This is a genomic window from Cellulomonas sp. NS3, from assembly GCF_024757985.1.
Classification (GTDB): Bacteria; Actinomycetota; Actinomycetes; order Actinomycetales; family Cellulomonadaceae; genus Cellulomonas_A.
Genome location: NZ_CP103289.1, coordinates 4,509,282 through 4,564,362 on the forward strand (window position 1 = coordinate 4,509,282; position 55,081 = coordinate 4,564,362).

The 55,081-nt window shown below is 76.1% G+C and carries 57 protein-coding genes (1 of these 57 running past the window's edge); 28 read left to right on the top strand and 29 right to left on the bottom strand.

Going from position 1 to position 55,081, the window contains the following annotated elements:
- A protein-coding gene (locus tag NXY84_RS20435; RefSeq protein ID WP_258724858.1) for an elongation factor G crosses the window boundary here: on the top strand, positions 1-1,077 show its 3' portion. The gene continues 1,038 nt to the left of window position 1, outside the view; only the last 1,077 of its 2,115 coding nucleotides appear in the window; its start codon lies beyond the left edge, outside the window; it ends in the stop codon at positions 1,075-1,077.
- Here the strand turns inward: NXY84_RS20435 and NXY84_RS20440 are convergent.
- The gene (locus tag NXY84_RS20440) at positions 1,011-1,466 is read right to left on the bottom strand and encodes a DUF2809 domain-containing protein (RefSeq protein ID WP_258724859.1); all 456 of its coding nucleotides are present in this window, start codon (positions 1,464-1,466) and stop codon (positions 1,011-1,013) included. The two genes, NXY84_RS20435 and NXY84_RS20440, sit on opposite strands and share 67 nt — an antisense overlap.
- Before the next feature lie 122 nt (positions 1,467-1,588).
- Here NXY84_RS20440 and NXY84_RS20445 point away from each other — a divergent pair, with 122 nt between their 5' ends.
- The 4 genes from NXY84_RS20445 to NXY84_RS20460 all read left to right on the top strand — a co-directional run bounded on the left by NXY84_RS20445 (position 1,589) and on the right by NXY84_RS20460 (position 5,613).
- Entirely contained in the window at positions 1,589-2,188 is a 600-nt protein-coding gene (locus tag NXY84_RS20445; RefSeq protein ID WP_258724860.1) for a hypothetical protein, read from the top strand.
- Positions 2,189-2,394: 206 nt separating this feature from the next.
- Positions 2,395-3,456 (top strand): hypothetical protein, encoded by a 1,062-nt coding sequence (locus NXY84_RS20450; protein ID WP_258724861.1) that lies wholly within the window; start codon positions 2,395-2,397, stop codon positions 3,454-3,456.
- A gap of 79 nt (positions 3,457-3,535) precedes the next feature.
- A complete protein-coding gene (locus NXY84_RS20455; RefSeq protein WP_258724862.1) occupies positions 3,536-4,846 on the top strand; it encodes a sensor histidine kinase in 1,311 nt (436 codons plus the stop codon).
- A complete protein-coding gene (locus NXY84_RS20460; RefSeq protein ID WP_258724863.1) occupies positions 4,843-5,613 on the top strand; it encodes a response regulator transcription factor in 771 nt (256 codons plus the stop codon). The genes NXY84_RS20455 and NXY84_RS20460 overlap by 4 nt, the downstream gene beginning before the upstream one ends.
- Positions 5,614-5,648: 35 nt before the next feature.
- On the opposite strand, the gene NXY84_RS20465 is transcribed toward NXY84_RS20460, so the two are convergent.
- Positions 5,649-6,095 carry a hypothetical protein gene (locus NXY84_RS20465; protein ID WP_258724864.1) on the bottom strand — a complete coding sequence of 149 codons (447 nt, stop codon included), beginning with the start codon at positions 6,093-6,095 and terminating at the stop codon, positions 5,649-5,651.
- A 223-nt stretch (positions 6,096-6,318) separates the two neighbouring features.
- Between NXY84_RS20465 and NXY84_RS20470 the strand changes: the two genes are divergently transcribed.
- The 3 genes from NXY84_RS20470 (at position 6,319) to NXY84_RS20480 (ending at position 9,227) form a co-directional block, all read left to right on the top strand.
- Entirely contained in the window at positions 6,319-7,509 is a 1,191-nt protein-coding gene (locus tag NXY84_RS20470) for a hypothetical protein (protein WP_258727304.1), read from the top strand.
- A 120-nt stretch (positions 7,510-7,629) separates the two neighbouring features.
- The gene (locus NXY84_RS20475; RefSeq protein WP_258724865.1) at positions 7,630-8,178 is read left to right on the top strand and encodes an RNA polymerase sigma factor; all 549 of its coding nucleotides are present in this window, start codon (positions 7,630-7,632) and stop codon (positions 8,176-8,178) included.
- Positions 8,179-8,417: 239 nt separating this feature from the next.
- Positions 8,418-9,227 carry a hypothetical protein gene (locus tag NXY84_RS20480; protein ID WP_258724866.1) on the top strand — a complete coding sequence of 270 codons (810 nt, stop codon included), beginning with the start codon at positions 8,418-8,420 and terminating at the stop codon, positions 9,225-9,227.
- A 376-nt stretch (positions 9,228-9,603) separates the two neighbouring features.
- Here the strand turns inward: NXY84_RS20480 and NXY84_RS20485 are convergent, their stop codons facing one another.
- Positions 9,604-10,605, bottom strand: a complete 1,002-nt coding sequence (locus tag NXY84_RS20485; protein WP_396126408.1) for an aldo/keto reductase — start codon at positions 10,603-10,605, stop codon at positions 9,604-9,606.
- Between the two features lie 186 nt (positions 10,606-10,791).
- On the opposite strand from NXY84_RS20485, the gene NXY84_RS20490 reads away from it, so the two are divergent.
- Positions 10,792-11,541 carry an HNH endonuclease family protein gene (locus NXY84_RS20490; RefSeq protein WP_258724868.1) on the top strand — a complete coding sequence of 250 codons (750 nt, stop codon included), beginning with the start codon at positions 10,792-10,794 and terminating at the stop codon, positions 11,539-11,541.
- A gap of 130 nt (positions 11,542-11,671) precedes the next feature.
- Complete coding sequence (locus tag NXY84_RS20495; protein WP_258724869.1) at positions 11,672-12,280, top strand: pentapeptide repeat-containing protein; 609 nt, start codon at positions 11,672-11,674, stop codon at positions 12,278-12,280.
- Positions 12,281-12,448: 168 nt separating this feature from the next.
- On the opposite strand, the gene NXY84_RS20500 is transcribed toward NXY84_RS20495, so the two are convergent.
- Together NXY84_RS20500 and NXY84_RS20505 are read right to left on the bottom strand one after the other, a co-directional pair.
- Positions 12,449-13,714 carry a cellulose-binding domain-containing protein gene (locus NXY84_RS20500; RefSeq protein WP_258724870.1) on the bottom strand — a complete coding sequence of 422 codons (1,266 nt, stop codon included), beginning with the start codon at positions 13,712-13,714 and terminating at the stop codon, positions 12,449-12,451.
- A 374-nt stretch (positions 13,715-14,088) separates the two neighbouring features.
- Positions 14,089-14,667 carry a 1-acyl-sn-glycerol-3-phosphate acyltransferase gene (locus NXY84_RS20505; protein WP_258724871.1) on the bottom strand — a complete coding sequence of 193 codons (579 nt, stop codon included), beginning with the start codon at positions 14,665-14,667 and terminating at the stop codon, positions 14,089-14,091.
- A gap of 85 nt (positions 14,668-14,752) precedes the next feature.
- Here NXY84_RS20505 and NXY84_RS20510 point away from each other — a divergent pair, with 85 nt between their 5' ends.
- A complete protein-coding gene (locus tag NXY84_RS20510) occupies positions 14,753-15,517 on the top strand; it encodes a 2-phosphosulfolactate phosphatase (protein WP_258724872.1) in 765 nt (254 codons plus the stop codon).
- Positions 15,518-15,562: 45 nt separating this feature from the next.
- On the opposite strand, the gene NXY84_RS20515 is transcribed toward NXY84_RS20510, so the two are convergent.
- Entirely contained in the window at positions 15,563-15,988 is a 426-nt protein-coding gene (locus tag NXY84_RS20515; RefSeq protein ID WP_258724873.1) for a hypothetical protein, read from the bottom strand.
- Between the two features lie 353 nt (positions 15,989-16,341).
- Between NXY84_RS20515 and NXY84_RS20520 the strand changes: the two genes are divergently transcribed.
- Positions 16,342-17,235 (top strand): hypothetical protein, encoded by an 894-nt coding sequence (locus tag NXY84_RS20520; RefSeq protein WP_258724874.1) that lies wholly within the window; start codon positions 16,342-16,344, stop codon positions 17,233-17,235.
- Between the two features lie 167 nt (positions 17,236-17,402).
- Here NXY84_RS20520 and NXY84_RS20525 read toward each other — a convergent pair whose 3' ends face one another.
- Positions 17,403-17,936, bottom strand: a complete 534-nt coding sequence (locus NXY84_RS20525; protein ID WP_258724875.1) for a VOC family protein — start codon at positions 17,934-17,936, stop codon at positions 17,403-17,405.
- Positions 17,937-17,963: 27 nt separating this feature from the next.
- Between NXY84_RS20525 and NXY84_RS20530 the strand changes: the two genes are divergently transcribed.
- Positions 17,964-18,851, top strand: a complete 888-nt coding sequence (locus NXY84_RS20530; RefSeq protein WP_258724876.1) for a helix-turn-helix domain-containing protein — start codon at positions 17,964-17,966, stop codon at positions 18,849-18,851.
- Positions 18,852-18,957: 106 nt separating this feature from the next.
- Here NXY84_RS20530 and NXY84_RS20535 read toward each other — a convergent pair whose 3' ends face one another.
- Entirely contained in the window at positions 18,958-19,938 is a 981-nt protein-coding gene (locus NXY84_RS20535; RefSeq protein ID WP_258724877.1) for a metallophosphoesterase, read from the bottom strand.
- A gap of 119 nt (positions 19,939-20,057) precedes the next feature.
- Between NXY84_RS20535 and NXY84_RS20540 the strand changes: the two genes are divergently transcribed.
- Complete coding sequence (locus tag NXY84_RS20540) at positions 20,058-20,513, top strand: YdeI/OmpD-associated family protein (RefSeq protein WP_258724878.1); 456 nt, start codon at positions 20,058-20,060, stop codon at positions 20,511-20,513.
- A 59-nt stretch (positions 20,514-20,572) separates the two neighbouring features.
- Here NXY84_RS20540 and NXY84_RS20545 read toward each other — a convergent pair whose 3' ends face one another.
- On the bottom strand, positions 20,573-20,770 hold the full coding sequence (locus NXY84_RS20545) for a hypothetical protein (protein ID WP_258724880.1): 198 nt from the start codon (positions 20,768-20,770) through the stop codon (positions 20,573-20,575).
- A 70-nt stretch (positions 20,771-20,840) separates the two neighbouring features.
- Between NXY84_RS20545 and uxaC the strand changes: the two genes are divergently transcribed.
- A complete protein-coding gene (gene uxaC / locus NXY84_RS20550) occupies positions 20,841-22,250 on the top strand; it encodes a glucuronate isomerase (protein WP_258724881.1) in 1,410 nt (469 codons plus the stop codon).
- A complete protein-coding gene (locus tag NXY84_RS20555) occupies positions 22,247-23,662 on the top strand; it encodes a mannitol dehydrogenase family protein (protein WP_258724882.1) in 1,416 nt (471 codons plus the stop codon). The genes uxaC and NXY84_RS20555 overlap by 4 nt, the downstream gene beginning before the upstream one ends.
- A gap of 9 nt (positions 23,663-23,671) precedes the next feature.
- Here the strand turns inward: NXY84_RS20555 and NXY84_RS20560 are convergent, their stop codons facing one another.
- The 5 genes from NXY84_RS20560 to NXY84_RS20580 all read right to left on the bottom strand — a co-directional run bounded on the left by NXY84_RS20560 (position 23,672) and on the right by NXY84_RS20580 (position 27,116).
- Positions 23,672-24,286, bottom strand: coding sequence for a dihydrofolate reductase family protein (locus NXY84_RS20560; protein WP_258724883.1), 615 nt, complete (start codon positions 24,284-24,286; stop codon positions 23,672-23,674).
- A gap of 90 nt (positions 24,287-24,376) precedes the next feature.
- Positions 24,377-25,045 carry a response regulator gene (locus NXY84_RS20565; RefSeq protein ID WP_258724884.1) on the bottom strand — a complete coding sequence of 223 codons (669 nt, stop codon included), beginning with the start codon at positions 25,043-25,045 and terminating at the stop codon, positions 24,377-24,379.
- Positions 25,042-26,232 (bottom strand): sensor histidine kinase, encoded by a 1,191-nt coding sequence (locus NXY84_RS20570; RefSeq protein WP_258724885.1) that lies wholly within the window; start codon positions 26,230-26,232, stop codon positions 25,042-25,044. The genes NXY84_RS20565 and NXY84_RS20570 overlap by 4 nt, the downstream gene beginning before the upstream one ends.
- A gap of 99 nt (positions 26,233-26,331) precedes the next feature.
- Positions 26,332-26,700: a transcriptional regulator gene (locus tag NXY84_RS20575; RefSeq protein ID WP_258724886.1), complete on the bottom strand. Its 369-nt coding sequence runs from the start codon at positions 26,698-26,700 to the stop codon at positions 26,332-26,334.
- Entirely contained in the window at positions 26,697-27,116 is a 420-nt protein-coding gene (locus NXY84_RS20580; RefSeq protein WP_258724887.1) for a hypothetical protein, read from the bottom strand. Before NXY84_RS20580 ends, NXY84_RS20575 begins: the two co-directional genes overlap by 4 nt.
- 198 nt (positions 27,117-27,314) lie before the next feature.
- Here NXY84_RS20580 and NXY84_RS20585 point away from each other — a divergent pair, with 198 nt between their 5' ends.
- A complete protein-coding gene (locus NXY84_RS20585; protein WP_258724888.1) occupies positions 27,315-28,289 on the top strand; it encodes a DUF4190 domain-containing protein in 975 nt (324 codons plus the stop codon).
- A 150-nt stretch (positions 28,290-28,439) separates the two neighbouring features.
- Here NXY84_RS20585 and NXY84_RS20590 read toward each other — a convergent pair whose 3' ends face one another.
- Positions 28,440-29,171, bottom strand: a complete 732-nt coding sequence (locus tag NXY84_RS20590; protein WP_258724889.1) for an AAA family ATPase — start codon at positions 29,169-29,171, stop codon at positions 28,440-28,442.
- Complete coding sequence (locus NXY84_RS20595; RefSeq protein ID WP_258724890.1) at positions 29,168-29,476, bottom strand: hypothetical protein; 309 nt, start codon at positions 29,474-29,476, stop codon at positions 29,168-29,170. Before NXY84_RS20595 ends, NXY84_RS20590 begins: the two co-directional genes overlap by 4 nt.
- A 153-nt stretch (positions 29,477-29,629) precedes the next feature.
- Here NXY84_RS20595 and NXY84_RS20600 point away from each other — a divergent pair, with 153 nt between their 5' ends.
- On the top strand, positions 29,630-30,115 hold the full coding sequence (locus NXY84_RS20600; RefSeq protein ID WP_258724891.1) for a hypothetical protein: 486 nt from the start codon (positions 29,630-29,632) through the stop codon (positions 30,113-30,115).
- Positions 30,116-30,134: 19 nt separating this feature from the next.
- Here the strand turns inward: NXY84_RS20600 and NXY84_RS20605 are convergent, their stop codons facing one another.
- The 6 genes from NXY84_RS20605 to NXY84_RS20630 all read right to left on the bottom strand — a co-directional run bounded on the left by NXY84_RS20605 (position 30,135) and on the right by NXY84_RS20630 (position 40,178).
- Positions 30,135-31,721: a serine hydrolase domain-containing protein gene (locus NXY84_RS20605; protein WP_258724892.1), complete on the bottom strand. Its 1,587-nt coding sequence runs from the start codon at positions 31,719-31,721 to the stop codon at positions 30,135-30,137.
- A gap of 38 nt (positions 31,722-31,759) precedes the next feature.
- Complete coding sequence (gene narI / locus NXY84_RS20610; protein ID WP_258724893.1) at positions 31,760-32,518, bottom strand: respiratory nitrate reductase subunit gamma; 759 nt, start codon at positions 32,516-32,518, stop codon at positions 31,760-31,762.
- Positions 32,515-33,192 (bottom strand): nitrate reductase molybdenum cofactor assembly chaperone, encoded by a 678-nt coding sequence (narJ, locus tag NXY84_RS20615; RefSeq protein ID WP_258724894.1) that lies wholly within the window; start codon positions 33,190-33,192, stop codon positions 32,515-32,517. The genes narI and narJ overlap by 4 nt, the downstream gene beginning before the upstream one ends.
- Entirely contained in the window at positions 33,189-35,108 is a 1,920-nt protein-coding gene (narH, locus tag NXY84_RS20620; protein ID WP_258724895.1) for a nitrate reductase subunit beta, read from the bottom strand. The genes narJ and narH overlap by 4 nt, the downstream gene beginning before the upstream one ends.
- A 96-nt stretch (positions 35,109-35,204) precedes the next feature.
- Positions 35,205-38,963 (bottom strand): nitrate reductase subunit alpha, encoded by a 3,759-nt coding sequence (locus NXY84_RS20625; RefSeq protein WP_258724896.1) that lies wholly within the window; start codon positions 38,961-38,963, stop codon positions 35,205-35,207.
- Positions 38,964-39,020: 57 nt separating this feature from the next.
- Positions 39,021-40,178: an MFS transporter gene (locus NXY84_RS20630; RefSeq protein WP_258724897.1), complete on the bottom strand. Its 1,158-nt coding sequence runs from the start codon at positions 40,176-40,178 to the stop codon at positions 39,021-39,023.
- A 528-nt stretch (positions 40,179-40,706) separates the two neighbouring features.
- Between NXY84_RS20630 and NXY84_RS20635 the strand changes: the two genes are divergently transcribed.
- Positions 40,707-41,108, top strand: coding sequence for a hypothetical protein (locus NXY84_RS20635; RefSeq protein WP_258724898.1), 402 nt, complete (start codon positions 40,707-40,709; stop codon positions 41,106-41,108).
- Positions 41,109-41,185: 77 nt separating this feature from the next.
- On the opposite strand, the gene NXY84_RS20640 is transcribed toward NXY84_RS20635, so the two are convergent.
- Together NXY84_RS20640 and helR are read right to left on the bottom strand one after the other, a co-directional pair.
- Entirely contained in the window at positions 41,186-41,419 is a 234-nt protein-coding gene (locus NXY84_RS20640; RefSeq protein ID WP_258724899.1) for a hypothetical protein, read from the bottom strand.
- A gap of 147 nt (positions 41,420-41,566) precedes the next feature.
- A complete protein-coding gene (gene helR, locus NXY84_RS20645; protein ID WP_258724900.1) occupies positions 41,567-43,729 on the bottom strand; it encodes an RNA polymerase recycling motor ATPase HelR in 2,163 nt (720 codons plus the stop codon).
- Positions 43,730-43,927: 198 nt separating this feature from the next.
- On the opposite strand from helR, the gene NXY84_RS20650 reads away from it, so the two are divergent.
- The gene (locus NXY84_RS20650) at positions 43,928-44,293 is read left to right on the top strand and encodes a DUF3817 domain-containing protein (RefSeq protein WP_258724901.1); all 366 of its coding nucleotides are present in this window, start codon (positions 43,928-43,930) and stop codon (positions 44,291-44,293) included.
- 33 nt (positions 44,294-44,326) lie between these two features.
- On the opposite strand, the gene NXY84_RS20655 is transcribed toward NXY84_RS20650, so the two are convergent.
- Positions 44,327-44,821 carry a DUF5956 family protein gene (locus NXY84_RS20655; RefSeq protein ID WP_258724902.1) on the bottom strand — a complete coding sequence of 165 codons (495 nt, stop codon included), beginning with the start codon at positions 44,819-44,821 and terminating at the stop codon, positions 44,327-44,329.
- A gap of 213 nt (positions 44,822-45,034) precedes the next feature.
- Here NXY84_RS20655 and NXY84_RS20660 point away from each other — a divergent pair, with 213 nt between their 5' ends.
- The 4 genes from NXY84_RS20660 (at position 45,035) to NXY84_RS20675 (ending at position 48,327) form a co-directional block, all read left to right on the top strand.
- On the top strand, positions 45,035-45,388 hold the full coding sequence (locus NXY84_RS20660; protein WP_258724903.1) for a DUF6412 domain-containing protein: 354 nt from the start codon (positions 45,035-45,037) through the stop codon (positions 45,386-45,388).
- A 91-nt stretch (positions 45,389-45,479) separates the two neighbouring features.
- Positions 45,480-46,343 carry a membrane protein insertase YidC gene (gene yidC, locus NXY84_RS20665; RefSeq protein ID WP_258724904.1) on the top strand — a complete coding sequence of 288 codons (864 nt, stop codon included), beginning with the start codon at positions 45,480-45,482 and terminating at the stop codon, positions 46,341-46,343.
- A 267-nt stretch (positions 46,344-46,610) separates the two neighbouring features.
- The gene (locus NXY84_RS20670; RefSeq protein WP_258724905.1) at positions 46,611-47,309 is read left to right on the top strand and encodes a TetR/AcrR family transcriptional regulator; all 699 of its coding nucleotides are present in this window, start codon (positions 46,611-46,613) and stop codon (positions 47,307-47,309) included.
- 37 nt (positions 47,310-47,346) lie between these two features.
- A complete protein-coding gene (locus tag NXY84_RS20675) occupies positions 47,347-48,327 on the top strand; it encodes an alpha/beta fold hydrolase (RefSeq protein ID WP_258724906.1) in 981 nt (326 codons plus the stop codon).
- Positions 48,328-48,416: 89 nt separating this feature from the next.
- On the opposite strand, the gene NXY84_RS20680 is transcribed toward NXY84_RS20675, so the two are convergent.
- Positions 48,417-48,800 (bottom strand): zf-TFIIB domain-containing protein, encoded by a 384-nt coding sequence (locus tag NXY84_RS20680; protein WP_258724907.1) that lies wholly within the window; start codon positions 48,798-48,800, stop codon positions 48,417-48,419.
- Positions 48,801-48,944: 144 nt separating this feature from the next.
- On the opposite strand from NXY84_RS20680, the gene NXY84_RS20685 reads away from it, so the two are divergent.
- From NXY84_RS20685 to NXY84_RS20695, 3 genes are all read left to right on the top strand, one after another.
- Positions 48,945-50,105, top strand: a complete 1,161-nt coding sequence (locus NXY84_RS20685; RefSeq protein ID WP_258724908.1) for a hypothetical protein — start codon at positions 48,945-48,947, stop codon at positions 50,103-50,105.
- Positions 50,106-50,376: 271 nt separating this feature from the next.
- Complete coding sequence (locus NXY84_RS20690) at positions 50,377-51,039, top strand: LysE family translocator (RefSeq protein ID WP_258724909.1); 663 nt, start codon at positions 50,377-50,379, stop codon at positions 51,037-51,039.
- On the top strand, positions 51,036-51,689 hold the full coding sequence (locus tag NXY84_RS20695) for a GDSL-type esterase/lipase family protein (protein ID WP_258724911.1): 654 nt from the start codon (positions 51,036-51,038) through the stop codon (positions 51,687-51,689). Before NXY84_RS20690 ends, NXY84_RS20695 begins: the two co-directional genes overlap by 4 nt.
- A gap of 158 nt (positions 51,690-51,847) precedes the next feature.
- Here NXY84_RS20695 and NXY84_RS20700 read toward each other — a convergent pair whose 3' ends face one another.
- Positions 51,848-52,882: a helix-turn-helix transcriptional regulator gene (locus NXY84_RS20700; protein WP_258724912.1), complete on the bottom strand. Its 1,035-nt coding sequence runs from the start codon at positions 52,880-52,882 to the stop codon at positions 51,848-51,850.
- Between the two features lie 125 nt (positions 52,883-53,007).
- Here NXY84_RS20700 and NXY84_RS20705 point away from each other — a divergent pair, with 125 nt between their 5' ends.
- Positions 53,008-53,592, top strand: a complete 585-nt coding sequence (locus NXY84_RS20705; RefSeq protein WP_258724913.1) for a DinB family protein — start codon at positions 53,008-53,010, stop codon at positions 53,590-53,592.
- A gap of 5 nt (positions 53,593-53,597) precedes the next feature.
- Here NXY84_RS20705 and NXY84_RS20710 read toward each other — a convergent pair whose 3' ends face one another.
- Together NXY84_RS20710 and NXY84_RS20715 are read right to left on the bottom strand one after the other, a co-directional pair.
- On the bottom strand, positions 53,598-53,822 hold the full coding sequence (locus tag NXY84_RS20710; protein WP_258724914.1) for a hypothetical protein: 225 nt from the start codon (positions 53,820-53,822) through the stop codon (positions 53,598-53,600).
- Positions 53,819-55,024, bottom strand: coding sequence for a class I SAM-dependent methyltransferase (locus tag NXY84_RS20715; protein ID WP_258724915.1), 1,206 nt, complete (start codon positions 55,022-55,024; stop codon positions 53,819-53,821). Before NXY84_RS20715 ends, NXY84_RS20710 begins: the two co-directional genes overlap by 4 nt.
- Between the last annotated feature and the right edge of the window lie 57 nt (positions 55,025-55,081).

Sequence of the window (55,081 nt, forward strand, 5' to 3'; positions counted from 1 at the left end):
GACGAGCGGCTGCACGGGCTGTTCACGCTGCGCGGCAAGGAGCACGTCCCGGTGACCGAGGTCGTCGCGGGCGACGTCGTCGCGGTCGCGAAGCTCTCGGCGTCCCCGACCGGGACGGCGCTCGGCTCGCGGACCACGCCCGTGCGCGTCCCCGGGCCGCCCGAGCGTCCCGCGCCGTTCGCGCTCGCGCTGCGCCCGGTCACGCAGGCCGACGACGACAAGCTGTCCGGCGCGCTCACCCGGCTCGTCGCCGAGGACCCGACGCTGCGCGTCGACCGGACCGGCGGCGCGGGCGGCGGGCACGGGCAGACCGTCCTGCGCGGCATCGGCGACACGCACCTCGCCGTCGCGCTCGAGCGGCTCGCCCGCAAGTTCGGCGTGCACGTCGAGGCCGAGGACGTGCGCGTCGGCTACCGGGAGACGATCGCGCGCGAGGTCCGGGTCGAGGGCAAGGTCAAGAAGCAGTCGGGCGGGCACGGGCAGTTCGCGGTCGTGCAGCTCACCGTCTCGCCCGCGCCCCGCGGGTCGGGGTTCACGTTCGTCGACTCGGTCGTCGGCGGCGCGATCCCGCGCGGGTACCTCCCCGCGGTCGAGCGCGGGCTGACCGAGGCCATGGCCGCGGGCGGCCCGCACGGCTACCCCGTCGTCGACCTGCGCGTCGAGGTCACCGACGGCAAGTACCACTCGGTCGACTCGTCGGACATGGCGTTCCGCGCCGCCGCGGGCCACGGCCTGCGCGAGGCGCTCGCGACCGCCGGCTCGGTCGTGCTCGAGCCCGTCTCGGCCGTCACCGTGACCGTCCCGGGGGCGTCCCAGGGCGACGTGCTCGGGGACCTCTCGGCGCGGCGCGGGCGCATCGTCGCGACGACCGCGCTCGACGACGGCCGCCACGAGATCCGGGCCCTGGTCCCCGAGGCCGAGCTCGCGCGCTACGTGCTCGAGCTGCGCTCGCTCACCGGCGGGCGCGGGCAGTTCGTCGCGGAGCACGACCACGACGACGTCGTCCCCGCTCACCTCGTCGACCGCCTCGCGGCCGGGGGCGGCGGCTCGCTCGCCCACGTCTCGCGGACGCGCTGACGGCGCCTCACCGCCGTGTCGAGCAGCGCGGCGAGCGCGGCGCCGACCGCGTACGCGGCGAGGTCCGGCGCGTGGAACGTCGTGCCGAGCACCCAGCGGGCCGGCTCCCAGAGCGCGACGACCGCGGCCGGCAGCCCCGTGAGCTGCGCGAGCTCGACGGCCGAGGCGAGCCCCCACGCAGCCACCGCGAGCACCCACGGGCGTGCCCGGACCGCGACGACCCCGACCAGCGCGTACACGAGCACCGCGTAGAGCGCGTCGCCGACCGGCTCCGCGACGGCGGACGCGACCCCGCTCCCCGCGTCCACCGCAGCCGCCGCGGACCGCACCGCGAGCCCGGTCGCGACGGTCGCGAGCGCGGCGACGGCCAGGGCGGGTCGGCGGCTCACCCGGCCAGCATGGCGACCAGCGCACGCCCGCCGGGGCGGATCCACGGAACCTCCACGAGTCCCACGTGGACGCGCACGGCACGTGGCAGGCTGCTGCCCTCAGCCCGTCCCCGAGGAGCATCGTGAGCGCACAGGACCTGACCGGAATCGAGCGGTTCGCCGTCGAGCAGAAGATCACCATGATGGTGAACCGCTACGTGGTGCGGGCGCTCGGGCCGGACGACGAGCCGGGCCCGGTCCTCGCCGTCGCGCAGCAGAAGCGCATGGCGTTCAAGGAGCAGGTCACCTTCTACACCGACGAGTCGCGCACGACGCCGGTGTTCGGGTTCAAGGCCCGCCAGCGCATGGACCTCGGCGCGACCTACGACGTGACCGACGCGCACGGCATGTCGATCGGCTCGTTCCGCAAGGACTTCGGCAAGTCGCTGCTGCGCTCGACGTGGCACCTCGAGTCTCGCGGCGTCACGGCCGTCGGCCAGGAGCGCAGCGCGAACATCGCGGTCCTGCGCCGCGTGTGGGAGCTCATCCCGGTCATCGGGGACGTCCCGGTGCCGTTCGTCTTCCACTTCGACTTCGCCGACCCGAACGGGCACCTGGTGATGACGTCGGAGCGTCGCCCGTCGCTGCGTGACCGGTACACCATCACCGTCCCCGGCGGTCGGCTCGACGGCCGGGTCGCCGCCGCGATGGCCGTCGCGCTCGACGTGCTTCAGTCGCGCTGACCCCGCCCGCGCCCGCGATTCACCCCGCCGCAGCCGCCGACGGCCCACCCCGTGCGTCAACAGCCCCGCCGCCGCGCCGATGAGCACGGTGGGCCCCGAACGGGCCCGACGTCGCGCCGCACGGCCGCCGTCGACAGCAACGACCCCCGGGCGGGCGGCGACGCCGCGCGGAGGCACGTGAGGGCAGGCAGGGTCCGGTGAGCGGCATGGACGCAGGGCACGACGCGCAGGAGCGGACGGGCCGGCTGGCGCGGCGGTTCGACCGCCGGCGGCGGGACCACGGCGTCGCACGCGCCGGCGACGCCACGAGCCGGGCGGTCGACGACGCGCTCGCCGACGCCCTCGCGCGGGCAGACCGGGCCGACGGCGTGGAGGGCTCCCGTGCGAGTGGCCGCGTCCGCGGCGTCGACCGCATGCCCGCGCCCGGACGCGCCCGCCCCCGGGTGCCCCGCCTCGACGCGCGGGCGGAGCGGACCGTCGACGGGCTGCGCGCGCACGGCTGGACCTCGCTGCACGACCTGCACTGGCCCGGACGCCCCGGCGTGCTGCTCGACGAGGTCGTGATCGGGCCGGGCGGGGTCGTCGTGGTCGACGGGTCCCGGTGGTCCGCCGACCTCAGCGTCACCGCGGGGCTGCCCCACCAGGGCGGCCGGGTCCACGACCGCGAGCTGCACGCGCTGGTCGACGCCGTCGCGGCGGTGACCGCGCTCGTCGGCCCGGCGCACCGCAGCGCGGTGACGGCCGTCCTCTGCCCGCCCGGCGCCGCCGGACCCGTCCGCACCTCGGCCGGGCTGCTGGTCGTCGGCCGGGAGCGCCTCGGCGCCCACCTCGCGGGGCTGCCCGTCCGCCTCAGCCCGTACGACGTCGCCGACCTCGGCCGTCGCCTGTCGCGCGAGCTCGGCGGACGCGTCGGCCCCGACCTGCTCACGACCGCCGCGCTCGACCGGCCCGACCCCGCCGCCGGCCCCGTGCGCCCCGGCACGCGCGGCTCGCGCGCGCGGGTCGCCGCACGCACCGAGGCCGTCACCGCACCGACCCGCCAGGGCCTGCGCCGGGCCGTGCGCCGCGCCGACCTCGTCGCGCTCGCGCTGCTCGCCGCGGTGGTCGTGGTGCTGGGCGTCGACCCGGCGTCGCTCGCGACCGCCGGCTCGGCCGTCGGGGACTTCGTCGCGTCCTGGGTCGTCCCCGAGACGCTGCTCCCGGGGTCGCTCGACGGCACCGTCCCCCCGCCGCTCCCCGGGGGCGCCGGGCCCGTCGCCACGAGCTGACCGCCGGCCGGACGGGGCGCGCCGCGCTACCTCCCGCGAGGGAGGCGCGCGGCGGGTACGCGCTGCCAGACTCGTCCGCATGGGGCTGCGCGCAGGGACGAGCCGGCTCGTCCACCCGCTGACCAGCGGCGAGACGGTCCGCTCGGGCGTCTTCCTGGTCATCGGCGGCGTCGTCGCGACCGCGTACCTCACGCTCGTCGTCGGCTTCGTGCAGATGCTGCGGACGCCCGGGACACCGACGGCGATCGGCGTCGTGCTCGCCGTGGTCACGGGCGTCATCGCGTCGGCACCGCCGTTCCTCGCGCCCGTCCGCACGCTCGAGGTGCACGCCACGCGCACGTTCCTCGGCGTCGACGTCCCCGTGCCCGTCGGGGAGCCGGACCCGGCGACGCGCTGGCGCGGCGCCCTCTGGTACGGCGTGCACCTCGTGGCGGGCGGGGTCGTCCTCCTGGCCGTGGTGACCGGGGTGCCCGTGACCGCGCAGCTCGTGCTCGCGGCGCTCGGCGTCGACGGCCTGACCGGCGCCGCCGGTCTCCCGCGGCTCGACCCGTTCCCCACGCCGGGCGGCCCGCTCGACCGCGTGCTGTGGGTCGCGCTCGCCCTCGTCCTGCCGGTGGTGCTCGCCCACCTCGTCGCGGTGTGCGCGTGGGGGCTCCGGCTGCTCGCGCCCGCGCTCCTCGGTCCGTCCGCCGACGAGCGCGTCGCCGAGCTCGAGCGCGCCGCGACCCGGCTCGCGGAGCGCAACCGCCTGGCCCGCGAGCTGCACGACAGCGTCGGGCACGCGCTCACCGTCACGACGCTGCAGGCCGCCGCCGCGGCGCGGACCCTCGATCACGACCCCGAGGCTGCGCGCCGCTCGCTGAGCGCGATCGAGCAGGCCGGGCGCGCCGCGATGGCCGACCTCGACCACGTGCTCGGGCTGCTGCGCGAGCCGGCCGACGGCGGGACCTCCCGGGCACCCGTGCCCGACCTCGGTGCGCTCGACCGGCTCGTCGCCGAGACGCGCGCTGCCGGCGCCGACGTCGTGCTGCACCTCGACGGCGACGTCGGCCGGGTCGGCGGGGCGACGTCGCGCGAGGCGTTCCGGATCGTGCAGGAGTCGCTGACGAACGCGCTGCGGCACGCCGCCGGGCGGGCCGTCGTGGTGCACGTCCGGGTCGGCGCGACGGACGTCGAGGTGCGGGTCACGAACCCTGTGGCGGTCGGGGCGCCGGTCGGGAGCACGGGCGGGACCCGGGCGGGCGACGCGGCGGGGCACGGGCTGGTGGGGTCGGGGCAAGGGCTCGTCGGGATGGCGGAGCGGGTCCGGGTGCTGCGCGGGGGGCTCGACGTCGGCGAGCGCGCGGGCACGTGGACCGTGCACGCGACGCTGCCGCGGGAGCGTTCGTGACCGGGCAGGGCGCGGGCGGGAGGCGAGGCGGCGGGATGGGTGAGGCCGCGGTCGGCGCGGGCGCGGGCGCGCCGGGCGACGGCCCGGCGGGTGACAGCCGGGCGGGCGGAGGCGGTGCCGGTGCGGTGCTGCGCGTCGTCGTGGTGGACGACGAGCCGCTCGTGCGCGCCGGGCTCCGCGTGATCGTCGACGCGGAGCCCGACATGACGGTCGTCGGCGAGGCGGGCGACGGCGTCGACGTCCCGGGCGTCGTCGCCCGCACGCACCCCGACGTCGTGCTCATGGACGTGCGGATGCCCGCCGTGGACGGCATCGCGGCGACCCGTGCGCTCGTCGACCGCCCGGGTGCCCCGCGGGTCATCGTCGTGACGACGTTCGAGAACGACGACCACGTGCTCGACGCGCTGCGGGCCGGTGCCAGCGGCTTCGTGCTCAAGCGGACCCCGCCCGAGGAGATCGTCGAGGCGGTCCGCGTCGTCGTGCGCGGGGACCGCGTGCTGTTCCCCGCGGCGGTGCGCCGGCTCGCGTCCGTGCGCGCCCCGGCGGGCGACGAGCTGCGCGGCGCGGGGCTCACCGAGCGCGAGGCCGAGGTGCTGCGCCTCATGACCACCGGCCTGTCCAACGCCGAGATCGCCGGGCGGCTCTTCCTCGGCGTCGAGACGGTCAAGACCCACGTCGGGAGCGTGCTCGCGAAGACGGGCGCCCGTGACCGGACCCAGGCGGTCATCGCGGCCTACGAGTCGGGCTTCGTGCGGCCCACGGGGTAGCACCTCGACGGCGGCCGGACGGCGGCCGCGAGCGGTCACGTCACGCGCTCGTCCGGGTCCTCCCCCACGCCCGCCCAGCTCTGCAACCGCGGCACCAGCACGCCGGCGCCCGGCTCCAGGGCGGGGAGCCGCAGCGTCCGGTCCTCGAGCTGCAGGACGACGGCGTGGGACCACGTCGGGCGCCCACGGACGTCCCCACGCACCGCCCGGACGCTCGCCCGTGCGACGGTCAGCGGCCGCAGGCGTCGCCTCAGCACGAGCGCGTCCTCGGTCAGCACGAGCTCCGCGGGCCGGGCGGCCAGCAGCACGCCGACGGCGAGCCCACCGACGAGCACGGCCAGGAGGACCGCGAGGAGCGTGGCGGTCGGGTCGTCGTCGCGGACAGCCCTCACCACCGCGAGCGCGAGCTGCACCACGTTGATCGCCAGCAGCGCCAGGAGCAGCCCGCGCCGGGCCGGCGCGCGGGCCAGGACCTCCGCCATCCGCCCCCCTCCGGCTCGTCCGCCGACGGACGCAGCGCCGCGCCCGCTGTCGCGATCATGCCGCGTGCCCGGCCGTCGGGCCAGGGCGGTCGACGGGGGGCGGGGTGCCCACGGGGCTCCGGTGCGCGGCCCGCAGGGCTCACCGCACCGCTCCCCCGCACGGGGGAGCTCGACCGCCTCCGCGGGGGATCACCGCGACGTCGCCGCTGAGGAGGGTGGAGCCATGGACCTCCACGAGACGCACCGCCCCGAACCCGCCACCACGGCCCGGCCCACGGCCGACCCGACCACCGGGGCGGCGGTGACCGCCACCCGGCGCACCGCCGCCGTGACCACCGCCGTCCCGCCCCCGAGCCGCCCACCACGGCACGTCCGCGTCGTGCCCGTGCTCACCGCCGCGTGGTGGAGCGTCTCCGAGCTGGTCGCGCTCACGGTCACGCTGCTCGGCGGCACGCTGCCCGTCGGCGACGCGTCGCCCGACGCCGTCGGCACCCTGCTGCACGACGTGCCCGGCTCGACGCTCAGCCTGCTCGTCGTCCTCCTCGCGCTCGTCGGCGCGACGCTCGCCGTCGGGATGGCGCGCGCCCGCCGGTCGGCCGTCCCCGCCCCGGCGCGCAGGGCCGCGACCGTCGCCGCGGCCGTGACCGTCGCGGGTGCGGTCACGCTCACGGACGCCTCGATCCTCGCGCGGCTCGGCTACCTGCCGCTGCTCGTGGTGCGGGCGCCCTTCGACGAGAAGTACCGGGAGGCGTTCGCCGGCTACGTCGCCCCGGGGGTCCTCGTGCAGTACCTCGCGCTCGGTGGTGCGGTCCTGCTGGCGTGGGCCACGGTGCTGTTCCGCCGCCGTGCCCGCGGCGCGTGCGCGGTGTGCGGGCGGGCCGTCGACCACCCGGAGCCCGCGTGGCGGACCCCGGCCCGCGCCGCGGTGTGGGGCCGGCGCTGGGCGCTCGTCGCCGCGGTGATCCCCGCGCTGTACGCCGCGACGCGGCTCGCGTGGGTCGCGGGCTACCCGTTCGGGATGCAGCCCGACGACTACGACGCGATGGTGGCCGACGGCATGCTCCCCGCGGCGTTCGGGCTCGCGGCGTTCGCGCTCGTCGGCTCCGTGCTCACGCTCGGCCTGTTCCAGCGCTGGGGCGAGGTGTTCCCGCGCTGGATGGTCGGGCTCGCGGGCCGTCGGGTGCCCGTCATGCTCGCCGTCGTGCCCGCGACGCTCGTCGCCGTGGCGGTCGTGCCGGCCAGCATCACGCTGCTCGCCATCGGCCCGGACCAGCTCCGCGCGGAGGCCGCCGAGAGCTGGGGTGCCCTGGCCCCGATGCTGCTGTGGCCGCTGTGGGGACCGGCCCTCGGCGCCGCGACGTACGCCTACCACCTGCGTCGCCGCCCCGCCTGCCGCACGTGCGGGCTCGGCTGACCGACGAGCCCGGCCCGGCCGCGCGGACCACCCCGCGCGGCCGGGCCGGCACGCGTGGGCCGGTCGGGTGAATTCGCCCCGCACGCCGCCGTCGACCGCCGTGCCGGGCATGCTGGACCGGTGCTCGCCGACTTCGACCCCGTGCTGGCCTCGGCCCGCCGCGGGTCGCCCGAGGCGTTCCAGGCGCTCTACGCCGATCTCGTGCGCCCGGTCGCCGCGTACCTGCGCGGCAAGGGGGTCCCGGACGTCGAGGACCTGACGAGCGAGGTCTTCCTCGCGGTGTTCACCGGGCTCGAGCGCTTCTCGGGCGGCCAGGCCGACTTCCGGTCCTGGGTCTTCACGATCGCGCACCGCCGCGTCGTCGACCACTGGCGCCGCGCGTCGCGCACCCCCGGCACGGCCGGGTACGACGCCGAGGACGACCCCCGCACGGCGCCGTCCGCGGAGGACGAGGCGCTCGTGGACCTGGGCTCCGCGCGCGTGCACGAGCTGCTCGCCGAGCTCACGCCCGACCAGCGCGACGTGATGCTGCTGCGCGTCGTCGCCGACCTCACCGTCGAGCAGGTGGCCGAGGTCGTCGGCAAGCCGCCCGGGGCGGTCAAGGCCCTCCAGCGGCGTGCGCTCGCGGCGCTCCGCCGACTCGTCGAGGCGGAGGGCGTACCCCTGTGAGGCCCTCCGACGATGACGCTCGTGTGAGGGCGTGCGCGGACGACGCGGTGCTGTCCGGGACGGGTGACACCGAACCGGCGCTCCACGCGTGGATCGCCACGCTCCGTGCGACGGCCGACGCCCCGGCGCCGGCACCGACCACCGCCCTCGCCACGCTCCTGCGGACGGGCCGCCCCCCTGTGCCCGCCGCGGTGCCGACTGCGTCGCGGTTCCCCCTGCGCGTACGGGCACGACGGGTCGTGGCGAGGGCGGCGGCACTCGGGGTCACCGGCAAGCTCGCGCTCGGCACCGGCGTCGCGTTCGCGTCGGTGGGTGCCGTCGCGACCGTCGAGGCCGTGCCCGACCCGCTCCAGGACCCTGCGAGCGCCGTCGTCGTCGAGCTCGTCGACGCGCTCACGCTCGGCACCGTCGAGCTCACGCCGCACGGCTCGCGGCCGGCCGGCACGCCTCTCGGGGGACCCGTCGCGCCCGGGGCGGTCGTCCCCGGCCTGCCCGACGCGCTGGCGGCGACGCCGGGGACGGCCCCGGCGGACGGTTCGCCTGCCGGGGCCTCGGTCCCCGGACAGCGCGGCCTCGCGGCCGACCCGGCCGCGGCGTCGCCCGGACCGCGCGTGACGCTGCCGTCGGTCCCGGGCACCGGCGTGCCGTCCGGAACCGTCCCAGGCAGCGGCAACGGCAACGGCAAGGGCGTCCCGGCGGGGAGCGTGCCGGGCGAGAGGCCCGGTGTGCCCTCGGGGAGCAGCCCGGGCAACGGCCTCGGCCGGCCCTCCGGGACGGTGCCCGGCAACGGTCACGACCTCCCCTCCAGGACGGTGCCCGGCAACGGCACCCCACCGGTCGCTGTCCCACCCGCGCGGGATCCCGGTCCGCCCGCGCACGCACCGGCAGCGGATGTCGCCGTGCCCGGCGTGGGCGACGCCGCCGGCCCGGGCGGCGCCCCCGGGGCGGGTCGCGGGCAGGGGACGCCCGGCGCGGGCCCGGGAGCCTCGGGCAGCGCGCCGGCGAACGACGCGGCGTCGGGCACGGGCCCGGCGCGCACCACCCCCTGACCTGCGCCCTGGGCCCCGGAGAAAATTCTGCTCGCGTACCCGTACCCCTGGACGCACGGGCGGCGATGGCAGGAGTGACGGGGGCGTCGCTGCGCACCCCTGACGACCAGGAGCGAGGTGCGACGGTGACCAGCAGACCCACGGGACCGCGTCCCCGGCACCGCTCCGCACGACGCCCGGCCGGGTCCGCTCGCTGACACCCCCGGCTGGTCGGACGACGCCCCGCGATCCCTTCGGTCGTGGGGCGTCACCGTGCCCGGGCGGAGAACGGCGCCACGCCCGTGGTCCGGCTCCGCCCGACGTCGGCGCCGTGGTGGCGACGCGAGGGATCGGCGGGCCGGTGCTGTCCAGCCTCACGTCGTGGTAACAGCGCGGCTCAGGCCTCGAGCGGACCCATGTCGGCGTACCGGTCGCCCACCGCCGCGCCGGGCGGGAGCGCGGCGTCGAGCTCCGCGAGGTCGTCGGGCGACAGGTGCACCGCGTCGGCGCCGGCGTTCTCCTCGAGGTAGCGCACGCGCCGGGTCCCCGGGATCGGCACGACGTCGTCGCCCTGCGCGAGGACCCACGCGAGCGCGAGCTGCCCGGGCGTGACGCCGACGCGCTCCGCGACCGCCCGCACGACCTCGACGAGCCGCAGGTTCTGCGCGAGGGCGTCGTCGGCGAAGCGCGGCGTCGTGCGGCGGTAGTCGCCCTCGGCGAGGTCGGCGGTCGAGCGGATCGAGCCGGTGAGGAACCCGCGCCCGAGCGGCGAGTAGGGCACGAGCCCGATGCCGAGCTCGCGCAGCGTCGGCAGGATCTCGGCCTCGACGTCGCGCGACCACAGCGAGTACTCGGTCTGCAGCGCGGTGATCGGGTGCACGGCGTGCGCGCGGCGGATCGTCGGGACGGCGGCCTCCGAGAGCCCGAGGTGGCGCACCTTGCCCGCGGCGACGAGCTCGGCCATCGCGCCCACGGTGTCCTCGATCGGGACCGTCTTGTCGACGCGGTGCTGGTACCAGAGGTCGAGGTGGTCGACGCCGAGGCGCTGGAGGCTCGCGTCGGCGCACCGGCGGACGTACTCGGGGCGGCCGTTGATGCCGAGGCGTGCGCCGGACTCGTCGCGCTCGTTGCCGAACTTCGTCGCGACGACGACCTCGTCGCGGCGGCCCGCGATCGCCCGGCCGACGAGCCGCTCGTTGGTGAACGGGCCGTACATGTCGGCGGTGTCGATCAGCGTCACGCCGAGGTCGAGCGCGCGGCGGATCGTCGCGATCGACTCCTCGTCGGTCGTGGGGTTGGTCGCGCTGTAGTACTCGGACATCCCCATGCAACCGAGGCCCAGCGAGCCGACGGTGAGGGCGGTGCCGTGCGCGGCCGAGCCGAGGGTGCGCGTGCTGATCGTCATGCGTCCGAGCATGCGCCTCCGCGCGGTGGGCCTCAACCGACCTCGGGGTCGAGGCACCGGGCGCCGTCCGCCGCGAGCGGACCGCGCAGCCGAGCACCCCCAGGAGCGCGACGCGCGCACCTCCGGCGTGTCTGCGGCACCCGCGCGCCCGGTGTGGGCGATATGTGGCATCTTGCGCCCGTGCCCCCGACCCGCACGATCGTGCCCGCGCAGCGCCGCCGCGTCCCCCGCACCGTCTGGGTGCTCGTCCTCGTCGCCGCGGTGGCGTTCGGCGTGGGGCTGCCCGCCTGGACCGACGCCGCCGACGCTGCGCGCTACCCCGTCACCGCCGAGGACCTGGCCGCCGGCCGGGCGGCGCTCGACACCCTCGCCGTCAAGGGCCGCGCACCCAGGACCGGCTACGACCGCGACGAGTTCGGGCAGGCCTGGGCCGACGTCGACCGCAACGGCTGCGACACCCGCAACGACATCCTCCGCCGGGACCTGACCGACCTGACGTTCAAGCCGGGGACGCGCGACTGCGTCGTGCTCAGCGGGACCCTCGCCGACCCCTACGGCGGCGAGGTCATCGAGTTCGAGCGCGGACCGCGCAGCTCCGAGGTGCAGATCGACCACGTCGTCGCGCTCAACGACGCGTGGCAGAAGGGCGCCCAGCAGTGGACGCCCGAGGTCCGCGAGGCCTTCGCGAACGACCCCGCGAACCTGCTCGCGGTCGACGGCCCGCTGAACCAGAAGAAGGGCGCCGGCGACGCCGCGACGTGGCTGCCGCCGCGCTCGGGCTACCGCTGCGTGTACGTGCTGCGCCAGATCCGCGTGAAGGCCGCCTACGGGCTGTGGGTCACGGCCGCGGAGCACGACGCGATGGACCGCCAGCTCGACCGCTGCCGCGTCGCCCCCGCGGCGGGGGCGACGCTCACGCCCGCGAGCTGACGGCACGGCCGCACCGACGGACCCTGTGCCGAGCCGTGCGAGGGCGGCGGGGCACGGCGGACCGGACGTCCGGATCAGGCGCCGCCACGCACGAGCGTGGGACGTCGGCGCCATGTGGCACCCTGACCGCATGCCGCACCTGGAGACGTTCGACGGCCGCCTCGAGCGCGACGGGGACTACGAGGCGCTGTCGTTCGACGGCCTCGACCTCAGCGGCGACGACGCCGAGGGCGCGCGGTTCATGGACTGCGCGCTCACCGGGTGCGACCTCGACGGGGTGCGCCTCGAGGACGCCGAGATCCTCGACACGACGCTCACCACCGTGCGGGCCGGGACGCTCGACGCCCCCGACGCGACGTGGCGCGACGTCGAGCTCGCCGACTGCCGGCTCGGCGCCGTCCAGGCGTACGGCGGGCAGCTCACGCGTGTGACGATCCGCGGCGGCAAGGTCGACTACCTCAACCTGCGCGACGCACGCCTCGAGCAGGTGCGGCTCGAGGACTGCGTGCTCGGCGACCTCGACCTCGCGGGTGCGCGCGTGCACGGTCTCGTGCTGGACCGCTGCCGCGTGGGGCGCCTCGACGTCACGCGCGCGCAGCTCAAGGACGTCGACCTGCGGGGAGCCGAGCTCGCGGGGCTCGACGGGGTCGCCGGGCTCGCGGGCGCGACGATCAGCTCGGCACAGCTCCTCGAGCTCGCCGGTGCGCTCGCGCGGCACCTCAAGATCACCGTCGACTGACGCCCGCGAGCACCTGACCGAGGTGCGACGGTCACGCCCGCCGCACGCCGCCGTGGTCGTCGTGCACCAGCCCGGCCGACGCCGTCGCCCTCCGCCCCGCTGGGCGGACGGACGGCCCCCGGCGGGCCGTCTCCGCCGGGGGCCGTCCTGCTCGTGCGGGGGTGTGGGTCAGCAGCCGATGCGGCTCGAGGAGACCGCGACGTCGTCGTACCAGAGGGTGTCGCTGCCGTCGCCGTAGCTCTCCCAGCCGAGCCGCAGGTCGGTGAGCACGGGCGCCCACCCGGCACGCGAGCCCCACTGGCCGTCGACGTCGCGCGTCGGGGTGCCGTCGTTGACGAGGCCGGTCACGAGCGTGCCGTCGAGCCACGTCGAGAGCCGCCCGTCACGACCGACCGAGTACTCGACGCACGACCAGGTGTTCGTCGGCAGCGGCGCGCTCAGCGAGACGCCCGTCGGGCTCTGCTCGGGGAGCGTCGCGTCGTCGGACTCGCGGTTCCACTGCAGCGCGCCGTTCTGGCCGCCCATGCGCAGGTCCTTGCCGCCGTCGGCGCTGTCCCGCATCGCGAGGAACGTCGTGTGCGCCGCGGGCAGCGGGGTCGTGTGCCGGACGTAGAAGCGCACGAAGGCGGTGGACCCGGTGCCGCTGAGCGCGCCGGCGGCCTGGGCGAACACGTGATTGCAGTAGCCGGCGACACCGTCGACGCGCAGCGACCGGGAGCCGGAGTGCGCGACGGCGGTGTCGACGCTCACCGTGCCGGTGCCCGAGCAGTTCGGCGAGCCGACCGTCCAGGCGCCCGACGGCGCGGTGCCCGTCTGGGTCTCGAAGCCGTCACAGAACGACGAGGAGCCGCACTGCGGGTTCGGGCCGGTCGTCGGCGTCGGGGTCGGCGTGGGCGTCGGGGGCAGGGTCGGGGTGGCGGTCGGGGTGGGCTCGACCGTGGGGGTGGGGACGACCGTCGGCGTCGGGCTCGGCGTCGTCGGGACCGTCGGCGTGGGCGTGGGCGTCGGGCTCGGCGTCTGGCCGTTGCACGCGACGCCGTTGACTGCGAAGTCCGTCGGCGAGGCGTTGCTCGACCCGAACGTGCCCTGCAGCCCGAACTCCGCGGACGACCCCGCGGCGAGGTTGCCGTTCCACGAGGCGTTGGTCGCCGTGACGCTCGACCCGCTCTGCGTCACGCTCGCGTTCCACGCGCCCGAGACCTTCTGGTCACCCGGCCACGTCCAGGTGACGCGCCAGCCGCTCACGGCGTCGCCCGGCGTGACGCGGACGCTCGTCGTGAAGCCCCCCGGCCACGAGCTCGGCTGGTACGTCACGGTGCACGCGGCGGCCGCCTGCGCGGAGACGGCGAGCCCGGCCGCCGTGACGGCCCCGACCGCGAGCGTGGCCAGGCCGGCGACGAGCCGGGACGTGCGGTGGCGGAGCGTGGTCCTCATGCGGTGACGTCCTCTCGGGCGGCCATCGACGCGCCCCCTGCTGAGCGCGATGACGTCGCCGGGGCGCACGTCGGGCCGTGGTCGGGCGGGCAGGGTCGTGACCTGCGGTCACGGGAGCCCGGGGTGGCGGGCGGGCACGCGCACCACGGCGTCGTGGGGATGCGTGTGCGTCGGACGCTAGCGGCGGGCGCCGAGGCCTCCCAGCGCGCCAATCGTTTAGGGCCACCGTCGTTCAGGGCCACCGTCGTTCAGGGCCACCGTCGTTCAGGGCCACCGTCGTTCAGGGCCACCGCGCGGCCCGGCGCGCGTTCCTGCTGCCGTTCGAGCGCTCGGACTCCGACGTCGTGCTGGACATCCGGGCGGGCTGAGGCGCGTTACGCGGCGGTCTCCTCGCGCAGGCGCGGCTCGGTGCGGCGGGACGGCACGACGCCGGACTTGTCGGCGTAGAACGCGCGGACCTGCTCCATGTCCGCGCGGACGTCCCCGGTCAGGGTCATCGTCGGGCCCAGGCCGGACGTGCGGGTCGGGCGGTCGACGTACCCGAGGGTCACGGGCAGGCCCGCCTCGCGCGCGATCCGGTAGAAGCCCGACTTCCAGTACTCGGCCTTGCTGCGCGTGCCCTCGGGGGTGATGACGAGGTAGAACCGCTCGCCGGCGCGCACGCGGGCCACGAGGTCGTCGACGAGCCCGGCGGGGTTGCTCCGGTCGACCGGGATGCCACCGAGGGCGCGCATGAGCGGACCGAACGGCGGCGCGAACAGCGACCGCTTGCCGAGGTAGCGGATGTGCAGCCCCTGCGACCAGCAGATCGCGAGCATGAACAGGAAGTCCCAGTTCGAGGTGTGCGGTGCCCCGATGAGGATGCCGGCGCCGTCGGCGGGGACGTGCTCGGTGCGGAGCCGGTAGCGGCTCACCGCCCAGAAGGTGCTGGCCAGGGCGCGACGGATCCTCATGCGGCGAGGGTACGAGGCGTGTGCGGCTGCCGCCGAACGCGGGCGCCCGGTTCACCCCTCCCCCGGGCCGGGCAGACTGGGCCGCGTGACCAGGCTGGACGGGGGCTCCCCGCACGCGCAGACGGGCCACGGCGTCCGGTTCGACTGGGGGCTCGACGGCGCGCTCGCCGTGGCGGCGGGAGCGGACGTCGCCGTCGTCGTCGACGTGCTGTCGTTCACGACCGCGGTGGGCGTCGCGCTCGACGCGGGCACCGAGGTGCTCCCCTACCGCTGGGCCGACGGCACCGCGGCGGCGTTCGCGGAACGGCACGGCGCGGTGCTCGCGCGTCCCCGGTCCGCCGCGGGGCCGGGCGACCTGTCGCTGTCCCCGGTGAGCATCCGGGCGGCGTCCGGGGTGCGCCGGCTCGTGCTGCCGTCGCCGAACGGGTCGACGATCTGCTGGCACCTCGCGGAGCGGCTCGGGGTGCCGACGGTGCTCGCGGCGTCGCTGCGGAACGCGGCGGCCGTGGCCCGGTGGGTCGCGGAGCGCCCGGACGCCGGGCGGCTGACCGTCGCGGTGGTCGCGGCGGGAGAGCGGTGGCCGAGCGGCGCGCTGCGGCCGGCGGTCGAGGACGCGTGGGGTGCCGCGGCGGTGCTGCGCGGGCTGCCCGGGGAGGCCCTGTCGCCCGAGGCGCGGTCGGTCGCGGCGCTCGTCCCGCACGGTGACGTGGCCGACGCCCTCGCCGGGTGCGCCAGCGGGCTCGAGCTCGTCGCGGACGGGTACGCCGGCGACGTGCGCGTCGCGGCCGAGGTCGACGCGAGCCGCGTCGTCCCCGGGCTCGTCGGCGGCCGGTTCGTCGACGTCGCCTGACCCGGTCGGCTCGCGCGCGGACGTCCGCGCCCGTGCGCGGGTGGCTCAGCCGGCGGTCAGCGGCCGGATCGTCACGCCCGCGACGGGCTCGTCGACCCGCGACGCGGCGACGTCGAGGTCCGCGGGCCCGCCGCCGGTCCCGACGTTCGTGTACTCGTAGGCCGAGGCGCCGGGCCGGACGTCCTGCGCCAGCACCCGGAACTCGTCGCCGCTGACCCAGATCGTCACCGCGGTGGTGTCCTGCGGGACCCAGCCCCAGCCGGCGAGGTCCTCGACCGTGACGGTGTCGACCCCGCCGGTGTCGAGCGAGTACGACTGCAGCGCCGTGGCGAGGTTCCGGACGCTCGCCTGCGTGACCGCGTCGTACGCCGGGGCCGCGACCCGCAGCGGCAGCTCCGCCAGCTCAGGACGGGCGACGCCGACCCCGCCCACGAGCACCACGAGGCTCAGCAGCATCGTCCGTGCGTGCATGAGAGCCCTCTCGCGTCGGTGGCGCGACAGGCGCGCCGGTGGAACCCGACCAACCTCGCATACCGGACAGACCCGGCGCCCGCCGAGACGGTGTGCACCACCCGGACGGCCCAACGGCGTCACCGCTGGGCGGGTGATTTCCGGGCTCGGACATATCCGACGGGGGCTCGGCGGCGATCGCGCTGGCCTGCGCCGACGCGTGCGGACCGGGCAGGCCGCCGGTCCCCGGACGGCCCGGCGGGTTCGCGACATCGCACCGGCGCACCTCGGCGCCGACCCCGGCGTGTGAGCCTGTCCACGCCGGGGGCGGCGCACTTGCACTCCCGGTTCGTGCTGCAGGGAGGCAGGGGAAGATGTCAGGACACACGGGGGCACGTCGCGCGGTCGGCGCGGTGCTCGCAGGGGCGACGGCGCTGCTCGGCATGGCGGCCGCACCCGCAGGAGCGGCAGGCAACGGCCAGGGGCTGTGCACCGAGGGAGCGACGGCCGTCACCGGCGTCACCGTCGAGGGTGACGCGTGGGTCGACGGGGCGGTGTGCGACCTCACGGACGTGGTCGTCACGGGCAGCCTCACGGTCTACGGCGACCGGCAGGTCACGCTCACCGGCGTCACCGTCGGCGGGGACCTCGGCGCCAAGGGCGCGGTGACGCTCACGGGCTCGACGGTGCAGGGCGGCGTGCTCGCGAACGCCGCGAGCCTCGTCGTGCAGGACTCGCACGTGTGGCACAGCATCCGCGGCTACGCGGACACGGCGACGGTCACGGGCTCCGTGGTCGACGGCGCGGTCAACGTGCGGGCGAAGGACCTGACGGTCGAGCTCTCGGCGGTCGGCGGCTGGGCGAACCTCAACGCGTCGCAGCAGGCGTCGGTCGCCTGGTCGACGTTCGGGCGCGGCCTCACGTCGAAGGGCACGGGCGAGCTGTGGCTGTGCGGCTCCGACGTCGCGACCGACGTCGCGGTGCGCGGCCTGACCAGCACCGGGCGCGTGGGCGCGACGACGACCGCCGCGGGCAACGCGTGCTCGACGGCGTCGCTGCCGGCCGACCACGCGCGCGCCGGGCTCGCGGACGCCGAGCGCGACGCCGTGAACGTCGGTGGGTGGCTCGTCGTCGAGCACAACCTGGGCGCGGTGACGCTCGCGAGCGCCACGGTCGCCGGCAACCTCTCGTGCGCGAGCAACTGGGGTGCCGTCGACTTCGCCGGGGCCACGGTCTCGGGGCTCAGCACGGGTCAGTGCAAGGCCTGACGGCCTGACCCGCGCGGCGCCGGGTCGCGTGCGCACGGCGGACCCGACCCGGACCGGGTACGACTGCGGCGGGGCGGGATCCGGGGAGACCCGGGTCCCGCCCCGCCGTCGTCCCGGCGCCCGGGTCCGGGGCTCCCGGCTGCGGGATCAGGGCGCCGGCTCGGGGCTCAGCCCTGCGACGCGAGCCACTCGTTCACGCGGCGCTCGGCCTCCTCGGGCGAGACGTCCTCGACGCGCGTGAGGATCGCCCAGCGGTGGCCGAAGGGGTCGTGCACCGCACCGAAGCGGTCGCCCGTGACGAACGTCGACGGCTCCTCGAACGGCGTCGCGCCCGCCTCGACGGCCGCCTTCCACACCGCGTCGACGTCGGCGCAATACAGGACGTAGGAGTGGTCACGGCCGTCGCCACCCCGCGGCGCGACGAGCCCGGCGTCCGGGCTGGGGTCGCTGAGCTGGAGCCGGCCGTTCCCGAGGTCGAGCTCGGCGTGCGCGACCGTGCCGTCCGCGTTGTCGTTGCGCGAGACCAGCGTCGCGCCGAACACGCGCGTGTAGAAGTCGATCGCCCGCTCGGCCCCGTCGACGACGAGGAACGGCGTGAGCGAGGTGTACCCGGGCGGGACGGGTGCGACGGCGGGCTGCCCGGTCGACCCGGTGCCCGCGGCGGAGGTGGTGCTCTCGGTGGTCTGGGCGCTCTCGGTCATGTCCCCGATCCTGCCTACGGTGGCGGCATGGCGTCTTGGACGGAGGCGACACCCGACGAGGTCGCTGAGGCACGCGTGCCCCCGGCCCGCGGCATCCTGCACCCCGAGCTCGTCGGCCCGGTGTTCCGCCTCGGCCGCTACCCGGCGGCACCGGGGGTCGACGAGCACGTCGAGCACTACTGGGCGGTCGAGTGGGACCTGCCGACCGAGCGCACGCAGCCGTCCGACGTGCTTTCCCACCCGGCGCTGCACCTCACCGTCGAGGACGCCGACTCCCCGCAGCACGGCGTCGCGATGCCCGCCGCCCTCGTGCACGGCGTCCTGACGCGCCGCTTCGAGATCACGCTGCGCGGCAGCGGCCGGGTGATCGGCGCGAAGCTCCGCCCCGGCGCCCTCACGGCGCTCACCGGCGTCCCGGCGCACCGGCTGTCGGACCGGGTCGTGCCCGCGCGCGAGCTCTGGCCGGACGCGGACGCGCTGCGCGACGAGATCCTCGTGACCCCGCGCGACGAGGACCGGTGCGCCGTGCTCGACGCGTTCCTCGCCGCCCGCCTGCCCGCCGCGCCGGACCCGCGCTGCGCGACCGCCCGGGAGGTCGTCGCGCACGTCATGGGCGACCGGTCGCTCACGCGCGTCCACCAGGTCGCGGCCGCGCACGGGCTCACGGTCCGCACGCTCCAGCGCCTCGCGCGCGAGCACGTCGGCGTGAGCGCCACGTGGCTGATCCGCCGCGGCCGCCTGCAGGACGCCGTCGCCGACCTCCAGGCCGACCCCGGCACGGACCTCGGCGCGCTCGCGGTGCGGCTCGGGTGGTACGACCAGGCGCACCTGACGCGCGACTTCACCGCGGCGGTGGGCGTGAGCCCGGCCCGGTACGCGCGCAGCCTGCGCCCCGGGACGCCGCCCGCAGGGTGACGCAGCCCGCGGGGTGACTGTCGTCCGCGCACCCCGCGGCCCGAGGGCGGCGCAGCGCGGACAGCGCTGCGCCCACGGGCGACGGCCCGCCCCACCGGTCCGAGGTTCAGGCCCCCGAGGGCGGCCCTGCCGCCGCAGCGATCCGGTCGACGACGCCCGCGTCGTAGAAGAAGACCTCCGCGCCGTCCTGCGGGTCGGGCGCCACGTGAAACGTCGCGTGCAGGGACCCGTCGGGGCCGAGCTCGACGAGCGCCGCACCCGAGCCCCGCACCGCGCGCTCGGCACCCGGCGCCACGAGGGTGTCCGTCCGGTTCGCGACCCCGGGCGCGACGACCACCGGCCGCCCGGCGAACATCCCGGTCGTCGCGTGGTGGTAGTGCCCGGAGAGCACGACGCGCACGTCGCTGCCCGCGAGCGCCGCGGCGAGCCCGTCCAGCCCGCGCAGCCGGAGCACGTGGTGCAGGCGCGTGACCGGGGGCAGCGGCGGGTGGTGGACGACAAGCACCGTGCCGCCCGGCGCCGGCGTCCGCAGCTCCTCGCGCAACCGGTCGAGCTGCGCCGCGTCCAGCCTCCCGTAGCCCGCACCGGGCACCGAGCTGTCGAGCGTGACCAGGCGGTGCGCGCCGACCCACGACACGGCGTCGATCCGCTCCCCGGCGGCCGATCCCTCCGCGGCCGTTCCCTCGGCGGTCGCCCCGCCCGGGGCCGCGGCCTCGTCGCCCGCGGCCGACGCCTCCCCGGCGCGCCCGTCCCCCGCCCGACCGTCCCCGAGGTGCCCGTCCCCGAGCACCGCACGGAACGGGTCGCGCTGGTCGTGGTTGCCCGCCGCGAGGACGACCCGCGCCCCGCGGGCGTGCGCCCAGCCGCCGACGACGTCCCGGGCCGCCGCGTACGACTCGGGGCTGCCGTCGTCGGACACGTCGCCCGAGACCACCACCACGTCCGGCGCGGGGAGCACCGCGCACGCGGCCAGCACCCGGCGGGTGGCCTCGAGCGTGTCGACCGCCCCGTGGTGCAGCACGCCCGGGGCGGAGAGGTGGGTGTCCGACAGGTGCAGGATGCGCAGGGGCCGCTCGGTGGAGGTCATGCTCGATTCTCCCGGGTGGCGCGACGCGCACGGGACCCTGGACGCCCGGTCCCCCGCTCCGTAGCGTGCGTCGTGAGGCGCCGGACGGCGCGTCGTCCCCCGAGAGAGCGAGGTGGGTCGTGGAGCTCCGCACCGAGGTCCTGGCCACGGGGGGCAGCACCGCGGGCATCCTCGTCCCCGACGACGTCGTCGCCGCGCTCGGGGGCGGCCGGCGGCCCAAGGTCGTGGTGACCGTGAACGGCTTCACGTACCGGACGAGCGTCGCCCCGGTGGACGGGCGCTTCCTCGTCCCGCTCAGCGCGGAGCGCCGCGCCGCCGCGGGGGTCGCGGCCGGCGACGCGGTCGACGTCGTCCTCGAGCTCGACACCGCGCCGCGCGAGGTCTCGGTGCCCGAGGACCTCGCCGCGGCGCTCGACGCGCAGCCCGGTGCCCGCGCGCGGTTCGACGCGCTGCCGTTCAGCAACCGCCAGCGGCACGTGCTCGCGGTCGAGGGCGCCAAGGCCGCCGAGACGCGCGCACGCCGGGTCGAGAAGGTCGTCGCGACGCTGACGGACGAGCCGGCGGCGGGCGGCTGAGCTCGGTCCGTCCCTCGGCTCAGGTCGTCCGCATGCGGGCGACCCCGCATGCGCGACGGCTATCCGAGCGTCGTGAGCGTCTCCGGCGACGCGAGCGTCACGACGAGGATCAGCGCGGCGATGACGCCGAACAGTGCCAGCCCGACGACCCACGTCTTGACGGCCGGGCGGTCGTCGGCCCCGCCGTCGCGCCACCCGAGGTGGCGCCCTCCCGAGCGGTCCCGAGGGTCGGGGTGCGCACGCGGGGGCGACCCCACCGCGCACGACCCCGCGGCAACAGCCGACAACCGATTGCCGGTCCCCGTCGGACGTCCTGACGATGAGGTCATGGCACAGCTCACCCTCGGCCCCGACCGCCTCCTGCCGGCGGACCCCGCAATCCGTCCGGTCGCGCGCGAGCTCTACGACGCCGTGCGGGAGCTGCCGATCATCTCCCCGCACGGCCACGTCCCGCCGCAGTGGCTGGCCGACGACGTGCCGTTCGCCGACCCGACGTCGCTCCTGATCACCCCGGACCACTACGTGACCCGGATGCTGCACGCGCACGGGGTCTCGCTCGCCGACCTGGGTGTCGGCCAGGGCACGCTCACCCCGGAGCGGTCGCGTGCGGCGTTCCGCCTGCTGTGCGCGCACTGGGCCGCCTACCGCGGGACCCCGGTGAAGTTCTGGTTCGAGTCCGAGCTCGTCGACGTGTTCGGCCTCGACCTCGCGCCCTCGGCGGAGACGGCCGACGCGCTCTACGACGCGATCGCCGAGAGGATCGCGACGCCCGACTTCCGCCCCCGCGCGCTGTACGAGCGGTTCGGCATCGAGGTGCTGGCCACGACCGACGACCCGGCCGACGACCTGCGTCACCACCAGAAGCTTGCGGCGGACCCCACGTGGCACGGGCGGGTCGCGCCGACGTTCCGCCCCGACAAGTACCTCGAGCCCGCCACCCCGGCGTGGAACGGCCTGGTCGACCGGCTCGGCGAGGTCGCCGGCGTCGACACCGGGACGCACGCCGGCTGGGTCCGGGCGATGGAGGAGCGCCGCGCGTTCTTCGCGGCGCACGGTGCGACGTCGAGCGACCACTCGCACCGCGACGCGCGCATGGAGCCGCTGCCCGTCGCGGAGGCCGAGCGCCTGTACGGACGCGCGCGCGCCGGGCAGGTCACGCGCGAGGAGGGCGACACCCTGCGCCGCGACCTCATGTTCCAGATGGCCCGCATGGCGTCCGAGGACGGGCTCGTGATGACGCTGCACCCGGCGGTGCACCGCAACCACCACGCCCCGACGTTCGACCGGTACGGCGCGGACGTCGGCGCCGACATCCCGCTCGCGGTCGAGTTCACGGACGCCCTGCAGCCCGTGCTGAGCGCGTTCGGGACGTCGCCCCGCTTCCAGCTCGTGCTGTTCACGATCGACGAGACGGTGTACTCGCGCGAGCTCGCGCCGCTCGCCGGCTTCTACCCGTCGGTGTACGTGGGTGCGCCGTGGTGGTTCATCGACGCCCCGGAGGCCATGGGCCGGTTCCGCGGTGCGGTCACCGAGTCGGCCGGGTTCACCAAGACGTCGGGGTTCATCGACGACACGCGCGCGTTCCTGTCGATCCCGGCACGGCACGACGTCAACCGGCGGATGGACTCCGCCTTCCTCGCCAGGCTCGTCGCCGACCACCGGCTGACGCTCGACGAGGCGCTCGACACGGCGGTCGACCTCGTCGTGACCAACCCCAGGAAGGCCTTCCGGCTGTGAGCACCACGACCCCGACCGGCACCGTCCCCCTCCTGTCGCGCTCCGGGGGCCACGGCCGCCCCGCCGCGCCCGTCCGCATCGTGCACCTCGGCCTCGGCAACTTCTTCCGCGCGCACCAGGCCTGGTACACCGAGCACGCACCCGACGCCGGCGCGTGGGGCATCGCCGCCTTCACGGGCCGGTCGGCGGCGGCGGCGGAGGTGCTCGCACCGCAGGACGGCCTCTACACGCTGGTCACCCGCGCGGCGGACGGCGACGCGTTCGAGGTGGTGTCGTCGGTCTCGGCGGTCCACGCCGCGACCGACCACGAGGCGTGGCTCGGCTGCTGGGCGGCGCCCGAGACCGCCGTCGTGACGCTCACGGTCACGGAGGCGGGCTACCTGCGGGACGACGACGGCGGGCTCGACGTCACGCGGGACGACGTGCGCGCCGACATCTCGGCGCTCGGCAGCGACCCCCGGGCCGCGGTGGCGACGACGCCCGGCCGGGTCGTCGCCGGGTACCTCGCGCGCCGCGCCGCCGGCGCTGGGCCGGTCGCCGTCCTGCCGTGCGACAACCTCCCCGACAACGGTCCGGCGCTGCAGCGCGTCGTCGACGACCTCATCGACGCCGTCGACCCCTCGCTCGCGGCGTGGGCGCGGGAGAACGTCGCGTTCGGCACGACGATGGTCGACCGGATCACGCCCGCGACCACGGACGAGCACCGGGACGCGGTGCGTGCGGCGCTCGGCGTCGAGGACGCGTCCCCGGTCCCGACCGAGCCGTTCTCCGAGTGGGTCGTCGCCGGCCGGTTCCCGAACGGCCGCCCCGCGTGGGAGGCGGCGGGCGTGACGATGGTCGACGACGTGCTCCCGTTCGAGCAGCGCAAGCTCTGGCTGCTCAACGGCTCGCACTCGTTGCTCGCGTACGCCGGCTCGGCACGCGGCCACGTGACGGTCGCCGACGCGGTCGCCGACCCGGTGCTGCGGCAGTGGGTCGAGGACTGGTGGGACGAGGCCGCGCGGCACCTCACGCTCCCCGCCGAGGACGTCGCGTCCTACCGGCGCGCGCTGGTCGAGCGGTTCGAGAACCCCCGGATCAAGCACGTGCTGGCCCAGATCGCGGGCGACGGGTCGCAGAAGCTGCCGGTGCGCATCGTCCCGACGCTGCGCACCGAGCTCGCCGCGGGCCGGGTGCCGACCGGCGGGGCGCGGGTCGTCGCCGCGTGGACCTGCCACCTGCGCGGGCTCGGGGCCCCGGTCAAGGACGCCCGCGCCGACCACGTGCGTGCCCTGGGCCACGGCTCGCTCGCGGGGTCGGTCGACGCGGTGCTCGGCTTCCTCGGGCCCGACCTCGCCGCCGACGACGGCCTGCGCGGTGCGGTCCTCGCGGCCGCCGAGGAGCTCACGTCCGGGGCGGGCGCCCCGCGCTGACCGCCGCGGTCAGCCCGCGTCGTACGTGAGGTGCACCGCGTTCGACGTCGGGACGACCCGGCGCTGCACGAGCGCGCGGGGCGCCCCGCCGGAGAACAGCGGGGTCCCGCCGCCGAGCACCACCGGCGCGAGGTGCAGGGTCAGCGCGTCGAGCAGCCCGGCCCCGAGCGCCGAGGCGACGGTCGCGCCGCCGCCCATGAGGACGACGTCGAGGTCCGTCCCGCGGTCCGCCGAGGCGGCCTCCGCGCGCTCGCGCGCCACCCGGACGGCGTCCGGCAGGCCCGTGGTCACGAACGTCCAGTCGAGGTCGGCGAGCCGCACGGCCTCCGGCTCGGAGCTCGTCACGACGACGAACGCCGGTGTCGCGGCCTCGCCGGCGCCGTAGCCCGTCGCGTCGTCCCAGCCGCCCGGCCCGTCGACCACGTCGAACAGCCGGCGCCCCAGTACGACGGCACCGGACCGCCCCGTGGCCTCGCGCAGCACCCGGCGGTCCACGGGGTCGTCGGAGAACGCCCACGTGTGCAGGGCCTCGCCGCCCGTGCCGAGGCCGTTGTCCGGCCCGGGGTCAGGCCCGGTGACGAAGCCGTCCAGGGAGACCGAGATGTCGCCGACGACGCGTGTCATACGAGGGCAGACCCGGTCCGAGGCCCGATCTCATCGCGGGCACCGGCCGCGCGTCGTCCTGCGCGCCCGTGCTCGGCCCCCGCGCCGCCGTCAGACCAGGCCCGCCTCGTGCACGCAGATCGCGATCTGCACCCGGTTCTCGACGCCCAGCTTCGCGAACAGCCGCCCGACGTGGGACTTCACCGTCGCGACGCTCATGTAGAGCTCGGCGGCGATCTCGGCGTTCGACAGCCCCCGGCCGATGCCCACGGCCACCTCGCGCTCGCGCTCGCTCAGCACCTCGAGCCGGCCCGCGGCCTCGCGGTTGCGGCCGGGCGGGCTCTCCGCCCGGACCGTCGCGATGAGCTGCGCGGTGACGCTCGGCGAGAGGATCGGCCGGCCGGCGGCGACCGCGCGCACCGCGCCGACGAGCTCCTCGGGCGGGGTGTCCTTGAGCAGGAACCCGACGGCCCCGAGGCGCAGCGCGCTCACCACCATGTCGTCGGTGTCGAACGTCGTGAGGACGACGACGCGCGCGTCGGGGTCGGCGGCGAGCAGGCGCTCGGTCGCGGCGAGCCCGTCGAGCCGCGGCATCCGGATGTCCATGAGCACGACGTCGGGCCGCTCGGTGCGCGCGAGCTCGACCGCCTGGAGCCCGTCGGCCGCCTCCCCGACGATGACCAGCCCGGGGTCGCCGCCGAGGATGAGGCGGAGCCCGGCCCGCACGAGGGCGTCGTCGTCGACCACGAGCAGCCGAACCACCGGCAGCGCCGCGCTCATGCCGGCCACGGCAGCCAGGCCTGCACCGCGAACTGCCCGCGCTCGACCGCGGTCGTGAGCTCGCCGCCCGCGAGCTTCGCGCGCTCGGAGAGGCCCGCGAGCCCGACCCCGGGCGGCGGACCGCCGGTGGCGTGCGCCGCGAGCGGCACGGGGTTGCGGGCGCTCAGCACGAGGCGCTCCCCGGGGCGGCCGCCGATCTCGAGCCGCACCGGGAGCCCGGGGGCGTGCTTGCGCGCGTTCGTGAGGGCCTCCTGGAGGATGCGGTAGGCGCTGCGGCTCGTGCTCTCGGGCAGCGCGCCGAGGTCGCCCTCGGACGCGCCGCGGCTCGACAGGGTCAGCGAGCAGGTCACGGGGTTGCCGGCGGCGCGCGCCTCGTCGATGAGCTCCGGCAGCGCCGCGAGCGTGGGCTGGGGGCGCTCGGGCGGCGCGCCGGGCTCGCCGTCGCGCAGGACGCCGAGCACCTCCCGCAGCTCGGCGAGCGCGAGCTGCGCGTTGTCGCGGATCACCTCGGCCGTCTCGACCGTCTGCTCGCGGGTCAGGTCGTCGCGGTACACGAGGCCGCCCGAGTGCATCGCGACCAGCGAGATCCGGTGCGCGAGCACGTCGTGCATCTCGCGCGCGATCCGACCGCGCTCCGCGGTGCGGGCCTGGTCGACGCGGGCCGCCTGCTCGCGCTCCGCCGTCATCGCCCGGGCCTCGAGCGTCGCGAGCAGCTCGCGCTGGCCGCCGATGTAGAAGCCGATCGCGACGCACAGCACGAAGACGAACCCCGCGACGAGCAACGAGGCCCACCACGGCACGGGCTGCGCGGGCACGTACACGCGGTCGTACACGTACCCGGCGGCGACCCAGACGACCGCGACCGGCAGCAGCTCGCGCAGCCAGCGCCGGCGGGTCGCGAGCGAGACGAGGATGACCAGGACCGCACCGGCGCTGAACGCCGAGACGCTGCCGACCAGCGTCGCGAGCAGCGCCACCGCGAGCGGGGCGCGACGCCGGAACAGCATCAGGACCAGGCACACGACGCCGGCGCCGAGGTCGAGCAGCACGAGGCGCTCGCTCTCCGTCGGGAGCTCCTCGAGCGCGAACCCGAGGAAGACGAACCCGGTGAGCACGGCGAGGACGAGACGCCAGGTCGTCCCCCACACGCTCAGGGGCGGCGGCGCGAAGGGCGGCGTCGGAGGCATGCTCGCAGCGTAGGTCGCGGGCGCCGGAGCGGGTATCAGCCCCAGGTCGAGACCGGGCCCACCGACCTGCTACCTCGGTCGACCGCGCGGCCGCGCAGGTCAGCCGTCGATACCGGCGATGGCTCGCAGCGCCGCGACGTGCCGGGCGTACGCCGCGGCCCCGTCGGGCGACAGCGCGAGCCAGGTGCAGGGACGGCGTCCGACGCGCCCCTTCTCGACCTCGACGTAGCCGGCCCTCTCGAGCAGCGCGACCTGCTTGGAGAGCATCGGGGTCGTCACCTCGACGCTGTCGCGCACCGCGCCGAACTCGGCCTTGAGGACCCCGGCCAGTGCCGCGACGACCGAGAACCGGACCGCGTGGGTCAGCAGGTCGTCGAGGTCGCGGCGCGGGTGGGTGAGGCCCGGAGCGGCGTCCGGGGGCTCGACGGCCGACGGTGCGGCGGCGGCGGCCGGCTCGGCCGGGCTCATGCCCGGCGCTCCCGCACGGCGCCCACGAGCATCGGCAGCGCGACGACAGCCGCCGCGGGCAGCCAGAACGCGGCGTCGCCGTCGGGCCGGGCCACCCCGCACGCGATCGCGACCGCGTACAGCCCGAAGCTCAGCGCCCAGTACCGCGACGTGCGCTCGCGGGCGCCGGCGAGGTGCGCCGTGCGGCGCCGCTCCCACCACGCGGTCGCGGCGACGAGCACGCCCCAGGCGGCGAACACCGTCGCGCCGAGGAGCTTGGACTCCGCGAGGCCGATGGTCGCGGTGACGACCCCGAGCCCGAGGCCGAGGACGGCGAGCTTGCTCGAGGCCCAGCGGGCGCGGGCCCGGAGCCGGTCGGACGTGCGGGCGGCGTCGGCGAGGGCGTGGCGGGCGGCCTCGGGGGTCATGTCGGTCATGGGTGCCATGTTGGCAGGCAATTGCCGATATGGCAACTGGTTGCTGGATCGGTTCGTCCCTACGGGTGAAACGTGGTCCGCGCACGGACGGACGGGACAAACCGGACGTCCCTGTCGGCGCGGACCCCTAGGGTGGGCGCGGCTTTCCGCCCCGGCCCCCCACAGGGCCGACCCGCACCGCGACACGACAGGGATCACGTGACCCACGACCAGCAGGGCTCCACGCCGGCGCACGAGCCGCAGGGGACCCCCTCCGCCGACACGACCGCGCCCAGCACGCTGAGCCTCGAGAAGACCCCCGCGGCCCCGGCGACCACCGAGGGGACCGCGGCGGCCACGACCGACGCCGCCGCCCCCGCGGCCACGGCCGACGCGCCGTACGCGCCCGCGGACACGACGGCCTACCCGCCCGCCGGCTACGGCCAGCCCGGTGGGTACGGCCAGCCCGCCCCGGCGACCCGCGGGACCGACGGGATGTCGATCGCCGCGCTCGTCACCGGCATCCTCGGCCTCGGCTTCGTCCCCGTCATCCTCGGCATCCTCGGGCTCAAGCGGACCAAGGCCAACGGGACGTCGGGCCGCGGCCTGTCGATCGCGGGCATCGTGCTCGGCATCCTGTCGTTCATCGCCTGGATCGTGATCGCCATCAGCCTCGTCGTCGCGAGCAACGCGATCGTCGACTCCGTCAACGAGGCCGGCGGCCTCGAGGAGCTCACCGAGCAGCTCGAGGAGCTCGAGACGCCCGCCGTCGAGGAGCCCGAGGCCACCACGGGCACCGACGACCTCGCCACCAGCGCGACGCCGCTCAAGGACATCGCCCCCCTCACGGCCGGCGCGTTTACCACGACGGGCCTGACGGACGAGGCGACGATCACCGGCGCCGGCGCGCTCGAGGCGTACGCCGCGTCCTACACCGACGGCGTGTCGACGGTCGAGACCGTGGTGTCCAACTGGACGACCGGCGAGGAGGCGATCGCGCACGCGAACGCGCAGACCGCGGCGCTCGCGCCCGAGAGCCTCATCGACTCCGGCGAGCTCAGCGAGGTGCAGCAGTACTGGCTCTACGACGTCGCCGGCGTCAGCACGCTCGTCGCGACGAACGACACCGCGACGCTGACCTTCACCGGTCCGGCGGACGCCGTCACCGCGCTGTACAACGAGTACCCGCTGTGACCTGCTGACCGCACGGCAGCACAGCACCGACGCAGCACCGATGACCCGGTCCCCGTGGGGGCCGGGTCGTCGTGCGTCCGGGTCAGGTCTCCCCCGGACCAGGACGGTGGTCGGCGCGAGGCCGGCGACCCCGGCCCGCCCGTGGGTGCCTCAGCCGGCGCCGAGGTGGCGGAGGTACCGCCGCGGGTCGTCGAGGTACGAGCGCCAGTGCCCGACGACCGCGAGGTCCTCCCACGCGGTGGGCGCGAACCCGTGCTCGTCGAGCTCGAGGATCGTCGCGCCGGGCAGGGCCGTGAGCAGCGGCGAGTGCGTCGCGCACAGCACCTGCGCCCCCGCCGCACGGAGGTCGCCGAGCGTCTCCACGAGCGCGAGGCACGACGTGAACGACAGCGCCGCCTCGGGCTCGTCGAGCACGTAGAACCCCGGCTTCGCGAAGTTGCGGGCGAGCACCTCCAGGAACGACTCGCCGTGGCTCATCTCGTGCAGCGGCGGCGCGGGGTCCCCGGACGCCTCGAGGTAGGTGTACAGGCCGTGCATGGTCTCGGCGCGCAGGAAGTAGCCCCACCGGGCGGCGCCGGCCGAGCGCACGACCTGCAGCGCGGAGTGCAGCGGCGACTCGCTCGCGCGCGTGGAGTGCCGGGCGTTCGGGCTGCCGCCCTCGGCGTTCAGCCCCGCGGCGGCGGCGACGGCCTCGACGACCGTGGACTTGCCCGCGCCGTTCTCCCCGACCAGGAACGTCACACCCGGCGGCAGGTCGAGCCCCTCGCGCAGGAGCTGGGCGACGGCCGGCACCGTGTACGGCCAGCGGTCGCCGTCGACCTGCGCCTCGGGGTGGCGCTGCACGCGGCGGACCGGGCGCTCGTCGAACAGGTCGCCCGTCACGGCTGCGGGTTGGGGTGTCCTCCGCCGGGCCCGTACGGACCGGGCTCGGCGAACGCCTGGTCGGGTGCGACGGCGGGCGGCGCGAGCCTGCCCTCGAGCGCGCGGACACCCAGCGACACGGCGACGAGCGCGGCGCCGACGTACTGCAGCACCGAGAGCAGCTGCCAGACCCACTGGAAGAGGACCGTCCCGAACAGCGTGCCGCTGTCCATCAGCTGGTACGGCAGGACTCCGGCGAGCACGCCGGCGACGAGGAGGCCGACCCCCCACCAGAACATCCCGGCTGCGGTGACTCTCGACGGCATGCCGTCCTCCGGTTCGGTCGGACCGCGCCGGCGGTCGGCACGGTCCCGGGAGCGTAGCGCCGCGGACCCCCGGACCGGTGGCCGCGCACGCTCCCGGATGCGGGACGGGCCGGAGGCTACGGTGGCTCCGGTCGACGACGAGCTGGAGGACGCATGTACGTGGAGATCCCGGTCACCGAGGTGCTGGCGCTGGCCGCCGCGCGCGAGCCGCTGCCCCCGATGGTCCGGGCGGTGCGCGCGGAGGGCTCGACGATCCACGCGGACATCGACCTCAACGCGATCCCGGACGCCCCGACGGCGCTGCGCTGGGCCGCGATGGCGCTCGGCACGGTCAGCGTGAGCGCGACGTTCACCGGCTACGCCGAGGGCGTCGCGAGCCTGCGCGTCACGGTGCACGCGCGCTCGCTCCCCGCGCACGTGTTCATCAACCCGCTCGTGGGCCCGATCAACGACGCCCTGAAGCAGCGCGGCCTGCCCGACGGCCTCGTGCAGCTGCGCCGCGGCGAGAGCGAGCCGGTCGTGCTCGTGGGCGTGCAGAGCGCGGTCGACGCGAAGGCCAAGGGCGTCACGATCACGGACGTCGACCTGCGCGACGCGACCGCCCGCGTCCGCGCGACGATCGGCGCCGTCGCCTTCTGACGCCCGGTTCCCGGCGGGCTCAGCGCGCGGTCGGCGCCTCTCCCCCGGTCGGCGCGTCCCCTGCGACCCGGGCGTCCGGTGACGGCTCCTCCGGGGCAGGGACGCCGGGCAGCGGGCGCTGCATGCTCAGCGGCACCGGCCCGAGCGGCTCCGTGTGCCACCGCGTGGTCAGCGTGCCCGCGCCGTCGCCGACGAGGGTCAGCCGGTGCGGCGTCTCCAGCAGCACGACGTCGACGTGCACCGCACCGGTCCCCGTCGCGGCGGCCGCGACGGCGAGCGCGTGCTGACGGTCGGTCGGCTCGGTCACCGCCCAGCGCCCGTCGCCCGCCTGCGCCACCCACGTCTGCCCGTCGACGTCGACCTCCACCTCCCAGTGCGCAGCGACGCGGCGCAGCTCGAGGCGCTCCGCGCGCCCCTGCCCCGCCCGGCCGGCCTGGAACGCGACCTCGGTGAGCGGCGCCCCACCCACGGGCAGCGGGAGGGTGAGCGCGGCCAGCCGGTCCGTGAGCGCCCGCGCCGCCGCCGAGCGTGCCCTGCCGCCGTCCGCCGTGCTGCCGCCCTCGGCCGCGCTGCCGTCGCGGCCCGCCGCGCCGCCGGCGGGCACCTCCCCGAACGCCGGCAGGAGGTGGGCCCACGCCGCGTCGAGGATCCCCTGCATGTCCTCGGTGCCCGCCGTCGTCACGAGGACCGCGTCGTGCTCGGGCAGGACGACGCAGAACTGCCCGAACGCCCCGTCGCCGCGGTAGCCGTGTCGCGAGCGCCAGAGCTGGAAGCCGTAGCCCTGCGCCCAGTCGCCGCCGGACGCCCCGGCGGGCGTCTCGCCGCCTGACGCCGCCGTCGCGACGTGCACCCGGCTGGCGAGGTCGACCCAGCCCGCGGGGAGCACGCGGCGGCCGTCGAGCATCCCGTCGTCGAGCAGCAGCCGGCCGAACCGCGCGACCGCCTCGGTGGTGAGGTGCAGCCCGCTGAAGCCGAGGTCCTGGCCGGGCGGCGCCTGCTGCCAGCCGCCGACGGTGATGCCCAGCGGGGCGAACAGGCGCGGACCCAGGTACTCGGTCAGCGTGACGCCCGCGCGACGCTGGAGGATCGCGGCGAGCGCGTAGGTGCACGGCTGGTTGTAGGCGAAGTGCGTGCCGGGCTCGTGCTGCGGCGGGATCAGCAGGAACCCGCGGACGAGGTCGTCGGGGCTGAGCTCCCAGGCGTCGTCGTGCGTCTCCTCCGCGTGCCCGCTGGCCATCGCGGCGACGTGACGCACGAGCACCGACCGGCTGCGCGGGTCGGTGACCTCCGCGTCGAGCTCGGGGAAGTACGAGAGCACCGTCGCATCGAGGTCGACGAGCCCCTCCGCCACGGCGAACCCCAGCGCCGCCGACGTGAACGTCTTGCTGAGCGAGTACAGCAGGTGCACGCGCTCGGGCCCGTACGGGTGCCACCAGCCCTCGGCGGCGACGCGCCCGTGCCGCACGAGCATCACCGAGTGCAGCTCGATGCCGTGGGCGTCCACGTCGTCGAGGAAGGCGAGCACGCCTGCTGGGTCGACGCCCACGGCCTCGGGGGTGCTGCGCGGGAGCGGGCTCGTCCCGACGGACGTGGGCGTGGGCGTCATGAGCGCATCGGATCACGTTTCGGCACCCGCGGCACGGGTCAGCGCCGCGACGGCTCCTCGCGCTCGACACTCTCCCAGCCGGGCCGGGCCGGACGCGCGCCGAGGCGGTCGGAGCGCGAGCGGTACACGACGTAGGGGCGCCAGAGGTAGCCGACGGGGGCGCTGAAGACGTGCACGAGCCGCGTGAACGGCCACAGCGCGAACAGCAGCATCGCGGCCATGCCGTGCAGCTGGAAGCCGAGCGGGGCGTCGGCCATGAGCTCCGGGTGCAGGTCGAACCGGAAGATCCCGCGGAACCACACGGAGACGCCGTCGCGGTAGTCGTAGTGGCCGCCGAGGTTGAGGATCGACCCGATGATCGTGTTCCACATCCCGAGGAAGATCACGACCGCGAGGACGAGGTACATGACCTTGTCCATGCGGGTCGTCGCCCGGAACACGGGGCCGACGGTGCGGCGACGGTAGATGAGCAGGACGAGGCCGACGACGGTGCTGAACCCCGCGATCGCGCCGATCGTCACGGCGAGGACGTGGTAGAGCTCCTCGCTCATGCCGACCGCCTCGGTCCACGCCTTGGGGATGCCGAGGCCCATGACGTGCCCGAGGAACACCGCGAGGATCCCGAAGTGGAACAGCGGGCTGGCCCAGCGCAGCAGCCGGCGCTCGTAGAGCTGCGACGAGCGGGTCGTCCAGCCGAACTTGTCGTAGCGGTACCGCCAGACGTGCCCGAGCACGAAGAACGCGAGGCACACGTAGGGGATGACGACCCACAGCAGGGTGTCGGCGGTCGTGGTCATCGACGGGCTCCTGTCCCGGGCAGGTACGACGGCGGCGCGAACGGCTCGAGGCCGACCTCCTCGCCGGGCGGCCCCTCGGCGGCGAGCCGGGCGACGGCCTCGCGGTCGTCGCCGGCGAGCGGCGGCAGGGTCGCGCACACGGCGACGAGCGCGCCGGCGTACGGCGAGCCGAGGTCGAGCAGCGCGAGCCGGAGCAGCTCGAGCCCGGCGCGGTGGGCGAGCAGGAGCCGCAGGCCGGACTCCTGCGCGGCCTCGTCGCCGGTCGACGCGAACTCGAGCATCACCGCGAGGTGGTCGGGGAGCTCGTCGCCCGCGAGCTCGAAGCCCGCCGCGCGGTAGGCCTGCTTGAGCTCGACGAGGGCGACGCCGCGCTTCCGGGTGTCGCCGTACGCGTAGTACGTCAGGTAGGGCGAGCGGCGCCGGGCCAGGTCGAACGTCGTGACGTACTCGGCCGCGAGGGCGACCGGGCTGTGCGCGTCGAGATGGTCGAGGACCTGCTCGAGCGGGGCGCGGAGGTACCCGTCGAGCGTCGCGGCGGCGGTGCGCAGGTCGGGCAGCATCGCGAGCAGCTCGGGGCCCGGGTAGTCGAGCACGAGCGCGGCGATGCGGTGGACCAGCGCGGTCTCGCGGGTCGCCGCCTTCCGCGCGGCGTCCCGGCGCGCGAGCCGCCTCACGGCCGGCTCCCGGGCGCGGACGGGCCGGCACCGGGCTGGTCCGGACCGCCCGGGCCGACGCCCGGTCCACTCGGTCCGCCCGGTCCACGGGGGTCACCACCGGCTCCACCCCGGCCGCCGCCCGGTCCGTCGTCGGTCCGTGCGGCCGGCTCGGTCCCGGAGCCCGTCGGCCCGGGCACGGCTCCCCCGGCCGGCAGCGGCTGGACCAGCGCCGCCGAGTCGTCGCCCTCGGGCTCGCGCAGGTTCGCGCCGCCGGGCCCGGGCCTCGGCGGGAACATCCCCGCGGGTGCGCTCTTGCCGTCCCAGTTGAGGAGGTTGACGCGCGCCTTCCTCGATGCGGGCTCGGCGACGGTGTCCGTCGTCTGGCGCTGCTGGAGCATGTGGAAGTTCTCGACGGCGATCGGGTCGTTCCGGAACGCGTCGCCCGAGCCCTCGCCGAACGGTCCCGACCCACCCATCCCGGGTCCGCCGTCGTAGTCGAGGCTGCACTCGGTCGCGAGCTCCTCGAGGCCGTGCGCCTGCTCGGCGTGGGCCGCGGGGACGACGTACCGCTCGTCGTACTTCGCGAGCGCGAGCAGGCGGTACATCTCGTACATCGTCGCCTCGTCCATCCCGACGGACTCCGGGATGCGCGGGTTGCCGGGGCGGCCCATGTTCAGGTCGCGCATGTACGAGCGCATCGCCGCGAGCCGCTTGAGCACCGACGTGACCGGCGCCGTCTCGCCCGCGGTGAACAGCTCCGCGAGGTACTCCACCGGGATGCGGAGCGTGTCGATCGCCGCGAACAGGTTCGAGGTGTCCTCGCTGTCGACGCCGGTCTCCTGCACCACGTCGACGACCGGCGACAGCGGCGGGATGTACCAGACCATCGGCATCGTCCGGTACTCGGGGTGCAGCGGCAGGGCGACCTCGTAGGTGCTGATCAGCGCCCAGATCGGCGAGCGCTGCGCCGCCTGGACCCAGTCGTGCGGGATCCCGGCCCGCTCGGCCTCGCGCTGCACCTCCGGGTCGTGCGGGTCGAGGAACACCCCACGCTGCGCGGCGAGCAGGTCCTTCTCGTCGGTGACCGACGCCGCGGCGAGCACCCGGTCGGCGTCGTAGAGCACGAGCCCGATGTACCGCAGCCGCCCGACGCACGTCTCGGAGCACACTGTCGGCAGCCCCACCTCGATGCGCGGGAAGCAGAACGTGCACTTCTCGGCCTTGCCGGTCTTGTGGTTGAAGTAGACCTTCTTGTACGGGCAGCCCGTGACGCACTTGCGCCAGCCGCGGCACGCGTCCTGGTCGACGAGCACGATGCCGTCCTCGGCGCGCTTGTAGATCGCCCCCGAGGGGCACGACGCCGCGCACGACGGGTTGAGGCAGTGCTCGCAGATGCGTGGGAGGTAGAACATGAACGTCTGCTCGAACTCGAGCCTGACCTTGTCCGAGACCTTCTTCAGCACGGGGTCGTGGACGGTGAGCTCCGGGGCGCCGCCGAGGTCGTCGTCCCAGTTCGCGCTCCACCCGACCTGCATGTCCTTGCCGCTCAGCAGCGACCTGGGGCGGGCGACCGGGACGTGGTCCTGCAGCGGGGCGTTCGTCAGGTTCTCGTAGTCGTACGTCCACGGCTCGTAGTACTCGTCGATCGACGGCTGCTTCGGGCTCGCGAAGATCGTCAGGAGGTTCTTCAGCCTCCCGCCCGCCTTGAGCTGCAGGCGGCCCTTCTTGTTGAGGGTCCAGCCGCCCTCCCACCTCGCCTGGTCCTCGTAGGTCCGCGGGTAGCCCTGGCCGGGGCGGGTCTCGACGTTGTTGAACCAGACGTACTCGGTCCCCGTCCGGTTCGTCCACGCCTGCTTGCACGTGACCGAGCACGTGTGGCAGCCGATGCACTTGTCGAGGTTCATGACCATCGCCATCTGCGCCATGACCTTCATCGGGTCACACTCCGCACTGCGCTCGTTCCTCGCTCCGTACGTCGCCGTTCCAGCATTCGGGTCACGCTCCCCACCGCGCTCGTCCCGCACGCCATCTCAGTACTCCACGTCCTGCGAGCGGCGGCGGACGACCGTCACCTCGTCGCGCTGGTTGCCGGTCGGGCCGAGGTAGTTGAACGCGTAGGCGAGCTGCGCGTAGCCGCCGATGAGGTGGCTGGGCTTCACGAGCAGCCGGGTCAGGGAGTTGTGGATGCCGCCCCGCTTCCCGGTCGTCTCGGCCTTCGGCACGTCGATGAGCCGGTCCTGCGCGTGGTACATGTACACCGTCCCCTCGGGCATCCGGTGCGAGACGATCGCCCGCGCGACCACCACGCCGTTGCGGTTCACGGACTCGACCCAGTCGTTGTCGCGGATGCCGACCTTGGCCGCGTCGCGGTCGCTCATCCAGATCGCGGGGCCGCCGCGCGAGAGCGACAGCATGAAGAGGTTGTCCTGGTACTCGGAGTGGATCGACCACTTGTTGTGCGGGGTCAGGTAGCGGACGGTCACGCCGAGCTCGCCCCTCGGCCCCGCCGGACCCGTCGCGCCCACCGCTCCCTCGCTGAAGAGCGCCTGCATGTTCAGCGGCGGCCGGAACACCGGCAGCCCCTCCCCGAGCTCGGTGATCCAGTCGTGGTCGAGGTAGAAGTGCTGGCGACCGGTGAGCGTGTGCCAGGGCTTGAGCCGCTCGACGTTGACGGTGAAGGGCGAGTACCGCCGCCCGCCGTGCTCGGTCCCGGACCACTCGGGTGACGTGATGACGGTCGTCGGGGCGGCCTGGGTGTCGGCGAACGTGACCTGCTTGCCCTCGTGCTCGGCGGCCAGGTCGGCCATGCGCGTCCCGGTGCGCTTCTCGAGCGTGTGGAAGCCCTGCACCGCGAGCCGGCCGTTCGTCGTGCCGGACAGCGCGAGGATCGCCTCGCACGCGTGCACGTCCCTCGACAGCAGCGGACGCCCGTCGGCCACCGCGCCCGGCGCCCCGGCGGCGATCCGCGCGACGCCGTTCTTGCGCCGCAGGTACTCGATCTCCGGGCCGACGTCGAACGTCACGCCCTTGGTCGTCAGGCCCGCGGTGTCCGGGACCGGCCCGAGGGTCGCGAGCTTCGCGGCGACGGCCGGGTAGTCCCGCTCCACGACGACGAGCTTGGGCATCGTGCGGCCCGGCACCGCGTCGCACTCGCCGGCCTTCCAGTCCTGCACGCGGCCGTGCGGGTTCGCCATCGCGTCCGGCGTGTCGTGCGTGAGCGGGACGGCGACGACGTCCTGCCGGACGCCCAGGTGCTTCACCGACTGCCGGGACAGCTCGCGGGCCAGGGTGTGGAAGATCTCGAAGTCCGTGCGGGTCTGCCACGGCGGCGCGATCGCCGGGCTGAACGAGTTCACGAACGGGTGCATGTCCGTGGTGTTGAGGTCGTGCTTCTCGTACCAGGTCGCCGCGGGCAGCACCACGTCGGAGTACACGGTCGTGCTCGTCATCCGGAAGTCGAGCGAGAGCAGCAGGTCGAGCTTGCCGCTGGGCGCCTCGTCGTGCCACGTGACGTCGCGGGGCCGGGAGCCGGGCGGCGCCTCCGTGGCGCGCAGGTTCGAGTCGGTCCCGAGCAGGTGGTGCAGGAAGTACTCGTTGCCCTTGCCCGACGAGCCGAGCAGGTTGGCCCGCCACACCGTCAGCACGCGCGGCCAGTTCTCGGGGGCGTCGGGGTCCTCCGCCGCGAACCGCAGGCGGCCCTCGGTGAGCTCGCGCGGCACGTACTCCCCGACCGGCAGCCCGGCGGCCTCGGCGTCGGCCGCGAGGTCGAGCGGGTTGCGGTCGAACGTCGGGTAGGACGGCATCCAGCCCATGCGCGCCGACTTCGCGATGACGTCGGCCGTCGTCATCCCGGCGAACGCGCCGCCCGTGCCCGGCGTCGCCGCCGAGAGCGTGTCGGCGCTGAACGGGTCGTAGCGGAACTGGTCCGTGTGCAGGTACCAGTACGCGGTCTGGATCATCGTGCGTGGCGGGCGGGCCCAGTCGTTCGCGGTCGCGTACATCTGCTGGCCGGTGACCGGGCGGACCTTCTCCTGCCCGACGTAGTGCGCCCAGCCGCCGCCGTTGACGCCCTGGCAGCCCGTGAGCGTCGTGAGGGTGAGGAACGTGCGGTAGATCGTGTCCGAGTGGAACCAGTGGTTGGTCCCGGCGCCCATGAGGATCATCGACCGGCCGCGGGACTCCTCGGCGTTGGCCGCGAACTCCCGCCCGATCCGCTCGGCCTTGGCCGCGGGCACGCCCGTGAACTGCTCCTGCCACGCGGGTGTCCCGGGCTGCGACGCGTCGTCGTACCCGGTGGGCCACTCCCCCGGCAGGCCGTCCCGCCCGACGCCGTACTGCGCGAGCAGCAGGTCCAGCACGGTCGTCACGACGTGCTCGCCGACCCGTCGCACGGGCACGCCGCGCCGCGAGGCCGCCGCCGACCCGTCGAGCGTGTCGAACCGCGGCAGCTCGACGACCACCGACTCCGCCGACCCCACGTCGCCGAGCACCGGGCCGCCCGCGCTGAGCAGCGGCTCGACGTCGCCGAGGTCGAGGTTCCAGCGCCCGACGCCCTGCTCGCCGTACCGGTGGCCCAGCGACCCGCCGGGCACCACCGGCCTGTCCGTCCGCGCGTCGAGCAGCACCGTCTTGAACGCCGCGTTCTCGCCCTGCGCCTCCTTCCCCGGCAGGTCCTCGGCGGTGAGGAACTTGCCCGGGACCCAGCGCCCGTCGCGCTCCTCGAGCCGCACGAGGAACGGCAGGTCGGTGAACCGCTGCACGTAGTCCGTGAAGTACGGGACCTGCCGGTCGACGAAGAACTCCTTCAGCGTCACGTGCCCCATCGCCATGGCGAGCGCGCCGTCCGTGCCGGGCTGCACCGCGAGCCACTCGTCGGCGAACTTCACGTTGTCCGCGTAGTCGGGCGAGACCGCGATCACCTTCTGCCCGCGGTAGCGCGCCTCCGCCATCCAGTGCGCGTCCGGGGTGCGGGTCACCGGGAGGTTCGAGCCCCACATGACCAGGTAGCCGGCGTCCCACCAGTCGCCGGACTCCGGGACGTCCGTCTGGTCGCCGAACACCTGGGGCGACGCCACCGGGAGGTCCGCGTACCAGTCGTAGAACGACAGCATCGGGGCGCCGATCAGCGCGTGGTACCGGGCGCCCGCGCCGTGCGACACCATCGACATCGCCGGGATCGGGGAGAACCCCGCGACGCGGTCCGGACCGTGCTCCTTGATGGTGTGGACCTGCGCCGCGGCGACCAGCTCGACCGCCTCGTCCCAGGTGGCGCGCACCAGCCCGCCCTTGCCGCGCGCCCGCTTGTACCGCCTCGCCTTCACGGGATCGTTCACGACGTCCGCCCACGCGAGCACCGGGTCGCCGAGCCGCGCCTTCGCCTCGCGGTACAGCTCGAGCAGCACGCCGCGCACGTACGGGTACCGGACCCGGGTGGGTGAGTACGTGTACCAGCTGAACGCCGCGCCGCGCGGGCACCCCCGCGGCTCGTACTCCGGGGAGTCCGGGCCCACCGACGGGTAGTCCGTCTGCTGCGACTCCCACGTGATGATGCCGTCCTTGACGTACACCTTCCACGAGCACGAGCCCGTGCAGTTGACCCCGTGCGTCGAGCGGACGACCTTGTCGTGGCTCCAGCGGTCCCGGTAGAAGGTGTCGGCGTCGCGCCCGCCGATCTGGTGCAGCGTCCGCAGGTCCTGCGACACGGAGCTCTTCGTGAGGAACCGCCGCGTCCGCAGCAGGGCCTCCGTCACGTCGCCGTCGAGCCGGGGCGGGTCGTTCTGCAGGGTCACGGTGCGCGGTCCTTCCGGGTGGTCGGTTCCAGCGGGTCGTGCGGGTGCGGGGCGGCGTCAGGCGGGGGCGCGCTGCGCTCGGGCGTGGCGGCGGACGGGTCCGCGCGTGAACAGGGCCGTGAGCACGCAGACGACGGCAAGGAGCGCGAGACCCAGGCTGTAGTCGCCGACGACGTCGAACACCGCGCCCATGACGAGCGGCGGCACGAACCCCCCGAGCCCGCCCGCGGCACCGACGAGCCCGGTGACGGCGCCGACCTTCTCGGGCGGCGCGAGGCTCGCGACCAGCCCGAAGGTGGCCCCCGAGGACGCCCCGAGCAGCGCCGCGAGGCCGAGGAACGCGATCGTGCCGACCGGGATGAGCGGCAGCTCGAGCGCCGCCACCCCGGCGAGCACGGCGGCGCCGACGAAGCACACGACGAGCACGGTCGTCGCGTCGTACCGGTCGGTCAGCGCTCCCCCCACCGGGCGCATGAGCACCGCGAGCACCACGAAGCCTGCGGTCCGCAGCGCGGCGTCCTCCTGCGTGAGGTCGAACGCGTTGATGAGGTACGTGGGCAGGTAGACGCTGAACGCGACGAACCCCCCGAAGCCCACGGCGTACAGCACGCTCAGCTGCCCCGTGGCCCGCAGCCGCGCGGTCGCCCACGTGCGCGCGAGGAACGAGCCCTGCGGCACGACCCGCCCCGGGGCGTCGCGCACGAGCAGGCCGGACACCACCGCGTACACCGTCAGCACGCCGGCGACGATGAGGAACGGCGCCTCGGGACCGACCGCGTTCGTCAGCCGCACGGTCGTGAACGCCGAGATCGCCGTCCCGCCCATGCCGAGGCCGAAGATGCCGAGCGCCGTGCCGCGCCGCGCCGGTGGGTACCACGCGTTGACGAGCGGCACCCCGATCGCGAACGCCGTGCCGCCGAGACCCAGGAAGAACCCGCCGACGAGCATCGCCGCGAAGCTCTCCGCGACCAGGCCGACGAACAGCACCGGCAGCACCGTCAGGATGCTCACGGCCGGGAACATGACCCGCGCACCGACGCGGTCCGTGAGCGCGCCCACCGGGATCCGCCCGAGTGACCCGACCACGACGGGCACCGCGACGAGCACCGCCTGCTCGAACCCGGTCAGGTCGAGCCGCTCCCGGTAGGCCGCGCCGAGGGGGCTGATGAGCGCCCACGCCCAGAAGTTGACGAGGAACCCGAGCGTCGCGAGCACGAGGTTGCGGGTCGACCCGCTGGGTGTCGCGGGCGGCGCCGACCGGGCCGTCGCTGCCGCCGTGCGACCCCCGGAGCCGCGCCCCGCAGGCGCCGTCCCGGCACGACCGTGCTGCTGTCCGCTGCGTCCCGACACGGGGCCCCCTCGCAGTTCGTCACGTCGTCGTGACTCCTCGGCAGGTCGTCTCGAACGTAGCACCGGGCGTCCGCGGGGGGCAGGACGTCGGGCCCTTGACCTGCGCGGGGGCGTGGCAATACAGGGGACGCACCCGCACCGGGACGCGCGGTGGCGCGGGACGCCGGAAAGCCGGGGACGTGGCGCGCTCGCGCGGCCTAGGGTGCCGCCGTGATGACCGCCGAGGAGATCCGTCGGCGTGCGGCGCGCATCGAGCACGCCTGCGCCGCGGCGCTCGCGCTCGTCCCGACGCACGACCGCTCCCTGCCGCGCGGCCGCCGGACCGCGGCGTAGCGCGCTCGCGACGACCGTCTGCGGGCGGCCGAGCGTGCCCACGCCGACGCGGGCGCGGTCGTGCGGGCGGAGCACGCAGCGCTCTTCGTCCCGCTCGAGCGGGCGTGCGACGCACTGCCGAGCGGCGACCAGGCGGCCGTCGAGCAGCTGCTCGTGCTCCTCGAGGCGGACCCGTGGTGCTTCGGCTCGGGGTACCTCAAGGCCCGGGTCATGGAGGCGTTCGTGCGGCTCCCCGACCGGGACCCGCGGACCGTGCGCCGGCTCCAGGACGTCGTCGTGCACCGCGCAGCGTGGCCCCAGCGGTGGCTGCTGCGCCCGACCGCCCGCCTCGCGGTGACCGTGTGGGACGACACGCTGCGGGCGCGCATCGAGGCGGTCGCGACGGACGACGGCACCGCCGGCACGGCCGCGCGGATGCTGCTCGACGCCGTGGCACGGCGGCAGGTGCCGGTGCGCTCCTGAGCGGCGGGACGGCGGACGCGCGACGGGTCCCGGCGTGTGCGGTGCGGGACCCGTCGCGCCCGTGAGGTGCGGTCCGGTCAGCGGGCGAGACGGCTCGCCAGGAGCTGCTTGCCCTGCTCGGCGCCCTTGCGGCTCTCGCCCTGCGCGCGTCGGAAGAACTCGGCGAGCTCGGTGTCGCCGTCGCGCTCCGCGTCCTGGACGTAGGTCTCCAGCCGCAGCGCGTTGTCGAGGCACGCCTGCGTGAACCAGAGGATGTTGTAGTCCTTGTCCTTGGTGCCGGTGACGCTTCCCGTCTCTCCTGTGCTGGTCATCGTGGGCTCCTTCGCCCTCGTGCGTGGTGCTCGGGTCCCCGCCCGCAGGTGTGCGGACCGGTGGACCGCTGCGGCGGCGGGCTCGACCGCGAGCACCACCCACGCTTCTCGCATCCGGGCCGCCCCGCAACCCTCGCGGCGCCGCGGTCAGTCGCTCGCCAGCACGACGAGCCGCTGGGTCGCTCGGGTCATCGCGACGTAGCGGTCGACGGTGCCCGCGATCCCCGTGTCCCCCGCTCCCCACACCTCGGGGTCCACGAGCACGACCAGGTCGAACTCGAGCCCCTTGGTCAGCTCGGGGGGCAGCGAGCGCACCCGGTCCCGCGCACGGAAGCCCGGGTCGCCGACGACGACCGCGACGCCCTCGTCGTGCTGCGCGAGCCACGCGCCGAGGATCGCGTCACGCTCCGAGACGTGCGCGTGGAGCACGGGGACGCCGGACCGGCGCACTGCCGTCGGCACGTTCGCATCGGGCAGCACCGACCGGATGACCGGCTCCGCGGCCGCCATGACCTCCTCGGGCGTCCGGTACCCGATCGTCAGCGACGCGACCACGACGTGCGTGAGCCCGACGCGCGCGAGCCGCTCGGTCCACGGCTCGGTGAACCCGTGCCGGGCCTGCGCGCGGTCCCCGACGATCGTGAGGCTGCGCGACGGGCAGCGCGCGAGCAGCATCCGCCACTCGGCGTCGGTGAGCTCCTGCGCCTCGTCGACGACGACGTGCGCGAACGGCCCGGCGAGCAGGTCCGGGTCGGAGCGCCGCGGGGTCTCCGGGTCGACGAGCGCGTCCTGCAGGTCCTGCCCGCGCAGCATCGACATGAGCTGCAGCTCGGAGTCGTCGGTCTCGACGAGGTGCGCGACGACGTCGGCCATCCGCTCGCGCTCGGCGGCGACGGTCGCCTGGTGACGCGCACGTCGACGGGACGCCTCGGGGTCGCCGAGCCGCCGGCGCGCGGCGTCGAGGAGCGGGAGGTCGGCCACGGTCCACGCCTGGGCGTCCGGGCGCTGGAGCGCCGCGACCTCGTCCGGTTCGAGCCACGGCGCGCACAGCCGCAGGTATGCGGGCACCGACCACAGGTCGCCGACGACGTCGGTGGGCTCCAGCAGCGGCCAGGCGCGGCCGAACGCGCGCACGAGGTCCGGGTCTCGCGCGAGCGCCCGGCGCAGGAGCCCGGCGTCCACGTCGTCGTCGTCGCGGTGCTTGTCGACGAGGATCCCCAGCAGCGCGTCCCAGACCTCGTCGCGGGCCTCGTTGTGCGGGGTGCCCGGTTCCGCCGCGTCGAACGCCTCGGACCAGTCGTCGGGCCCGAGCCGCACGTCGGCCCAGTCGGTCTCGACGGTCGTGCCCGTGGTCGGCGGCCGCTCGTAGAACGCGACGGCCCGGTCGACCGCGTCGACCATGCCCGCCGACGACTTCAGCCGCGCGACCTCCGGGTCCGCCTCCGGCCCGGCCGTCGCCCCCTCCGGGACGAGGTCGCGCAGCGTGCACGTCTGCACGCCCTCCTCCCCCAGGCTCGGCAGCACGTCGCCGACGTACGCGAGGTACCGCTCGTGCGGACCGACGAACAGCACGCCGCCACGCCGGTGCCCGAGCCGCGGGTCGGAGGACAGCAGGTACGCCGTCCGGTGCAGCGCGACGACCGTCTTGCCCGTGCCCGGACCGCCGTCGACCACGAGCGCGCCCCGAGACCCCGCCCTCACGATCGCGTCCTGGTCGGCCTGGATCGTCGCGAGGACGTCGCGCATCCGCGGCGAGCGGCTCGCGCCGAGGCTCGCGACGAACGCCGACTGGTCGTCGAGCGCCGCGTGCCCCTCGAGCCCGTCCGGGGCGAAGACCTCGTCCCAGTAGTCGCTGATCCGCCCGCCCGTCCAGCGGTACCGCCGCCGGCTCGTGAGACCCATCGGGTCGGCGTGCGTCGCCCCGAAGAACGGCTCGGCCGCCGAGGAGCGCCAGTCGACGAGCAGCCGGCGCCCGTCCGCGTCCGTGAGGCCCGCGCGTCCGACGTAGACCGGCTCGGACCCGTCGGCGGGGACGGTGCGCCCGAGGCAGAGGTCGAGCCCGAACCGCTGCAGCAGGCGCAGGCGCGCGGTCAGGCGATGGATCTCCTGGTCGCGCTCGAGCGCCGCCGTGCCGCTGACGCCGGGTGCCCGGCGGGCGTCGTCGAGCCGCCTCGAGAGCTCGGCGACCTGCTGCTCGAGGGCCGCGGCGACGGCCGTGAGGTGCTGCTCGTCGGCCGCCGTCAGGGCCGGGTCCGCCTTCGCGGTCAGGTGGTCGGGGAGGTCGAAGGCGCTGGTCGTCACGGGGAGCATGTGTCCGCCCATCTGCGTCGGGACTGCCTGGGCCGGCGATTCTGCGCCCCGACGGGGGTCTTGCCACAAGCCCCCGGGTGGTTTATAGGTTGAGAGTGGCGGGAGGCGGCGGACGCCTGCGCCCCCGTCGATCCCGCCGAGGCGCAGCCCCACGGCGCCGGGTCCTGAGACCGTCCGTGGGCGTGATCGGATGGACCCGTGACCGCACGCGATCAGACCCTCGCCCGCCGCGCCTTCACCACCGTCGCCGTCGTCGAGGCGGTGACCTGGACCGGCCTCCTCGTCGGGATGTTCCTCAAGTACGTCACCGAGACGACCGAGGCCGGCGTGTGGCTCTTCGGCCGCCTGCACGGCGCCGCGTTCCTCGTCTACTGCGTGACGACGCTCGTCGCCGCGCGGGTGCTGCGGTGGTCGTGGCTCGTGACCCTGCTCGCGCTCGCCGCGAGCGTCCCGCCGCTGACGACGCTGCTGTTCGAGGTCGTCGCGCGCAGGCGAGGGCTGCTCGGCGCGCCGCGGCCGAGGACGGAGGACGCGCAGCCCGTACCCGCGCAGGTCGGACGGTGAGGCACGGGCCCCCCGCACCGAGGTGTGCTGAGATCAGGCGCCGGGCCTGAACCAGCCGTCGACCGTCGCGGCGGACCAGGCGACGAGCTCGGCGCAGCACCTCACGGGGACTCCGGCGCTCTCCGCGCCCGCGGCGAGGCGGTCGACGGCGTCGTCCAGGTCACGCGTCCCTGGCGGCGGCCGCAGCAGCCAGAGCCGACCGGGCGGCCGTGCAGGGACGCCGGCGTCGGCCAGGAGCGAGGCGACGACACCCTCCACCTCCGCGTGGTCCCACGCCGACCAGGGGATCTCCGGGCCCGGAACTCCGTCGCACACCGTCCGGACGACGCGCACGGACCGGTCGGGCACCCAGGCGCGCTGCCGCGCCGGCCACACCGCCGGGAGGAAGCACCACAGCGGCGCGTCGGGCGCCAGGTGCCAGCCCTGCGCGCGGGCGGCGGCGACCGACGGCAGGCGCTCGGGCGGCAGCGGCTCCGCCGGCCACGGGTCACGCAGCAGGCCGTCCTCGCCACCCCAGTCGCCGACCACCCGACGAGTCTGACAGCGACGCCGTGCCCTCCGGCGGTGGACGCGGCGCGCGCCCCGGCCCGCGTCGGCCAGGTCCGGAGCGGGCGAGCCGAGCGGTGAGCCAGAGCGGCGAACAGGCGCAGCGGGCTGCGTCCGCGAGCGGACGCCCGGCTACGCTCGACCGACGAGCGGGCCGCTGACGGCAGCGGCCCGGTGACCCGGCGAGGAGGACACGTGCGCGCGGCAGCCCCGGTGCAGGCCCGGCTCACGCGCGCCGCCGCGTCCCCGACGGTCCTGTGGGTTCTCGCCGTCGCCTCCGCGTTCGTCGCGACCGCGAGCGCGTCGCCGTCGCAGGTCTCGCTGACCGCCGCGCTGGGCCTGCTGGCTGCCGCGACGCTGGCCTCGATGGTGCCGCTGCTGCGAGCCGTCGTCGCCCGGGTGGCGGCCGTCGTCCTGCTCGTCCTGACCGCGCGGCACCGTCCGCCGCGCGCACCCCGGCCGGCGCCGCTGCGCCAGCAGGACCCGGCGACACCGGGCCGTCCGCGGCCGCGGGCACCGGGGGCGACGCTGCTCCCGCGGGCCGCCTGACGTCACGCGCCGGACCTGAGGGTCCGCGCGGCGCACCGGGCGTGGTGCGGGAGCGATCGCCTCCCACCCCACCTCTCGCCTGGAGTCCCCCGTGCCCGTCGTCGATGCCGTCCTGTCCGCCTTCTCGACCCTCGTCCACCCGCTGCAGCTGCTCGTCGCGTGGCTGCTCGCGGGCTTCCACCACCTCGGCGCCGCCGCCGGGCTCGACCCCGCCGGGGGCCCCGCCTGGGCGCTGGCGATCGTGGGGCTCGTCGTGGTCGTGCGCCTCGCGCTCGTGCCCCTCGTCGTGGTGCAGGTCCGCGCCCTGCGCGGCGTGCAGGCGATCCAGCCCGAGCTGCGCCGGCTCCGCGACCGGTACGTGGGCCGGACCGACGCCGCGAGCCGTCAGGCGCTCCAGCGCGAGCAGGCCGAGCTGATGCGCACCTCGGGGGCGAACCCGCTGCTGGGCTGCCTGCCCGCGCTCGTCCAGGCGCCCGTGCTGTTCGCGCTGTTCGCGACCGTCCAGGGGCTGAGCCGGCACGAGCCGGTCGGTGCGCTGACGGGTGCGCTCGTGCGCCAGGCCGACGCCGCGACCGTGCTCGGCGCGCCGCTCTCGGGGGTCCTGTGGGGGTCGGGGCACGGGCCGACGATCGCCGTCACCGCGGCGATGATCGTCCTGATGGGGCTGACGCAGCTCGTCACGCAGCGGATCACCGCGACGAGGAACACCTCCCCGGCGTCGCTCGAGGGCAACCCGCTCGCCCGGCAGCAGCAGACCGTCCTGCTGTGGGTCCTGCCGGTGCTCGTCGCGGTGCCCGGGCTGCACGTGCCGGTCGGCGTGCTCCTGTACTGGCTCACCAGCACGGTGTGGTCGCTCGGGCAGCAGCTCGTGGTCCTGCGCGTCCTGCCGAACCCGGGCTCCGCGGCCGACCGTGCGCGCACCGAGCGGCTCGCGCGGCGGGCGGCGCGCGGCTGAGTCGCTCGGGGCGGTCCGTCGTCCCGGCGCGCGCACGGCACCGTCGGCCGTGCGGCCCGGGGCGGTGCGCGGCACCCGGCACGGCAGCACCGTCCTGGGGCCGTGGGCCGGGGTCGGCCCAGGCCTCGACACGACCGCGGCATCGTGGGCACGCTGGGGGGCGGCGGCGCCGGTGAACGGCGAGGCCGGTGGGTGGTCGAGCCGCTGTCGGCCACATTTCCGCACGACCGTGCTGTTATTTTCGGACGATCGTGCTATTTTCGCGGGATGACGACGACCGCCCTGCCCAAGGGACGCCGCACCCGGGACGCCGTGCTCACGCGCGGCGTCGAGCTCGCGTGCCGCGTCGGGCTCGGCGGGCTCACCATCGGCGGGCTGGCCGACGAGGTCGGGATGTCGAAGAGCGGGATGTACGCGCACTTCGGCTCGAAGCAGGCGCTGCAGCTCGCGGTGCTCGACGCGGCCGCCGAGGAGTTCGCGACGACCGTGATCGTGCCCGCGCTGCGGGCCCCGCGCGGCGTGCCGCGGGTCCGCGCGCTCGCCGAGCTGTGGATCCGGTGCGGGCTCGAGCGCCAGCCCGGCGGGTGCCTGTTCGTCAAGGCCAGCACCGAGCTCGACGAGCAGGACGGCCCGGTCCGCGACCGGCTGCGTGAGCAGCACCAGCAGCTCGCGCAGAGCATCGCGCGCATGGTCGCGGGCGGGGTGACCGAGGGGCAGCTGCGCCCCGACACGGACGCCGAGCAGTTCGCGACCGACCTGCACGGCGTGATGCTCGCGATGTACCACGGCTACCGGCTGCTCTCCGACCCCGCCGCCGAGCGCCACGCCCGCACCGCGATCGACCGCCTGCTCGACGCCGCGCGCGCGGAGTCGGCTCGCGGCAACGCCGACGCGTCGTCCGGAGCCCGCGGCGGGGGTGCTCCCGCAGCCGCCGCCGCGGATCCCGCGGTCACCGCCTCCGCATGACCTCCCGCACCGTCCCCACCCGAGAGCAGGCCGCCGCATGAGCGCCGTCGACACGTCCACCCGGACGACCTCCACCCCGGCCCCCGGGCCCCGCACGAGCACCGCCCGCGCGACCCGTCGCCGGCTCGCCGCCCGGGCCCGGCTCGCGTACGTCCGCGGCCGGCTGCGCGTGCTGGGCGTCGTCGCACCCCGCCGCGCCGGTGCCGAGGCGTTCGCGCTCTGGTGCACGCTCCCCGGCGGCACCGGACGCCGCAAGGACGTCCGGCCGTACGCCGGCGAGCTCGTCGAGCTGCCCGCCCCGCGCGGGGGCCGTGTCGTCGCCGAGTCGTGGGGGTCCGGGCCCGTCGTCTACCTGGTGCACGGCTGGGGCGGCTGGCGCGGGCAGCTCGGGGCGTTCGTCGCGCCGCTCGTCGACGCCGGCTACCGCGTCGTCGCCTTCGACGCACCGGGCCACGGCGACTCCGACCCGAGCGTGCTCGGCCCCCGGCGCGGGACGCTCGTCGAGGTCATGGAGGCGCTCGAGGTCGTCGGCGCGCACTTCGGGGACTCGGTGGCGGTCGTCGCGCACTCGATGGGGACGACCGCTGCGTCGAAGGTGCTGAGCGCCGGTCCGCTGCGCACCGAGCGTCTCGTGCTGATCGCGCCCAACCACGACTTCGCCGAGATCCTCGCGGACTTCGACCGCATGCTCCGGCTCTCCCCGCGCGTCCAGGGTCTGCTGCGGGCGGCGCTCGAGGACTTCGTCGGGCACGCGCTCAGCGACTTCGACCTCGCACCGCTGGGCGCCGACGGGCAGCTCCCGCAGACCCTCGTCGTGCACGACCGGCGCGACAAGGAGACCCCGTTCGCGGTCGGTCACCGCGTCGCCGAGTCGTGGCCGACCGCGACGCTCGTCGCGACCGACGGGCTCGGCCACCAGCGGATCCTGCGGGACGAGGCGACGATCGGGCTCATCGTGCGCGACATCGCGGCGCGGCCGTCGACGACCTTGAGCCCGTCGGGCACGGGGCAGGCCTGAGCACCTCCGCCTGACCCGAGCGGGCGCCACCACCACACCCGACGGCGGAGCCCGACCGCGGGTTCACCCGCCGGCCGGGCTCCCGTCCGTCAGCCGAAGTCGAGGATGTCCCCGAGCCAGGACTCCTTCTTCTTCTTGCGGTACGGCTGGTTCCGCGGGTCGCGGCGCGGGTCGTAGTCCCCGCGCTGCCGGTCGTCGCGGTACCGGTCGTCGCGGTAGCCCTCGCCGGAGGGCCGCGCGTAGCCACCGGACGGGTAGGGGTCGGCCGGGTAGGGCGCCGTCGGGTACGGCTGCGCGGGCGGTGCGGCCGGTGCCGACGCCGCCGCCGGGCTCGCGAGCTCGGCCGCGCGGTCCAGGATCTTGTCGAGCTCGCCGCGGTCGAGCCACACGCCGCGACACGACGGGCAGTAGTCGATCTCGACCCCCTGCCGCTCGGACATCACCAGGTCGGCACCGTCGATCGGGCACTTCATCGTGGGCTCCTCGCTCGGTGGGCGGCCGCTCCGCCTGCCGTCAGGGGGACAACGATCCCGTGGCGCCGATCGTGCCCGGCTCCGCGAGCCGCGCACCTGCGCCCGTCCCGCGCCCGTCCTGCGCCCGGTCGCTACCGTGGCCCGATGGGCCTCGACGTCGACGCCGTGCTCGCCGGGCCGCGCGGCCGGCGGCTGTGCTTCGAGCTCGCACGCGGCACGCGGCGCCCGGACGGGGTGCCCGAGGTCGACCGTCTGCGTCAGGCCGCGTTCTGGGCCGCGCACGCGCTCGATCCCGGCCGCGGGACGTCGCGCGCGCTCCTCACCTTGGGCACGGGACCGGTACCCGAGCCGCCCACGTCGACACCCGCGGACGTCGCCCGTCTCGTCGCCGCTCTGCCGCTCGCACCGCTCGGCAGCGACGCGCTCCTGGACGCGCTCGCCGACGCGGTCGACAGCGCCCGCTACTGGCAGGAGCCGGACGGCGAGGACGTGCTCGCCGGCACCCCTGAGGTCCGGGCGGCGCTCCGGCGCGTCGCGGCCCGTGCCGTGACCCACCCCGCGGCCCGGTGGTGGACGACGCCCGTCGACCGGGCCTCCCAGTGGACCGTGACGCCCGAGGGCGACGCGGTGCCGGGCTCTCCCGCGGACGACGTCGTCCCCCGCCCGCCGGAGGACGTCGCGGTGCCGGGAGCGCCCGGGGGCTGCGCGGTCCGCCGGCTCGCCCGGTGGCGTGCCGAGACCGTCGAGGGCGAGGCCCGCGCGGCCCGCGAGCGCCCCGCGGACCAACGGGCGTCGTGGAGCGGGGAGTGGTGGTCGACACCGCCGCGCGAGCTGACCCGGACCACACGCGCGCTCGATGCCGCCGGTCCCGTGGGTCTCCGGCTCGCGGAGGACGCCGACGGCGCGGACCGGGCCGCGACGCAGCGGGTCGACCCTCCGGCGGACGCCGTGGTGCTCGAGCTCGACAGCCCGGAGGCGTGGCTCGACCTGTGCCGGCGCCACCCGCTCGACGTCACCGCGTCGCGACGCCACGACTGGTACCGGACGACCGGCACGAGCACGCGCTGGGTCCTGCCCGACTGGTCCGCTGTCGCGCGCGAGGTCGACGCCGTCCACCTCACCGTCGGCGGTTACCTCTCCACCGCGGGCCGCGCTCTGCCGCTCGGCGACGGACGCGCCAGCACCCTCGCCGGGTGGGACCCCGACTGCACGTACTGGCTCGTGGACGTCCCCGACCGCGCGCTTCCGCCGGCAGAGGCGTGGGAACGGGACGGGTCAGGGGTCTGGTCGCGCGTGCGGCCGTGACGTCGTCCGGCGTCCGGCGTCCGGCGGGTCGTCAGGCGTCCGGCATCCGGGCAGGGCGTCGGGCGTCAGGCGCGGCGCGTCAGCGTCCGCCAGCCGCGCGTGCACGTGCATGTCGTGCCAGCCGTCCGGGTGGCGGCCTTGGCGGCGCAGCGTCCCCTCGGGCAGGTAGCCCGCCTTCGTCGCGACGCGGAACGATCCAGCCGCAGCCGCCCCGGTCCACGCGGGCCCCTCCGCCGGTGCGGGCGCCGCGGCCCTCGCTACCCTGCCGAGCATGACCGTGACGCAGGCCGTGCTCTCGTTCGCCCTGGTGGCGGGCCTCCTGACGATCGTCCCCGGGCTCGACACCGCGCTCGTGCTCCGCTCCGCGATCAGCCGCGGGCGGGCGCACGCCTTCGCCGCGGGCGCCGGGGTCAACGCCGGCTGCTTCGCGTGGGGCGTCGCGGCGGCCGTCGGGGCGTCGGCCCTGCTCGCGGCGTCGCGCACGGCGTACACGGTGCTGACGCTCGCGGGTGCGGCGTACATGGTGGTGCTCGGCGCGCAGCTGCTGTGGTCGGGCCTGCGCCGACGCCCCGCCGCCGCCGGTGAACCGGGTGGCGCCGCGGCTGCGCCCGAGCCCCGCGGGTCGGTGTGGCGGGCGTTCCTGATGGGGCTCGGCACGAACCTGCTCAACCCGAAGGTCGGCGTCTTCTACCTCGCGACGATCCCGCAGTTCGTGCCCGACGGCGTCTCGCCGCTGCTCATGGGCGTGCTGCTCGCGGCGGTCCACAACGTGCTCGGCATGGCGTGGTTCGCCGCGATCATCCTCGCGACCGGGTTCGCGTCCCGGTGGCTGTCCGGCGAGGTCGTCGCGCGCGTGACGGACCGGGTGACCGGAGTCGTGCTCGTCGCCTTCGGCGTGCGGCTCGCAGCGACGGCCCGGGCGCTGCCCGCGTGAGCGGCACGGCGCCGACCGCCCCGGGAGCCGGCCCCGTCACCGTCCTCTTCTTCGGTGACTCGTTCGTCGCGGGCGTGGGCGACCCGACCGGTCTGGGCTGGACGACGCGCCTCGTCGCCGACGCCCGTGCCGCCGGCACCGACCTCACCGCGTACCCGCTCGGGGTGCGCCGCAACACCTCCGCCGACGTGCTGGCCCGGTGGGAGCGCGAGACGGCCGCACGGCTCCCCCGCGCCGGGCGCACCGGGCTCGTGGTGTCGTTCGGGGTCAACGACGCGACGGACGGCGACGACGGCCGGTGCCGGGTCGCGCTCGACGAGACGGTGGCGAACCTGCGGACGCTGCTGGTCGGTGCCGCTTCGGCCGGGTTGGACGTGCTCGTCGTCGGGCCGCCCCCGATCGCCGACGAGCGGGTCGACGCGCGGATCGCCGAGGTCGACGCCCGGCTGCGCGCCGAGGCCGCAGCCCACGGGGTCAGGACCGTGGAGGTGCTGGGCCCGCTGCGCGCAGAGACGCTGTGGACGGCGCAGGTGCGGGACGGCGACGGCGCGCACCCGGGCGCCGAGGGCTACGCCGCGCTCGCGGCGCTGGTCCGGCCCGCGTGGCGGTCGTGGCTCGCGGGGCTCGTCGCCCCGCACGCGGCGGTCTGACGGTCGCTGCGCGACGGCGACCACCAGTCGGAGTCCGCCGAGGAGGTGGAGGACGGCCCGGTCGGGCACCGACTCGCGCGTGCGGGGCACGTGGTGGGACGGCAGCGGTGGTGGAGCCGGTGGCTGGTGCCAGGTGGCGGTGACCTGACGGCCGTCGCTCACACCGCCGGGCCGGCCCCCGGGTCGTCGTCCGCGACGGTCCCGGGGCCGGCGTCGTCGTGCACCGCCGCCGGCTCGTCGGCCGCGACCGCCGCGCTCAGCCGCCGCCCGAGCGCCCCGACGGTCGCGCGCAGCTCGGGACCGCCGAGCACCCGGAACGGCACCGGGAGCACCGCGAGCTGCTCGGCGTACCAGTACGGGTTGCTCGTCGTCCCGGTCAGGCGCGTCGTCGCCTCGTCCAGCGCGTCGAGGCGGCCCAGCGCCCGAGGCAGCCGGCGCCGCACGCGGTCGACCGGCTCGTCGATGACGACCTCGGCCGCGTACTCCCAACCCGTCGCGAGGTGCTCGTCGAGCAGCGCGACCGGGTCGAGGTCCTCGGGCGGCGTGAACGTCCCGGGCAGCACCTCGACCGTGCCCACCCGGTCGACCCGGTACGCGCGCACGGCGCCGGCCCGGTGGGACCGGCACACGAGGTACCAGCGGCCGTGCCGGACCACGACGGCCCACGGGTCCACCTCGGTGTCCCACGCGTTCCCGGCCTCGGACCGGTAGCCGATCCGGACGGGCCGGCGGTCGGCGCACGCGTGCACGAGCGCGCTCGCCGTCGCCGGGTCGGGGCGGGCGGCGGCGCGGTCCGGCGCCGCGGCGGCGGTCCGGCGCACTGCCGTGGCCTGCGCGGCGGCGGGTCCGGGCAGCGCGCGCAGGATCTTGTCGAGCGCCCGGCCCACCGGGTCGGCCGGGTCGTCGGCGTCGTGGTGGCCGTCGAGCACCGCCATGACGAGCGCGAGCGCCTCCGCGTCCGTGAACCGCAGCGGAGCGGCGCGCAGCCCCCGGCCGATGCGGTAGCCGCCGTACGGGCCGCGGACCGACTCGACCGGAATGCCGGCCTCGCGCAGGATCCCGACGTAGCGGCGGGCGGCGCGCTCGCTGACGCCGAGCCGGGCGGCCAGGCCGTCGGCGGTCAGGCCCGGGGCGTCCTGCAGCAGCTCGAGGGCGAGCAGCGCGCGTGCGGTGGGGCTGTCGTCGGCCGTCATGGCGCCGCGTCTCCGATCCGGAAGCCGATCGTCCGGAACCGACCCTAGCGTCGGTGACGTGGGCCGGGCAGAGGGCCGCTCACCGTTCGCCGCTCACCATTCGCCGCTCACCGAGGAGATGCCCCATGACCGACACCGACGACCTGCTGCACGTCGAGGAGCCGTCGATGACGGCCGGCGAGGCCGAGATGCTGCTGTTCGCGCTCGACCGCTCCCGCGCGACGTTCGCGTGGAAGACGGGCGGGCTCGACGCCGAGGCGCTGAACCGACGCCAGCCGCCGTCGACCATGACGCTCGGCGGCCTGCTCAAGCACCTGGCGCTGGTCGAGGACCACCGCACGGTGCTCGACGTCACCGGCCGGCCCAGCCGTACCGGCGAGGGGTTGCAGCGCCTCGGGCCGCCGTGGGACACCGCGGACCCCGACGACCCCGAGTGGGTCTGGACCTCGGCCGCCGACGACTCCCCCGAGGAGCTCTACGCGCTGTGGCGCGGTGCGGTGGCCCGCTCCCGCGCAGCCTGGGCGGCGACGCTCGCGGACGGCGGTCTCGACCAGCACACGCGCTCACCGTTGTGGGACGGCGACGGGCCCAACCTGCGCCGGGTGCTCGTGGACCTGCACGACGAGTACGCCCGGCACGTCGGGCACGCGGACCTGCTGCGCGAGGCGATCGACGGGCTCGTCGGCGAGGACCCGCCGCAGCGGGGCTGAGCGGCTCAGCCGTCGTCGCGCAGCGACACCCCCTCCGCCGCGAGCGCCTCGCGCAGCAGCCGCACCGCCTTGGGGCCCACGCCGTGCAGCGCCAGGAGGTCGGCCTCGCTCATCCGGCCGACCTCCTCGAGCGTCGTGATGCCGACGTGCGCGAGGGCTCCCAGCGCGGGACGGCCGATGCGTGCGGGGAGGGGCACGCCGCCCGACGCGGCGCCGTCCGCCGTGCTCATGGGCTCTCCTGCGAGGGGTCCGTGTCCGCCCCGGGGCGGGCCCGGCCCGTCCGGGGTGCCCGCGCGTCCCGCCGGGTCGAGACCGTCACGGTGAACTTGGGGTCGCGCGCGACCTGACGGGTCGGCCCGACGACGCCCTCGAGCGCCGGGCGGTAGCGCAGGTGGGAGTTCCACACCGCCCACAGCTCGCCGCCCGGCCGCAGGACCCGCGCCGCGTCGGCGAACAGGGCACGGGCGACGCCGTCGTGCACCGCGGCGCCCACGTGGAACGGGGGGTTGAGCAGCACGAGGTCGACGGACGCGTCCGGCAGGGTGCCTGCGGCGTCGGCGCGGACGACGTCGACCCGGTCGGCGACGCCGTTCGCCTCGACGGTCGCGCGGGCCGAGGCGACCGCGGCCGCGGACTCGTCGGTCGCCGTGATGCGCAGCCCGGGCCGGAGGCGGGCCAGCGCGACCGCGAGGACGCCGGTGCCGCACCCGAGGTCGACCGCGGCCCCGTCCGCGAGCGGCACCGCGTCGAGCTGCGCGAGGAGCGCGCGGGTCCCGATGTCGATGCTCGTGCCCGCGAACGCCCCGCCGTGCGCGCACACCGTGATGCCCAGGTCGCGGTGCTCGGCGCGCTCGGGCCAGCGGCGGTGCGGGCGCTCGTCCGCCGGGCGCGGGTGCGACGCGACGAGGACGCGGGACTTCTGCCGCGCGAGCCGCGCCTCGACGGTGCCGAGGTGCCGCCCGAGCACGTCGTTCATCGCGGTCGTCATGTGCTTGAGTCGCCCGCCCGCGACCACGACGACCGACGGGTCGGCGTGCTCGGCGACCAGCGCGGCGATCTCGTCGAGCGCGTCGAGCGAGCGCGGGAGCTGGAGCAGCACGAGCCGGGCACCCGCGACCAGCGACAGGCCCAGCTCGTGCGTCGTGAACCCGCCGAGGCCGAGCCGCTCGGCGTTGGCGTGCAGGGCGCGCTCCCCCGTGAGCCGGTCCTGGTGCGTGCGGACCCCCGCGACGCCGTGCCGGGCGACCGCACCGAGGGTCAGCGCTCCATAGCGGTCGCCGATCACCACGACGCCGCCGTCGGGCGTGTCCGCGAGCGCCGCGAGCGCGGGCGCGGCCTCGTCGAGCACGAGCCGGTCGGTCGCGTCGACCGCGTGCAGGTTCGGCGCCTCCAGGTCGGGGTACCGCCGGAGGTCGTCGAGGACGTCGCTCATCGCGCGCACCGGGCTCGGGTCACCGGGCGAGGCTAACAACGCCCGGGAGCCCGGCGA

Bases quoted from the DNA above. Each gene is read 5' to 3' on its own strand.
- NXY84_RS20450 (WP_258724861.1), top strand. From the start codon at position 2,395: ATGGACGCAGGGCACGACGCGCAGGAGCGGACGGGCCGGCTGGCGCGG.
- NXY84_RS20455 (WP_258724862.1), top strand. From the start codon at position 3,536: ATGGGGCTGCGCGCAGGGACGAGCCGGCTCGTCCACCCGCTGACCAGC.
- NXY84_RS20465 (WP_258724864.1), bottom strand. From the start codon at position 6,095: ATGGCGGAGGTCCTGGCCCGCGCGCCGGCCCGGCGCGGGCTGCTCCTG.
- NXY84_RS20470 (WP_258727304.1), top strand. From the start codon at position 6,319: ATGGACCTCCACGAGACGCACCGCCCCGAACCCGCCACCACGGCCCGG.
- NXY84_RS20495 (WP_258724869.1), top strand. From the start codon at position 11,672: ATGCCGCACCTGGAGACGTTCGACGGCCGCCTCGAGCGCGACGGGGAC.
- NXY84_RS20500 (WP_258724870.1), bottom strand. From the start codon at position 13,714: ATGAGGACCACGCTCCGCCACCGCACGTCCCGGCTCGTCGCCGGCCTG.
- NXY84_RS20505 (WP_258724871.1), bottom strand. From the start codon at position 14,667: ATGAGGATCCGTCGCGCCCTGGCCAGCACCTTCTGGGCGGTGAGCCGC.
- NXY84_RS20515 (WP_258724873.1), bottom strand. From the start codon at position 15,988: ATGCACGCACGGACGATGCTGCTGAGCCTCGTGGTGCTCGTGGGCGGG.
- NXY84_RS20520 (WP_258724874.1), top strand. From the start codon at position 16,342: ATGTCAGGACACACGGGGGCACGTCGCGCGGTCGGCGCGGTGCTCGCA.
- NXY84_RS20525 (WP_258724875.1), bottom strand. From the start codon at position 17,936: ATGACCGAGAGCGCCCAGACCACCGAGAGCACCACCTCCGCCGCGGGC.
- NXY84_RS20530 (WP_258724876.1), top strand. From the start codon at position 17,964: ATGGCGTCTTGGACGGAGGCGACACCCGACGAGGTCGCTGAGGCACGC.
- NXY84_RS20535 (WP_258724877.1), bottom strand. From the start codon at position 19,938: ATGACCTCCACCGAGCGGCCCCTGCGCATCCTGCACCTGTCGGACACC.
- uxaC (WP_258724881.1), top strand. From the start codon at position 20,841: ATGGCACAGCTCACCCTCGGCCCCGACCGCCTCCTGCCGGCGGACCCC.
- NXY84_RS20560 (WP_258724883.1), bottom strand. From the start codon at position 24,286: ATGACACGCGTCGTCGGCGACATCTCGGTCTCCCTGGACGGCTTCGTC.
- NXY84_RS20565 (WP_258724884.1), bottom strand. From the start codon at position 25,045: ATGAGCGCGGCGCTGCCGGTGGTTCGGCTGCTCGTGGTCGACGACGAC.
- NXY84_RS20570 (WP_258724885.1), bottom strand. From the start codon at position 26,232: ATGCCTCCGACGCCGCCCTTCGCGCCGCCGCCCCTGAGCGTGTGGGGG.
- NXY84_RS20575 (WP_258724886.1), bottom strand. From the start codon at position 26,700: ATGAGCCCGGCCGAGCCGGCCGCCGCCGCCGCACCGTCGGCCGTCGAG.
- NXY84_RS20580 (WP_258724887.1), bottom strand. From the start codon at position 27,116: ATGACCGACATGACCCCCGAGGCCGCCCGCCACGCCCTCGCCGACGCC.
- NXY84_RS20595 (WP_258724890.1), bottom strand. From the start codon at position 29,476: ATGCCGTCGAGAGTCACCGCAGCCGGGATGTTCTGGTGGGGGGTCGGC.
- NXY84_RS20600 (WP_258724891.1), top strand. From the start codon at position 29,630: ATGTACGTGGAGATCCCGGTCACCGAGGTGCTGGCGCTGGCCGCCGCG.
- NXY84_RS20605 (WP_258724892.1), bottom strand. From the start codon at position 31,721: ATGACGCCCACGCCCACGTCCGTCGGGACGAGCCCGCTCCCGCGCAGC.
- narI (WP_258724893.1), bottom strand. From the start codon at position 32,518: ATGACCACGACCGCCGACACCCTGCTGTGGGTCGTCATCCCCTACGTG.
- narH (WP_258724895.1), bottom strand. From the start codon at position 35,108: ATGAAGGTCATGGCGCAGATGGCGATGGTCATGAACCTCGACAAGTGC.
- NXY84_RS20640 (WP_258724899.1), bottom strand. From the start codon at position 41,419: ATGACCAGCACAGGAGAGACGGGAAGCGTCACCGGCACCAAGGACAAG.
- helR (WP_258724900.1), bottom strand. From the start codon at position 43,729: ATGCTCCCCGTGACGACCAGCGCCTTCGACCTCCCCGACCACCTGACC.
- NXY84_RS20670 (WP_258724905.1), top strand. From the start codon at position 46,611: ATGACGACGACCGCCCTGCCCAAGGGACGCCGCACCCGGGACGCCGTG.
- NXY84_RS20675 (WP_258724906.1), top strand. From the start codon at position 47,347: ATGAGCGCCGTCGACACGTCCACCCGGACGACCTCCACCCCGGCCCCC.
- NXY84_RS20680 (WP_258724907.1), bottom strand. From the start codon at position 48,800: ATGAAGTGCCCGATCGACGGTGCCGACCTGGTGATGTCCGAGCGGCAG.
- NXY84_RS20685 (WP_258724908.1), top strand. From the start codon at position 48,945: ATGGGCCTCGACGTCGACGCCGTGCTCGCCGGGCCGCGCGGCCGGCGG.
- NXY84_RS20690 (WP_258724909.1), top strand. From the start codon at position 50,377: ATGACCGTGACGCAGGCCGTGCTCTCGTTCGCCCTGGTGGCGGGCCTC.
- NXY84_RS20700 (WP_258724912.1), bottom strand. From the start codon at position 52,882: ATGACGGCCGACGACAGCCCCACCGCACGCGCGCTGCTCGCCCTCGAG.
- NXY84_RS20705 (WP_258724913.1), top strand. From the start codon at position 53,008: ATGACCGACACCGACGACCTGCTGCACGTCGAGGAGCCGTCGATGACG.
- NXY84_RS20710 (WP_258724914.1), bottom strand. From the start codon at position 53,822: ATGAGCACGGCGGACGGCGCCGCGTCGGGCGGCGTGCCCCTCCCCGCA.
- NXY84_RS20715 (WP_258724915.1), bottom strand. From the start codon at position 55,024: ATGAGCGACGTCCTCGACGACCTCCGGCGGTACCCCGACCTGGAGGCG.